General features: G+C 68.7%; 59 protein-coding genes and 3 pseudogenes (2 of these 62 cut by a window edge). 24 read left to right on the forward strand and 38 right to left on the reverse strand.

What is annotated here, in order from left to right; translation table 11 throughout:
• Positions 1 to 58 carry the 3' portion of a hypothetical protein gene (locus tag GBA65_RS20570; protein ID WP_166398132.1) on the forward strand. The gene continues 548 nt to the left of window position 1, outside the view, so only the last 58 of its 606 coding nucleotides appear in the window; its start codon lies off the left edge, out of view; its stop codon occupies positions 56 to 58.
• Here the strand turns inward: GBA65_RS20570 and GBA65_RS20575 are convergent.
• Positions 43 to 720, reverse strand: a complete 678-nt coding sequence (locus tag GBA65_RS20575; protein ID WP_266096527.1) for a response regulator transcription factor — start codon at positions 718 to 720, stop codon at positions 43 to 45. The genes GBA65_RS20570 and GBA65_RS20575 overlap by 16 nt on opposite strands.
• Positions 721 to 802: 82 nt before the next feature.
• Here GBA65_RS20575 and GBA65_RS20580 point away from each other — a divergent pair, with 82 nt between their 5' ends.
• From GBA65_RS20580 to GBA65_RS20595, 4 genes are all read left to right on the forward strand, one after another.
• Positions 803 to 2272, forward strand: a complete 1470-nt coding sequence (locus GBA65_RS20580) for a sensor histidine kinase (RefSeq protein WP_166398134.1) — start codon at positions 803 to 805, stop codon at positions 2270 to 2272.
• A 141-nt stretch (positions 2273 to 2413) separates the two neighbouring features.
• A complete protein-coding gene (locus tag GBA65_RS20585; protein ID WP_166398135.1) occupies positions 2414 to 2680 on the forward strand; it encodes a hypothetical protein in 267 nt (88 codons plus the stop codon).
• A 159-nt stretch (positions 2681 to 2839) separates the two neighbouring features.
• Positions 2840 to 3277: a MarR family winged helix-turn-helix transcriptional regulator gene (locus GBA65_RS20590; RefSeq protein ID WP_166398136.1), complete on the forward strand. Its 438-nt coding sequence runs from the start codon at positions 2840 to 2842 to the stop codon at positions 3275 to 3277.
• A 108-nt stretch (positions 3278 to 3385) separates the two neighbouring features.
• Entirely contained in the window at positions 3386 to 3757 is a 372-nt protein-coding gene (locus tag GBA65_RS20595; protein ID WP_166398137.1) for a VOC family protein, read from the forward strand.
• Between the two features lie 117 nt (positions 3758 to 3874).
• Here the strand turns inward: GBA65_RS20595 and GBA65_RS26920 are convergent, their stop codons facing one another.
• The 5 genes from GBA65_RS26920 to GBA65_RS20615 all read right to left on the reverse strand — a co-directional run bounded on the left by GBA65_RS26920 (position 3875) and on the right by GBA65_RS20615 (position 8358).
• Complete coding sequence (locus tag GBA65_RS26920) at positions 3875 to 4174, reverse strand: transposase (RefSeq protein ID WP_407691027.1); 300 nt, start codon at positions 4172 to 4174, stop codon at positions 3875 to 3877.
• Positions 4175 to 4350: 176 nt separating this feature from the next.
• On the reverse strand, positions 4351 to 5025 hold the full coding sequence (locus GBA65_RS20600; protein WP_166398138.1) for a cysteine hydrolase family protein: 675 nt from the start codon (positions 5023 to 5025) through the stop codon (positions 4351 to 4353).
• 62 nt (positions 5026 to 5087) lie between these two features.
• Positions 5088 to 5651, reverse strand: coding sequence for a carbohydrate-binding protein (locus GBA65_RS20605; RefSeq protein WP_166398139.1), 564 nt, complete (start codon positions 5649 to 5651; stop codon positions 5088 to 5090).
• Positions 5652 to 5653: 2 nt separating this feature from the next.
• A complete protein-coding gene (locus GBA65_RS20610) occupies positions 5654 to 7330 on the reverse strand; it encodes an alkaline phosphatase D family protein (RefSeq protein WP_407691123.1) in 1677 nt (558 codons plus the stop codon).
• A 161-nt stretch (positions 7331 to 7491) separates the two neighbouring features.
• Positions 7492 to 8358, reverse strand: a complete 867-nt coding sequence (locus tag GBA65_RS20615) for a DMT family transporter (RefSeq protein WP_166398141.1) — start codon at positions 8356 to 8358, stop codon at positions 7492 to 7494.
• Positions 8359 to 8452: 94 nt separating this feature from the next.
• Here GBA65_RS20615 and GBA65_RS20620 point away from each other — a divergent pair, with 94 nt between their 5' ends.
• The 4 genes from GBA65_RS20620 (at position 8453) to GBA65_RS20635 (ending at position 11103) form a co-directional block, all read left to right on the forward strand.
• Entirely contained in the window at positions 8453 to 9250 is a 798-nt protein-coding gene (locus tag GBA65_RS20620) for an alpha/beta fold hydrolase (RefSeq protein WP_207955984.1), read from the forward strand.
• A 57-nt stretch (positions 9251 to 9307) separates the two neighbouring features.
• Positions 9308 to 10174 carry a metallophosphoesterase family protein gene (locus GBA65_RS20625; protein WP_166398142.1) on the forward strand — a complete coding sequence of 289 codons (867 nt, stop codon included), beginning with the start codon at positions 9308 to 9310 and terminating at the stop codon, positions 10172 to 10174.
• 93 nt (positions 10175 to 10267) lie between these two features.
• Positions 10268 to 10480, forward strand: a complete 213-nt coding sequence (locus tag GBA65_RS20630) for a hypothetical protein (RefSeq protein ID WP_166398143.1) — start codon at positions 10268 to 10270, stop codon at positions 10478 to 10480.
• Positions 10481 to 10791: 311 nt separating this feature from the next.
• On the forward strand, positions 10792 to 11103 hold the full coding sequence (locus tag GBA65_RS20635) for a hypothetical protein (RefSeq protein ID WP_166398144.1): 312 nt from the start codon (positions 10792 to 10794) through the stop codon (positions 11101 to 11103).
• 179 nt (positions 11104 to 11282) lie between these two features.
• Here GBA65_RS20635 and GBA65_RS20640 read toward each other — a convergent pair whose 3' ends face one another.
• From GBA65_RS20640 to GBA65_RS20675, 10 genes and pseudogenes are all read right to left on the reverse strand, one after another.
• Positions 11283 to 12050, reverse strand: coding sequence for an SRPBCC family protein (locus GBA65_RS20640; protein WP_166398145.1), 768 nt, complete (start codon positions 12048 to 12050; stop codon positions 11283 to 11285).
• Entirely contained in the window at positions 12047 to 12349 is a 303-nt protein-coding gene (locus GBA65_RS25630) for a nucleotidyltransferase family protein (RefSeq protein WP_266096528.1), read from the reverse strand. Before GBA65_RS25630 ends, GBA65_RS20640 begins: the two co-directional genes overlap by 4 nt.
• A 68-nt stretch (positions 12350 to 12417) precedes the next feature.
• Positions 12418 to 12681: pseudogene (locus GBA65_RS26925) on the reverse strand (nucleotidyltransferase family protein); the annotation flags it as partial.
• On the reverse strand, positions 12678 to 13535 hold the full coding sequence (locus tag GBA65_RS20650) for an XdhC family protein (RefSeq protein ID WP_228281531.1): 858 nt from the start codon (positions 13533 to 13535) through the stop codon (positions 12678 to 12680). The pseudogene GBA65_RS26925 and the gene GBA65_RS20650, both read right to left, overlap by 4 nt.
• Positions 13532 to 13846, reverse strand: a complete 315-nt coding sequence (locus GBA65_RS23760; RefSeq protein WP_207955985.1) for an XdhC family protein — start codon at positions 13844 to 13846, stop codon at positions 13532 to 13534. The genes GBA65_RS20650 and GBA65_RS23760 overlap by 4 nt, the downstream gene beginning before the upstream one ends.
• Before the next feature lie 27 nt (positions 13847 to 13873).
• Positions 13874 to 15028, reverse strand: coding sequence for a vWA domain-containing protein (locus tag GBA65_RS20655; protein ID WP_228281534.1), 1155 nt, complete (start codon positions 15026 to 15028; stop codon positions 13874 to 13876).
• A gap of 2 nt (positions 15029 to 15030) precedes the next feature.
• Positions 15031 to 15957: an AAA family ATPase gene (locus GBA65_RS20660; RefSeq protein ID WP_207955986.1), complete on the reverse strand. Its 927-nt coding sequence runs from the start codon at positions 15955 to 15957 to the stop codon at positions 15031 to 15033.
• Entirely contained in the window at positions 15954 to 16805 is an 852-nt protein-coding gene (locus GBA65_RS20665) for an FAD binding domain-containing protein (RefSeq protein WP_166398147.1), read from the reverse strand. The genes GBA65_RS20660 and GBA65_RS20665 overlap by 4 nt, the downstream gene beginning before the upstream one ends.
• 6 nt (positions 16806 to 16811) lie before the next feature.
• Positions 16812 to 19301: a xanthine dehydrogenase family protein molybdopterin-binding subunit gene (locus tag GBA65_RS20670; protein WP_166398640.1), complete on the reverse strand. Its 2490-nt coding sequence runs from the start codon at positions 19299 to 19301 to the stop codon at positions 16812 to 16814.
• A gap of 41 nt (positions 19302 to 19342) precedes the next feature.
• Positions 19343 to 19807 (reverse strand): (2Fe-2S)-binding protein, encoded by a 465-nt coding sequence (locus GBA65_RS20675; protein WP_323127064.1) that lies wholly within the window; start codon positions 19805 to 19807, stop codon positions 19343 to 19345.
• Between the two features lie 645 nt (positions 19808 to 20452).
• Between GBA65_RS20675 and mdo the strand changes: the two genes are divergently transcribed.
• The 4 genes from mdo (at position 20453) to mftM (ending at position 25454) form a co-directional block, all read left to right on the forward strand.
• Positions 20453 to 21715: an NDMA-dependent methanol dehydrogenase gene (mdo, locus tag GBA65_RS20680; RefSeq protein WP_166398149.1), complete on the forward strand. Its 1263-nt coding sequence runs from the start codon at positions 20453 to 20455 to the stop codon at positions 21713 to 21715.
• A gap of 242 nt (positions 21716 to 21957) precedes the next feature.
• Positions 21958 to 22992: an AAA family ATPase gene (locus GBA65_RS20685; RefSeq protein ID WP_207955988.1), complete on the forward strand. Its 1035-nt coding sequence runs from the start codon at positions 21958 to 21960 to the stop codon at positions 22990 to 22992.
• On the forward strand, positions 22985 to 24505 hold the full coding sequence (locus GBA65_RS20690; protein ID WP_166398150.1) for a VWA domain-containing protein: 1521 nt from the start codon (positions 22985 to 22987) through the stop codon (positions 24503 to 24505). Before GBA65_RS20685 ends, GBA65_RS20690 begins: the two co-directional genes overlap by 8 nt.
• 94 nt (positions 24506 to 24599) lie before the next feature.
• Positions 24600 to 25454, forward strand: coding sequence for a mycofactocin oligosaccharide methyltransferase MftM (mftM, locus tag GBA65_RS20695; protein WP_166398151.1), 855 nt, complete (start codon positions 24600 to 24602; stop codon positions 25452 to 25454).
• Positions 25455 to 25625: 171 nt separating this feature from the next.
• Here the strand turns inward: mftM and GBA65_RS20700 are convergent, their stop codons facing one another.
• From GBA65_RS20700 to mftA, 11 genes are all read right to left on the reverse strand, one after another.
• Positions 25626 to 26585 carry a sulfotransferase gene (locus tag GBA65_RS20700; protein WP_166398152.1) on the reverse strand — a complete coding sequence of 320 codons (960 nt, stop codon included), beginning with the start codon at positions 26583 to 26585 and terminating at the stop codon, positions 25626 to 25628.
• A gap of 210 nt (positions 26586 to 26795) precedes the next feature.
• A complete protein-coding gene (locus GBA65_RS20705; protein ID WP_166398153.1) occupies positions 26796 to 26984 on the reverse strand; it encodes a hypothetical protein in 189 nt (62 codons plus the stop codon).
• Between the two features lie 412 nt (positions 26985 to 27396).
• Positions 27397 to 29556 carry a mycofactocin biosynthesis glycosyltransferase MftF gene (gene mftF, locus GBA65_RS20710; protein ID WP_166398154.1) on the reverse strand — a complete coding sequence of 720 codons (2160 nt, stop codon included), beginning with the start codon at positions 29554 to 29556 and terminating at the stop codon, positions 27397 to 27399.
• A gap of 43 nt (positions 29557 to 29599) precedes the next feature.
• Entirely contained in the window at positions 29600 to 30463 is an 864-nt protein-coding gene (gene mftE / locus GBA65_RS20715) for a mycofactocin biosynthesis peptidyl-dipeptidase MftE (protein ID WP_166398155.1), read from the reverse strand.
• A gap of 131 nt (positions 30464 to 30594) precedes the next feature.
• A complete protein-coding gene (mftD, locus tag GBA65_RS20720; RefSeq protein WP_166398156.1) occupies positions 30595 to 31788 on the reverse strand; it encodes a pre-mycofactocin synthase MftD in 1194 nt (397 codons plus the stop codon).
• A 154-nt stretch (positions 31789 to 31942) separates the two neighbouring features.
• Complete coding sequence (locus tag GBA65_RS23765) at positions 31943 to 32329, reverse strand: SPASM domain-containing protein (RefSeq protein WP_207955989.1); 387 nt, start codon at positions 32327 to 32329, stop codon at positions 31943 to 31945.
• The gene (locus GBA65_RS23770; protein ID WP_207955990.1) at positions 32326 to 32463 is read right to left on the reverse strand and encodes a hypothetical protein; all 138 of its coding nucleotides are present in this window, start codon (positions 32461 to 32463) and stop codon (positions 32326 to 32328) included. Before GBA65_RS23770 ends, GBA65_RS23765 begins: the two co-directional genes overlap by 4 nt.
• Positions 32460 to 33038, reverse strand: coding sequence for a mycofactocin radical SAM maturase (mftC, locus tag GBA65_RS23775; RefSeq protein WP_207955991.1), 579 nt, complete (start codon positions 33036 to 33038; stop codon positions 32460 to 32462). Before mftC ends, GBA65_RS23770 begins: the two co-directional genes overlap by 4 nt.
• Entirely contained in the window at positions 33028 to 33306 is a 279-nt protein-coding gene (gene mftB / locus GBA65_RS20730) for a mycofactocin biosynthesis chaperone MftB (protein WP_166398157.1), read from the reverse strand. Before mftB ends, mftC begins: the two co-directional genes overlap by 11 nt.
• Before the next feature lie 255 nt (positions 33307 to 33561).
• Positions 33562 to 34389, reverse strand: coding sequence for a mycofactocin-coupled SDR family oxidoreductase (locus GBA65_RS20735; protein WP_166398158.1), 828 nt, complete (start codon positions 34387 to 34389; stop codon positions 33562 to 33564).
• A gap of 192 nt (positions 34390 to 34581) precedes the next feature.
• The gene (gene mftA, locus GBA65_RS20740) at positions 34582 to 34773 is read right to left on the reverse strand and encodes a mycofactocin precursor MftA (protein WP_166398159.1); all 192 of its coding nucleotides are present in this window, start codon (positions 34771 to 34773) and stop codon (positions 34582 to 34584) included.
• A 545-nt stretch (positions 34774 to 35318) separates the two neighbouring features.
• Here mftA and GBA65_RS20745 point away from each other — a divergent pair.
• The 3 genes and pseudogenes from GBA65_RS20745 (at position 35319) to GBA65_RS20755 (ending at position 36868) form a co-directional block, all read left to right on the forward strand.
• A complete protein-coding gene (locus tag GBA65_RS20745; protein WP_166398160.1) occupies positions 35319 to 35741 on the forward strand; it encodes an NUDIX hydrolase in 423 nt (140 codons plus the stop codon).
• A 19-nt stretch (positions 35742 to 35760) separates the two neighbouring features.
• Entirely contained in the window at positions 35761 to 36459 is a 699-nt protein-coding gene (locus tag GBA65_RS20750; protein ID WP_166398161.1) for a HoxN/HupN/NixA family nickel/cobalt transporter, read from the forward strand.
• Between the two features lie 134 nt (positions 36460 to 36593).
• Positions 36594 to 36868: pseudogene (locus GBA65_RS20755) on the forward strand (DUF4242 domain-containing protein).
• A gap of 100 nt (positions 36869 to 36968) precedes the next feature.
• Here the strand turns inward: GBA65_RS20755 and GBA65_RS20760 are convergent.
• Genes GBA65_RS20760 through nadA form a run of 6 tightly spaced genes read right to left on the reverse strand, consistent with a single transcriptional unit; the run spans position 36969 to position 42148 of the window.
• The gene (locus GBA65_RS20760; RefSeq protein ID WP_166398162.1) at positions 36969 to 37145 is read right to left on the reverse strand and encodes a hypothetical protein; all 177 of its coding nucleotides are present in this window, start codon (positions 37143 to 37145) and stop codon (positions 36969 to 36971) included.
• Positions 37146 to 37154: 9 nt separating this feature from the next.
• Complete coding sequence (locus tag GBA65_RS20765; RefSeq protein WP_166398163.1) at positions 37155 to 38333, reverse strand: cysteine desulfurase family protein; 1179 nt, start codon at positions 38331 to 38333, stop codon at positions 37155 to 37157.
• Positions 38333 to 38815, reverse strand: a complete 483-nt coding sequence (locus tag GBA65_RS20770; RefSeq protein WP_166398164.1) for a hypothetical protein — start codon at positions 38813 to 38815, stop codon at positions 38333 to 38335. The genes GBA65_RS20765 and GBA65_RS20770 overlap by 1 nt, the downstream gene beginning before the upstream one ends.
• Positions 38816 to 38817: 2 nt before the next feature.
• On the reverse strand, positions 38818 to 40326 hold the full coding sequence (gene nadB / locus GBA65_RS20775) for an L-aspartate oxidase (RefSeq protein ID WP_166398165.1): 1509 nt from the start codon (positions 40324 to 40326) through the stop codon (positions 38818 to 38820).
• Positions 40320 to 41198: a carboxylating nicotinate-nucleotide diphosphorylase gene (gene nadC / locus GBA65_RS20780; RefSeq protein ID WP_207955993.1), complete on the reverse strand. Its 879-nt coding sequence runs from the start codon at positions 41196 to 41198 to the stop codon at positions 40320 to 40322. The genes nadB and nadC overlap by 7 nt, the downstream gene beginning before the upstream one ends.
• Positions 41198 to 42148: a quinolinate synthase NadA gene (gene nadA, locus GBA65_RS20785; RefSeq protein WP_228281536.1), complete on the reverse strand. Its 951-nt coding sequence runs from the start codon at positions 42146 to 42148 to the stop codon at positions 41198 to 41200. Before nadA ends, nadC begins: the two co-directional genes overlap by 1 nt.
• 215 nt (positions 42149 to 42363) lie before the next feature.
• On the opposite strand from nadA, the gene GBA65_RS20790 reads away from it, so the two are divergent.
• Positions 42364 to 43440, forward strand: coding sequence for an NAD(P)H-dependent flavin oxidoreductase (locus tag GBA65_RS20790; protein WP_207955994.1), 1077 nt, complete (start codon positions 42364 to 42366; stop codon positions 43438 to 43440).
• A complete protein-coding gene (rraA, locus tag GBA65_RS20795) occupies positions 43441 to 43941 on the forward strand; it encodes a ribonuclease E activity regulator RraA (RefSeq protein ID WP_166398167.1) in 501 nt (166 codons plus the stop codon).
• Positions 43942 to 43957: 16 nt separating this feature from the next.
• Here the strand turns inward: rraA and GBA65_RS20800 are convergent, their stop codons facing one another.
• Both GBA65_RS20800 and GBA65_RS20805 read right to left on the reverse strand, forming a co-directional pair.
• The gene (locus GBA65_RS20800) at positions 43958 to 44596 is read right to left on the reverse strand and encodes a class I SAM-dependent methyltransferase (protein WP_166398168.1); all 639 of its coding nucleotides are present in this window, start codon (positions 44594 to 44596) and stop codon (positions 43958 to 43960) included.
• Complete coding sequence (locus GBA65_RS20805; protein WP_166398169.1) at positions 44593 to 45483, reverse strand: metallophosphoesterase; 891 nt, start codon at positions 45481 to 45483, stop codon at positions 44593 to 44595. Before GBA65_RS20805 ends, GBA65_RS20800 begins: the two co-directional genes overlap by 4 nt.
• A 186-nt stretch (positions 45484 to 45669) precedes the next feature.
• Here GBA65_RS20805 and GBA65_RS20810 point away from each other — a divergent pair, with 186 nt between their 5' ends.
• From GBA65_RS20810 to darG, 3 genes are all read left to right on the forward strand, one after another.
• On the forward strand, positions 45670 to 49356 hold the full coding sequence (locus tag GBA65_RS20810) for an Eco57I restriction-modification methylase domain-containing protein (protein WP_166398170.1): 3687 nt from the start codon (positions 45670 to 45672) through the stop codon (positions 49354 to 49356).
• Positions 49320 to 50009: a type II toxin-antitoxin system toxin DNA ADP-ribosyl transferase DarT gene (gene darT, locus GBA65_RS20815; protein ID WP_166398171.1), complete on the forward strand. Its 690-nt coding sequence runs from the start codon at positions 49320 to 49322 to the stop codon at positions 50007 to 50009. Before GBA65_RS20810 ends, darT begins: the two co-directional genes overlap by 37 nt.
• Before the next feature lie 78 nt (positions 50010 to 50087).
• Positions 50088 to 51140: a type II toxin-antitoxin system antitoxin DNA ADP-ribosyl glycohydrolase DarG gene (darG, locus tag GBA65_RS20820; protein WP_166398172.1), complete on the forward strand. Its 1053-nt coding sequence runs from the start codon at positions 50088 to 50090 to the stop codon at positions 51138 to 51140.
• A 181-nt stretch (positions 51141 to 51321) separates the two neighbouring features.
• Here the strand turns inward: darG and GBA65_RS20825 are convergent, their stop codons facing one another.
• Positions 51322 to 51594 carry an HU family DNA-binding protein gene (locus tag GBA65_RS20825; protein WP_407691028.1) on the reverse strand — a complete coding sequence of 91 codons (273 nt, stop codon included), beginning with the start codon at positions 51592 to 51594 and terminating at the stop codon, positions 51322 to 51324.
• 239 nt (positions 51595 to 51833) lie between these two features.
• A complete protein-coding gene (locus GBA65_RS20830; RefSeq protein WP_166398173.1) occupies positions 51834 to 52154 on the reverse strand; it encodes a hypothetical protein in 321 nt (106 codons plus the stop codon).
• 145 nt (positions 52155 to 52299) lie between these two features.
• On the opposite strand from GBA65_RS20830, the gene GBA65_RS24780 reads away from it, so the two are divergent.
• Entirely contained in the window at positions 52300 to 53103 is an 804-nt protein-coding gene (locus GBA65_RS24780) for an LPXTG cell wall anchor domain-containing protein (RefSeq protein WP_228281537.1), read from the forward strand.
• Positions 53104 to 53180: 77 nt separating this feature from the next.
• On the opposite strand, the gene GBA65_RS20840 is transcribed toward GBA65_RS24780, so the two are convergent.
• The gene (locus GBA65_RS20840; RefSeq protein ID WP_166398174.1) at positions 53181 to 53642 is read right to left on the reverse strand and encodes a universal stress protein; all 462 of its coding nucleotides are present in this window, start codon (positions 53640 to 53642) and stop codon (positions 53181 to 53183) included.
• 390 nt (positions 53643 to 54032) lie between these two features.
• On the opposite strand from GBA65_RS20840, the gene GBA65_RS20845 reads away from it, so the two are divergent.
• Both GBA65_RS20845 and GBA65_RS26930 read left to right on the forward strand, forming a co-directional pair.
• Positions 54033 to 55436 carry a cytochrome P450 gene (locus GBA65_RS20845; RefSeq protein ID WP_166398175.1) on the forward strand — a complete coding sequence of 468 codons (1404 nt, stop codon included), beginning with the start codon at positions 54033 to 54035 and terminating at the stop codon, positions 55434 to 55436.
• Positions 55437 to 55670: 234 nt separating this feature from the next.
• Positions 55671 to 56270 (forward strand): annotated as a pseudogene (locus GBA65_RS26930) (MFS transporter); it runs 753 nt beyond the window's last position.

Genomic DNA, 56270 nt, shown 5'->3' on the forward strand with positions numbered 1-56270 from the left:
GGTCGACGATGACGGGGACGATCCGGAGGGAGCGGACGACTACTACGAGGACGACTGAGAATCGGCCGGCGGGTCGAAGCGGTAGCCGACGCCGCGCACGGTGGAGATGAGGGAGGGCTCGCCCGAGCGGTCGATCTTGCTGCGCAGGTAGCGCACGTAGACGTTGAGGACGTTCGAGCCGGGGTCGAAGGCGTAGTCCCAGACGGCCGAGAGGATCTGCTGGCGCGAGAGAACCTGGCGGGGGTTTCGCATCAGAAACTCCAGGAGGGCGAACTCCCTGCTGGAGAGCTCGATCTCCTTCCCGCCGCGCCACACGCGGTGGGAGAGGAGGTTGACCCGGAGGTCTCCCGCCTCGAGCTGCGAGCCGGTCGGCTCGGCGCGGCGGCCGAGCGCCCCCATCCTCGCCAACAGCTCCTCGAAGGCGAAGGGCTTGGTCACGTAGTCGTCGGCCCCGGCGTTGAGGGCGCTGACCTTGTTCTCCAGGTCGTCGCGGGCCGTCAGCATCAGCACCGGCACCTCGGGTCGCACGGCCCGTATGCGCGCCAGAACCTGGTGGCCGTCCCGCCCCGGCAGCGAGATGTCCAGCAGGACGAAGTCCACCGTCCGGTCCATCGCGAGCGCGATGCCGTCCTCGCCGTTGTCCGCGCTGACGACCAGATCCCCGTGCGCGGCGAAGCCGCGCTCGAGGGCGCGCACGATCGGAGCCTCGTCTTCTATCACCAGGATCTTCATAGTTTCGAACCCGGAGTATAATGCACGTTCTTTGAAAGAACGTACGGCGTAGGGACCCGGGGGGTACGGAGTGTCCTGGCTCGAGTGGCTCGGTAGGATATGGTCTCAGCCTCTGCGCGTCGTGGTCGCGGCGGTGGGCGGCCTGCTCTGCGCGGTCGCCCTCGTCGGCGTGGTGGGGCTCGCGGTCAACGGGCGGGTCGAGGAGGTCACGGACAAGGCGCTCGGGTACGACGTGGAGGTAGAAGACCACGGCGACGACCTCCGGGTCGCCGTGCTGGACGTCCGCCACTACCACCGCAACCTGGCCTTCGTCGGGGGGTCCCGCGGCGGCCTGCGGGCCTACGAGGACGCTTACGCGCGGCTGCTCCAGGAGATCGACGAGCTGGAGGAGATCGGCATCACGGAGCCCGGCGTGGCGCAGCCGGAGGAGATGCGCCGCGCCGCCGAGGAGTACTACGGAGTCTTCCGGCCGTCGCTCGACCTTCGCGACTCGGACCCCGAGGCGTTCACGGAGGCCAGCGACCGGGGTCTGGCGTTGCTCGGGGCGCTCGAGGAGCAGGCGCAAGAGATAGACCGGCTCGGCGAGGAGCTCTCGGCGGAGTCTCTGGGGGCGGTGGACCGCGCCAACGCGAACGCGCGGCTCCTCCTTATAGCGGTCATGATCGGGCTCTTCCTGATGGGGGCCGCCCTGGCCTACGCCGTGGTGCGCGTGGTCGGCGAGCTCAGGCGGTTGTACGCCGGGCAGCGGGAGGCCGCGGCGGCGCTCGCCCGGGCCTCCAAGGCCAAGACGGATTTCCTCGCCGACGCCTCGCACGAGCTCAGGACGCCCCTCACCGTGCTGCGCGTCAACGCCGAGGTGGGCAAGCAGATGGACCGCGACTGCGAGCACGGCGAGATCCTGGAGGAGATCCTGCAGGAGTCCGACCGCATGTCCCGGCTGGTCGAGGACCTCCTGTTCCTTGCCCGCTCGGACTCGGCCTCGCTGCCGATGAAGGCCGAGGTCGTGAGCGCGGAGCCCTTCCTCGCAGAGCTGGCCGGGCGGGTGCAAGTGCTCGTGCGCGAGCGGGGGGCCGAGCCCCACGTCGAGGTACTGGAAGGCCAGGAACGGCTGCGCATCGATCCGGGCCAGATCGAGCAGGCCGTCCTGATCCTCGCGGACAACGCCGCAAAGTACGGCACGCCCGGCGGGACGGTCTCGCTCTCCTCCTTCGCGGGCTACGGCGAGCTCTGCATCGAGGTCGCCGACGAGGGCCCGGGCATCCCGGAGGAGGACCTGCCCCACGTCTTCGAACGCTTCTACCGGGTGGACAAGGCCCGCAGCCGCAAACAAGGCGGCACGGGCCTCGGGCTCCCCATCGCCAAGACCATCGTCGAGGCGCACGGGGGACGCATCGAGGCCGAGAGCCGCGCCGGCGAAGGCACCACGATGAGGATCTGCCTGCCCCTGGTCGCCGACCTCCCATCCACCCCTACAGGTAGCCACCGACAAGGATTAGGGAGCGGCGTCAACGACGGGCTACGGCTCGAACCTCCGCGTTAGAAGCTTCTAACCGCTCGCAAACTCCCGTTTAACGCTCCCCGGCGAGAATGGTTTCACGTAAAAGAAACCCACCTTCGAAAGGGGCGACGGAACATGCGGATCCAAACGGGGAGCGGCCGAGCAACGAGGACGTCCATCTGGTTGGCGGCCCTGCTGGCGCTCGTCTTCATGACCGCGGCCTGCGGCGGGACGGGCACGCAGGAGAACGCGGGAGACGCCCCGCCCGCCAACGACGCCCCCGTCAACGATCAGGGCGAAGACCAGGCCGACGATCAAGCCGACGACGGGGGCGAAGACCAGGCCGAGGACGGTCAGGATGACCAGGCCGACGACCAGAGCGACGACCAGTCGGACGATCAGTCGGATGACCAGGGCGACGATCAGTCGGATGACGGGGACGACAACTGAGAGCCTGTTTTGCAGACTGGAAGGTCGGGCCAGTTGAACGAGCATCAAAACGTGTTCACGGGCTTGGCATGTTGCCCGAAAACGCAAGTTTGTCGCCTCTTTGGGAGACCGAATTCGTAGATTTGACAAACTCTTGTCAATATGACAGTATCTTGTCGTATGGATGAGCCGACCACCGCCGCTGATGCTTTTGGCGAGATAATCCTGGAGGTCTTCCGGCTCAACGGGCGCTTGATCGACGCGGGGGACAGCATAGCGGCTCCCGTGGGGCAGACCAGCGCGCGCTGGCAGGTTTTGGGGGTGGTTGCCGGAGGGCCCGCTTCGGTCGCCCAGGTCGCCCGCACGATGGGGCTCACCCGTCAGGCCGTCCAGAGGACCGCCGACCTCCTGGCCGCCGACGGGCTGGTGCGATACGCCGACAACCCCCACCATCGCCGCGCCAAGCTCATGACGATGACCCCCAAGGGCCAACAAGCACTCGACTACATAGGGAGACGGCAGGCCCGGTGGGCCAACCGGATCGGAGGGCAGCACGACCCGGAGCAGATGCGAACGGCCGCCCTGGTGCTGCGCCGGCTAAGGGAGAGCCTCGAATGAGACGAGCAAGGCAGGGACCCGTCGGCGAGTTCTGACGCTTGATCCATGACGGCTCACGATCTCCGGAGTGAAGGTCTGTAAGGATTTCAGAGGAGGCAAAAGACCAGCATGAAGCTAAACCATCTCAATCTCACGGTCACCGACGTCGGGGAGGCCCGGGAGTTCTTGGAGACGTACATCGGGCTACGGTGCGCGGCCACGCGCGGCGACTCCTTCGCCGCGCTGTCCGACGATGACGGGCTGTTCCTCACCCTGATGGAAGGCAAAAAGGTCGAGTATCCGGGTACCTTCCACGTCGGCTTCGCGCAGGAGAGCGAAGAGAAGGTCGATGAGATAAATCAGCGGCTGAAGGACGACGGGTTCGAGGTAAAGTCTCCCGGCAGATTCCACGGCGCCTGGACGTTCTACCTTGACGCCCCCGGCGGGTTCACCATCGAAGTTCTCGGCGCGGACGATCCCCAGTTTCCGGTCGGCGGATGATGTCCGGTCGGCGCGGCCGGAGGGGAGGATCCGACCGTAGCCGATCGACGGGAGCATCGTCGGACTCCTATCGCTAGCCAACCAGAGTATGCCCCGTACAGGTCACCGCCTCAGAGCTCAACCTCGATGAGCGTCTCGCCGGTCTGGACCTCGCGCTTGTAGTTCTTTGGCTAGACGGCGGCTCATGCCGAGCCGGCCGAAGGTCCGCTCGAAGATCCATCGCTTCTGTTCTACCCGAAAGCCGGAAGCTTCCCTGTCGCGTCCAACGACTTCTAGCTCCCGTCCGCCCTCGTCTCGGCACCACTCCGCGAGGGGTTCGCCGCCATAGGCTCCGTCCGCACAGATCTTCTCTAGCCGTGGTACCAGCGGCTTCAGCCCGGAAAGTAGACGACGAGCCATCTTCACGTTTCTCGACATCTCGGGTAGATGGCGACATAGCTAGACCATTCTTTGCGGGAGAGGTCGGTAGCGTAACTCTCTCTCACGCCTGAGAGCATACGCGGGCACCTCAACTCTCAAGTCCGCAAAACAGGCTCCAGGTAGGTCGTCTGCAACGACGGAAACTCCGGCGGCCGGGCTCCAAGGCCCGGCCGCTATTTCTCTGCGGCCTGAACGTCCCCCTGGGCCTCCGCGGCGGCCTCTTCGACTTTGCTCCGGTAGACGTTGCCGTCCCTGGCCCCTATCGCCTCGCTCGTCGAGATCCTGCCGTTAAACAGAAAGGCGGTCTGCCTCAGGGAGGCTTCGAGGTCGAAGGGGTCGAGGGCCGAGACGGCGTCCCTGGGGATGACGATGTCGTACCAGCGGAGGCCCGCGCTCGCGGCCGTGTAGTGGACGCAGATGTTGGCGACGGTGCCGCAGATGACGAGCGTGTCCACGCCCCAGATGCGCAGGAAGTGGTCCAGGTGGGTCCCGTAGAAGGCGTCGTAGCGCACCTTGCGGATCACGGCCTCGCCCTCGCGAGGGGCGAGCTCCTCCACTATGTTCCAGCCCCAGGTGCCCTCGCGGGCGTGCTCCGGCCAGATGCTCCACTCCGGGTCGCCGTCCGTGTGGGTGTCCTGCGAGTAGACGACCCGCATCCCGCTCCCCCGCGCGAGCTCCAGGAGGCTCTGTATGCGCGGGATCGTGGCCTCCGCGTCGGGCACAACGAGCGTGCCGCCCTCCTTCACGAAGTCGTTCTGCATGTCCACCACGATGAGGGCGGTGCGGGCGGGATCCACCCGCACCTCGTCGTGTACCTCGTACTCCGGCACCTCCACCACGCGCGGCATAGAACCTCCCGAAAAACTCCCTGACGAGCCGCCATTCTACAGCCGCTCGCGGTCCGGAAGGGCTACCCCTTCGCCGAGCGCTCGAAGACGAAGAGGTCGAGGCCGGCGTAGAAGTTGCTCGCGGCCGGGTTCTTGCCGGTGACGGTCAGCGTGATCTCGTGCCGCCCCTTCCTGAGCCCCACGCCGCCTAAAGGTACCGGCCCCGTCCGGGTCACCGTCGGGCTGTAGCCGTCGAACACCCCTCCGAGCCGTTTGCCGTCGACGGCCAGGGTGTAGGAGCCGTAGTCGCGCGCCTTCGTCAGGTAGGCGGAGACGTCGTAGGAGCCGCCCGCCGGCACGTCGAAGGCGACGGTGAACGTGTCGCCCGGCTCTGTCGCGAGGAAGAAGAGCTGGGCGTCCCCGGACCACGCGATCCCGCAGCAGTTCCCCTGCGCCCGCAGGGGCGCCGTGGCGGGCTTGTTCTCCAGGAGCGACTCCGCCTCGTAGGCCAGCGTCGCGCCGGAGGACGGAGCGGCGGCCTGCCCCGTCCGCGAGAGCCCCGCCAGGGTCGCCGCGACGACCGCGAGGGCCAGCGCGGCGAGGAGGGCCAGACTCCTTCCCCGACCGAAAATCTTCGTTGCGACCATGCCTAACGCCTCCGCCGCTTGCGCTCTTGCTTCTCGGCGGCCTCTTCCTGGGCCTCGATCCTGCTCGCCTCGACCTCGGGCGAGAAGCGCGCCGCGTTCGGGACCCGGTTGGTGTCCGCGGTCTGGAGGCGCGGGTTGCCGCTCTCGACCACGAACGAGGCTCGCGTCGTGACGGGGGCGCCGGGCTGCTTGACGTAGGGGAGCACCCGGTAGTCCGCCCGCCACTCCTCCGGGGTGAGGCTGCAGCGGACGTAGCCGCGGTAGTTGTTGAAGAACTTGATGTGCGGGTTCTCCTCCAGGGTCTGGGCGGTGTCGGCCCGCAAGTCGGAGCCGTCGCCGCCCGAGGTGATGGAGGTTCCGACGAACTCGACGCCCACCGGACGCGAGCCCGGGTCGTCGAAGTTCGTGAGGATCTCGTTCGCCCAGCTCGCGTGGACGTCGCCGGTCAGGACCACCGGGTTCTTCTGCGGATCCTGGGAGGCGAGGAAGTCGGTCACCCTGTTCTGGGAGCCGCCGTACCCGTCCCAGGAGTCCATGCTGAACCTCTTTCCGTCCCCGAAGTCGAAGTCGCGCTGGGCGAAGAAGACCTGCTGGGCGAGGATGTTCCAGCGCGCCCGGGAGGCGGAGATCCCATCGAAGAGCCACCTCTCCTGCTCGGCGCCGGTGAGCGTGCGGTTCGGGTCCTCGGACTGGGCGTTCGGCGGCTTGGTGCCGTCGTTGTTTGCCTGATCGTCTCGGTACTGGCGCGTGTCCATCACGTTGAACTCGGCGAGGTTGCCGTAGGCGATGCGCCGGTACAGGAGCATGTCCGGCCCCGTGGGGACCGAGGCGCGCCTGAGGGGCATGTGCTCGTAGTAGGCCTGGTAGGCCGCCGCGCGGCGCCGGATAAACGCGGCCACCGACTGGTTGCGCTCGGGGATCTCGTCGGCGTAGTTGTTCTCGACCTCGTGGTCGTCCCAGGTGACCACCCACGGGAACGCCGCGTGGGCGGCCTGGAGATCCTCGTCGGTCCGGTACTGGGCGTGGCGGCGCCGGTAGTCGGGGAGCGTCGTGATCTCCGGCCCCACGTGGTTCCTGACGTTCCCGCCGGGGGCGATGTACTCGTTCGGGCCGTACTCGTAGATGTAGTCCCCGAGGTGGACGACGAGGTCGAGGTCCTCCTCACTCATCCTGCGGTACGCCGTGAAGTAGCCGTGCTCGTACTGCTGGCACGAGGCGAAGGCGAAGCTCATGCCCGCAACGGTCGCCCCCGCGGCGGGCGTCGTCTTCGTCCTCCCCACGGGGCTCAGCTCGGGACCGGCCTTGAACCTGTAGTAGTACTCTCGCCCCGGGTCCAGCCCCTCGACCTCGACGTGCACGGAGTGGGCGAGCTCGGGACGGGCGAACTCGGTCCCCTCGCGCACGACGCTCCCAAAGCCCTCGTCGCTCGCTACCTGCCACTGGACCGGGACCTTCTTGTCCGGCATCCCGCCGCCGTTCAGGGGGTCGGGGGCGAGGCGCGTCCACAGGACCACGCCGTCGGGGGCCGGGTCCCCTGAGGCGACGCCGAGCTTGAACGGGTAGTCCGAGAAACGGGGCGCCGCCCATACCTGTTCCGTGAACGGTCCGAAGCCCAGGATCAGGGCCGCGGCGCTCGCCCCCGAGAGCTTCACGAAGGTCCTGCGGTCGATCTCGCCCATACGTGAGACCGACTCGACGCGCCGGTGCTCCCAGTTCCCGCTGATGCCCATCCGTCTACCCCCGTAGAACCTGGCCTTCCGCAACGGATGCAAGGGTAACAACAAGCCTACAGGGCTTTGTTTCAGGGCGGTGAACTCCCCTTGAAGAGTGGGTTAAACCCCTACTTGCCCCGGCGCAGGACCGGCAGCACCTCGCCTATCACGAGCGCCGAGAGGATCATGGAGGCCCCGAAGATCTGGACCGCGACGAGCCTGTCCCCCGCGAGCCAGTACCCGAAGAGGGCGGCGAAGAGGGGCTCCATCGTGAGGATCACGGCGGTGCGGGCCGCGGGCAGCCGCTGCTGGACGAAGGTCTGCACCCAGAACGCCCCGGCCGAGGCGAGTAGGCCCGTCACGAGCAGCGCGACCCAGACCTCCCGAGGCGGCAGGCTGAGGGGCTCGAAGAGCGGCCAGGAGAGGGAGAAGACGAGCGCCATCGCGAGAATCTGGGCGAACGCGAGCCCGCCGGCGTCGTGGGACGGGGCGTAGCGGGAGAGGAGCGCTATGTGTACCCCCAGGGCGCCCGCGCACAGGAGCGTGAGGACGTCCCCCCAGTTGGCGCCGTCGGGGCCGCCGCCCGCGAGCAGGGCCATCCCGAGGAGGCTCAGGGACACCGCGACGAGCACCCCGCGCGAGGGCCGCGCCCCGAAGAGCAGGCGGTCCGCCAGGGGGGCGAAGACGACGAAGAGCCCGGTGATGAGCCCCGCGTTCGTCGGGGTCGTGAACAGGAGGCCCGCGGTTTGGAAGAGGTAGCCCGCCGCGAGGACGAGCCCGATGGCGCCGCCCGCGGCGAGCGTCCTCGGCGGGGCCTTTCTCGCCAGCGGGGCCATCGCGGCGGCGGCGAGGGCGAAGCGGACCGCAAGAAACGGGAGCACGCCGTAGAGGGCTATGGCCTCCCCCACCACGACGAAGGTCCAGCCCCACACCGCCGTTACCCCCACCAGGAGGCCCGAGTACAGGACCCTCAGGAAGCCGCTCTCGCCCGTCACGCACGCACCATACGGGCCCCATTCTAGGTTAGATGCTAGTGTACGTGGAGCCGACGCTTCGGCAGGGTTTATCAGGATCGGGGAGGAGACGGGGATGAGACAGTACCGTACGAGCGACGGGCCCATGGCGCACGGGGAGAGCGGATCGGGGCCGAAGGACCCGCTCGTGCTGCTGCACGCCTTCCCCCTGAACCGGCGCATGTGGGCCCCGCAGGTACGCGCGCTCGAGGGCGAGCGCCGGGTCATCACCCCGGACTACCCGGGCTTCGGCCGGTCCCCGCGTCCCTGCGCGCAGCCCGACGTTCGCCACTACGCCGAAGGGGTGCGCGAGCTTCTGGACGGGCTCCACCTCGAGCGCGTAGCCCTCGGGGGCCTTTCCATGGGCGGCTACGTCGCCTTCGCGTGCCTCAGGCTCTTCCCCGAGCGCATAAGCGCGCTCGTCCTCGCCAACACCCGCCCCGACCCGGACACGGAGGAGGCTCGGGAGACCAGGCGCGAGCTCGCCCGCCGGGTCGCCGAGGAGGGCGTCGAGATCCTCCCGGACCTCCAGATGGAGCGCCTCCTCTCCCGACAGACGCTCCAGAACAAGCCCGAGGTCGTCGAAGACGTGCGGCGCATGATCCTCGAGAGCTCCCCCGACGGCGTCGTCGCGGCCCTCGGCGCGATGCGGGACCGCCCCGACTCGACGGACCTGCTCGGCGAGATAGGGGTGCCGACCCTCGTCCTCGGCGGCGAGGAGGACGCCATCTCCACCCCGGAGGTCATGGAGAGGATGGCCTCCGGCATCCCCGACAGCCGCTACGTCGCCCTCCCGAACGCCGGCCACCTCTCGAACCTCGAGGCCCCGGAGGAGTTCAACGCCGCCCTCGCGGGCTTTCTGGCGAGGGTCTAGGGGGCCCGGAGGGATGGGGGGTTCCCCAAACCGCCCGTTGGGGTACACTTCCGCCCCGTGGTGAAAATCTTGCACACCTCGGATCTGCACTTCGGCCGGCCGGCCGTAGCGGCGCAACTCGATTCCCTCAAGGGCTCCATCGCGGAGATCTCGCCGGACGCCGTCGCGGTCTCCGGCGACCTCACCCAGCGGTGCTCGACCTCGGAGTTCCTGAAGGCCAGGGCCTACCTCGACTCCATCGAGGAGATCGCGCCGGTCATCGTCATCCCCGGCAACCACGACGTCCGGTGGATCGGCGCCGTCGCCCGCCAGCTCGGGGCCGTCGGCCTCGTCGGACGGAGCGCCCACGACTTCAAGTACTCCAAGTACATCCGGTACATCTCCCCCGAGCTGAACCCCTCCCTTGAGATACCGGGGGCGGTCATCGCCAGCTGCAACACGGCGCACGGCATCGCGCGCGGCTCGCTGACGCGCCGCTTCAGGGACCTCGGCGTGATCGGGCACGTCAACAAGCGCGACCTCAAAAAGGTCGAGGAGGCCTTCTCGAAGGCCGCGCCCGACGCGGCGCGCATCGTCATGATCCACCACAACCCCATAAAGGGCGAGACCTCCGGCCGCCACGGGCTCGCCAACACCAAGCAGGCCCTTGAGGCCTTCGAGAGGCTCGGGGCCGAGCTCGTCCTCTGCGGCCACGACCATCAGGAGGCCGTCCACACCGTCCAGGAGTACGCGCCCGGGATCGTGATCTCGACCGCCGGCACGATCTCCAACCGCCTGCGCGCCGGCAGGCCGTCGAGCTTCAACCTCGTCACCATAGACGACACGGAGCTCCGCATAACCACCTACGCCTGGCAGCACCCCGAGGGCTTCGCGCCCGCCCGCGAGCACTCCTTCCCGCGCTCCGCCGCCTCCCGCTCCGCGTAGGGGCTACGCATACCCCATGCAAGCCCGCCGCACGACCGTTCCGCGGCGCGGGGTATAATCCGCCCGCAAGGCTTCCAGGAGAAGGGGTAGCGCATGTGGAGCAGGCTGACCCGCGGTGGCGACGGTCTCCCCCGCGAGAAGGTGGACGCCGTAGTACGCCTCATAGACAAGTACCTGGGCGAAGAAGCCCAGCTCCGTAACCTCCAGTCCGACAAGCAGACGATCCACCCGAGGGACCTCCCGCCCCAGAAGCGCGAGGCGCTCATAGCCGAGATCTTCGAGATCCTCAAGGACGCCCGTAAGTAGGGGGCGGGGGTACGACGGTGCCCCCGCCCCCTCACCACGAACACCGCCGCCGACGGCCACAACTCGCTGAGGCCGAGCGATCTACAACGCAGCCCTCTGGCTCTGGCGCGTCTTCTATACGTCCCCGGGCGTCGCTCTCCCTTCGATGACGGCATCGGCGGAGCGAACCAGTACCTGCCTCCCGGTAGCCGCCCACCAGGAAGCCCCTCGGGGGTGCCGAGTTCCCCGCCGCGACGGACGTCCCTGCGCCGGGCCGTGTTTAAGGGTATAAAGCGTGTTGCAGAAGCACCCACCGGGGAAGGAGGGCATTAGTGCCAGTACGAGAAAGAAGACCCGAGGACGAGAAGCCCCTATTCAGGGCGGTCAACGACCGGCGATTGATAAGACCGGTCAGCGAGGAACAGGCGGGAACCGCGCAGGCGGAGCAGGAGCAGCCCTCTGCGGCGGCAGGGCAGACGGCCCCTCAGTCGGGGGCGGGCCAGAGCGGGCAGGGCCCGATCGCAAGGGGACTGGACAGGGCCGAGGAGAACAACTGGGTGTACGGCTCGGTGGCGAACGCGCTCCGCCAGTCCGGCCTGGTGGCCAGGGCAGACGACCTTCTGAGCAGGCTGAACGGGGGCTAGCCCGGTACCGGTAGGCAGGGCCGTGGGGCGAGCCGCCCCACCCGAGCCGTGAGCAAGGACGAGGGCGCCGGGCTCATGAGCCCGGCGCCCTCGTCCTTCTAGTCCGAAGCATCTTCGGCGACGCCCGGGAGGGGCGTCGCCGTCCGTATCCTCCGGCCCTCGCCCCCTCCGAGAAGCTTCTAGAACCGCAGGCGCGCCTCGAACTCGCCGCGCGCGCCGGAGCGGGAGAAGCTCGCCGCCGACGACGACGGCGACGAAGACTTGCCGCCGCCCCTGAGCAGACGGAGCACGAAGACCAGGGCGACGGCGCCGGCCAGGAGGGGCACCAGCGGCTTGATCCGCTCCATAACCGCGTCGCGGCTCGCCTCGCCGAGGTCCAGCGCCTCGACCTCATCCTGCTGACGACCGCCGCCCTGCTGGGCAGACTGAGCCTGGCCGCCCCCGGAACCGTTCGTCGACGGCTGGGCACCCGCCAGGGAAGACCCTCTAGAAGCGCCTCCGTTCTGGATCTCCTCCTCCAGGCAGTCGGCGAACCTCTGGAGCAGCCTCTCCGACACCTGCTGCTGCACGCCCCTGCCGAACTGCGCGGCGCGGCCGGTGATCTGCATGTCGGTCTCGACCTGAACCTTCGTGCTGCCGTTCCCCTCGTCCTGCAGCGTGGAGATGATGGTCGCCGAAGCCGTCCCCTGGCCCCGGGCATCCTTGCCGTCGGCCCTCAGAACCGCCCGGTGGGCGGACTCGTCGGCCTCCTGGATCTTCACCGTGCCGCTGTACTGCTGGGTGACGGGGCCGAGCTTCACCTTCATCGCCCCGTCGTACTCGCGCTCGCCCGTCTCTTGCGTCAGGGAAGCCCCCGGCAAGCAAGGGGTAATGCGCTCGAGATCCAGCAACACGTTCCAGACCTCTTCCACGGGAACGTTGACCGTAAACTCGTTGTTCAGCTTCATCGGTTCCTCCTTTGACCGATAATCCCGCCACGCCCGGGAGCGGTCAGCTCCTCCTCGAGGCGCCGCAGGTCCTCCACAGTATCCACGTCGCCCGGATCCGCTACGTCATCGCAAGGTACCTCCGTTACCAGTTCCGGGTGGCGCGCGAGTACCGCCCTCGCCCCCCTGTCCCCCGACATCTCGCGCTCCAGGAGCGGCCAGACCTCCCTGGCGAAGAGCGCCGGGTTGCGCTGCTCCCCGCCGTAGGTCGCCACCGCCACGCGTGCCCCGCCCTCGAAGGCCTCGACGAGACGCCCCACCGCCCCGCCCCCACGAGCGGCTGATCCGCCAGGGCGACGACCGCGGCGCGGGACCCCGACGAGCACGCCCCGAGCCCCGCGCGCACCGAGGTGGACATCCCCTCCGCCCAGCCCGGGTTCTCGACCACGCGAACCCCGTATGCGTCGCTCAAGCTGCGCAACCTTTCCCCTTCGGATCCGACGACAACGATTGTCTCATCCACCGGCGCCCCGCGCAGCCCGTCGAGCGTGGTCTCGATCAGGGTTCGCCCCCCGAACGGGGCCAAAAGCTTGCCGCCCCCGAACCGGCTCCCCGCGCCGGCGGCGAGCACGATGGCCGAGACCCCGCTCACCGCGGGTCTCGGGCCGCCCCCGCCGTGTTCCGCCCGGCGTCCCGCGCGTCCGGCGACGGGGCCACGTCCGGCGCGGCCTCGTGGATCGGACCGGACCGCTCGGCGAGGCGTCCCCCCGCGTGCCCCGTCCGGAACGCGATAATCTCCGCCGCGATCGCCACCGCCGTCTCCTCCGGGGTGCGCGAGCCGATGTCCAGGCCTATGGGGCTGCTGATGCGCCCGAGCGCCTCGTCCGTGACCCCCTCCTCCTTGAGGCGGGCCGTCCGGTTGTCGTGCGTCCGGCGGCTCCCCATCGCCCCGATGTACCCGGCCTCCGTGTTCAGCGCCTCCTTGAGCACCGGCACGTCGAACTTCGGGTCGTGGGTGAGGACGCAGATTACGCTCCGGCGGTCCACCTCGGCCGTCTTCAAGAACTCGTCGGGCCAGGCGACGACCACCTCGTCGGCCGAGGGGAAGCGCTCGCGCGTTGCGAAGACCGCCCGGGCGTCGCAGACGATCACGCGATACCCCAGGAACTTCCCGACCCTGGCGACGGCGGAGGCAAAATCTATCGCCCCGAAGACGTACATCTTGGGCGGCGGCGCGAAGCTCTGCACGAAGACGGCGACGTCCTCCATGCGCCGCTGACCCCTCGGCCCGAAGTGGCGCGTCTCGGTCTTGCCGCCCTCGAGTAACCCCCGGGCCGCCTCGACGACCGCCCTGTCGAGGTCCTCGTTCCCCGCGCTCCCCTCGTGGTCGTCCGGGGTGACGAGGAGCTTGCCGCCGAAGGAAGCCTCAGGACCCTCTATTACCGTCGCCACCGCGACCGGCGACTGCTCGGCCAGCAGCTCGCGCCAGCGGCTGATTATGCTCACCAGTCCACCCGCTCCACGAAGATGTGGATGATCCCGCCGCACGTCAGCCCCACCCCGAACGCCTCATCATCCGAGATGCCGTAAGTCAAGAGCTTCGGCCTCCCCGTCTCGATGGCCGCCATCGCCTCCTCGAAGACCGCGGGCTCCACACACCCGCCGCTCACCGACCCCACGACCTGCCCGTCCTCGGAGACTGCCATCGAGGTCCCCGGCCCTAAGGGTCCGCTCCTCTCGACCTTCACCACCGTCGCCAGGGCGGCCTTCCTCTCTTCTTCGCGCCAACCTGCGATCTTCTCTATCACGGGGTTCACAGCGAAAACCTCCTTTTTGCGACCATTCTAGCGGCTCGTGGCGGAGTCCTCGGCCGAAGCGCCGGCGACGGCGTAGGCGAGCTCTTGCAGGCTCTCGAAGTTGTGGCCCGAGAGGAACACGTCCACGTAGGGAAGTGCTGCGGCCATCCCGCGCGCGAGCGGCTGGTAGCCGGGGGCGGCCTTGAGCGGGTTGACCCAGATGACCTTGTGGGCGAGGCGGTGTATGCGCCGCATCGCGTCCGCGAGAACCTCCACGTCCCCGCGGTCCCAACCGTCCGAGAGCAGGACCACGACGGCGCCACGGGCCATCCCGCGCTGGCCCCAAACGTCCACGAACTCCTTTACGGTATCGCCGAGCCGGGTCCCGCCGGACCAGTCCTCTATCGTCCTGGAGGCCTCCCGGAGCGCCCGGTCGGGGTTGCGGTTGGTCAGCTCGCGCGTCACGCGCGTGAGCCGCGTCCCCATCACGAACGCCTCCACCGGCTCCCCCGAGGCGACGCTCGCGTGCATGAACCTGAGGAGCGCCCGGCTGTAGGAGGCCATGGAGCCGGAGACGTCGCACAGGAGGACGACCCGGCGGGGCCGGTCCCTAGCCTTGCGGTAGCGGTGGCGTATGGGCTCCCCCCCGGTGCGCATGGCGGCCCTCAGGGTCCTTCTCGCGTCGGGGCGGCCCCTGTGCGAGGGCTCGAGGCGCCGCGAGCGCTTCATCGCCCCGGCGAGGTTTATGTCCGCCATGAGCCGGTACAGCTCGGCGAACTCCTCGGGCGTCACGTCCGCGAAGTTCTTTTTGCGGAGGATATCCACGGGGCTGTAGCGCAGCTTCACCGCCTCGTCGCCCTTCTCGTTCTTCTCGGCGCTCTTCTTGGGGGGCTGCACGGAGTCCGGGGAGAGCGTGACCGAGAACTTCTGCCCCGGCGGGCTCGGGACCTTGAGGCCCTCCTTCCCCTCCCAGAAGACCTTGAACGCCCGGTCGTACATCTCGAAATCCTCTGGACGGGAGCAGAGCGTCGTCCGCCCGGCCCAGTACACGTCGTCGCGGTCCCCCACGTCGATCTCCTCGAGAGCGCCCGCGAAACCTACCACCCGATCCGGCCCCGCCGCGATCCCGGCCCTCCGGAGGAGACGGCCGAAGACGACGGCTACCCGGACCATCGGAAGGACGTTCTCGACCTCGGGCTCCACCCCTAGCTCCCCGCGAGGAGGCTCAGCGACTGCAGCAGGACCCTCTGCTGGTCCTCGTGGTACTTCAGGACCGAGCCCATGGTCGCCTCGATCAGATCCTCGTTCAGCTCCTTCGCGCCGAGGGCGACGAGGGCCTCGGTCCAGTCGAGCGTCTCGGCCACGCCGGGCGGCTTGTAGAGGTCCATCGAGCGCAGGCGCTGAACGGCCTTCGCGACCTGCCGCGTGAGCCTCTCCTCGGCGTCCGGAACCCTGAGGCGTACGATCTCGACCTCCCGCTCCAGGTCAGGATGGTCGATAAAGAAGTACAGGCAGCGGCGCTTGAGGGCGTCGTGGACCTCGCGGGTCCGGTTCGAGGTCAGGATGGCGACCGGCGGGCGCTCGGCCCTGACCGTCCCTATCTCGGGGATGGTCACGGAGTAGTCCGACAGGATCTCCAGCAGAAAGGCCTCGAACTCGTCGTCTGCCCGGTCCACCTCGTCTATAAGCAGGATGGGCGGGTTCTCGCCCCGGTGCTCGATAGCCTGGAGGAGCGGCCGTTGCACGAGAAACTGGCGCGTGTACAGCTCGTCCTCGAGGCGCGAGCGGTCCCCGCCGGTCGTGCCCAGGGCCTCGGCCGTGCGGATGTGCAGAAGCTGGCGGGCGTAGTCCCACTCGTAGACGGCCTGGTTGACGTCTATGCCCTCGTAGCACTGCAGACGGATCAGGGGTGTCTCCAGCATCCGGCTCAGGACCTTCGCGACCTCGGTCTTGCCGACCCCGGCCTCGCCCTCAAGAAAGAGCGGCTTCTGGAGCTTGAGGGCCAGAAAGATCGCCGTAGCCAGTCCTTCGCCAGCGAGGTAGCTCTCCTCGCGCAGCTTCTCGCCCATCTCCCCGGAACGCGAAACGCCGGGGGGCAGGGCCCCCCGGCGTCCGTTTACGGCTTCGCTCAACGGCTCAGGGCTTCCTCAACCGCGCGCTTGGTCCAGACCCGCGCCAGGTGACGGCGGAACTCGGCCGAGGCCGCGCTGTCGGAGGCCGGGCTGGTCCCCTCGTCGGCGGACTGGGCGGCTTCGGCGACGGCGTCGCGAGGGGCCCCGGAGAGGGCCTGCTCGACGGAGGTCGCCCGGAGCGGCGTCGCGCCCATGGCGGTCAGCGCGATGCGCGCCGAGCCGATGGAGCCGTTGGAGCGCTCCACGACCGCCGCGACGCCCACCATCGCCCAGTCCTGCGAGCGACGGCTGAACTTCTTGTACGACCAGCCGGTGTTCCCATTCAGCTTCGGGACCCGGACCTCGGTCACGACCTCTTGCTCGCCGAGGTCGGTCACCAGGTAGTCCTGGAAGAAGTCCGCCGCCTTCACGACCCTCTCGCCGTTCGGGCCCTGGACAACGATCGAGCCCTCGAGCGCCGTGATGACGCTCGGCATGTCCCCGGAGGCGTCGCCGTGGGAGAGCGTGCCGCCGATGGTGCCGCGGTGCTGGACCGACGGGTCTCCGAGGAGCCCCGCGGTGTAGCCCACGATGCCGCAGTGCTGCGCGACCATCTCGTTGAAGGCCAGGTCGCGGTGGCGGGTCATGGCGCCGATCTTCAGGTGGTCGCCCCCGTCACGTACGTAGCGCAGGTTCTCCAGCTTGCCCAGGTCTATAAGGACCGCGGGCGCGGCGAGCCTGAGGCGCATGATCGGGATCAGGGAGTGCCCGCCCGCCAGGAGCTTGGACTCGTCGCCGTACTGCCCGAGCAGCTCTATGGCGTGGTCGACGGACTCCGCGACCTCGTAGTCGAAGGCTACGGGGATCATCTAGCGTTACCTCCCCTGCTTTATGTCGGCGCCGCTCGCCTCCAGCGAGGCATCGATCTGCCTGTCGCCGGATTGCTTGCCCTGCGCGTTCTGTATCGCCTTCCACACCCTCATCGGGGAGGCAGGCATGTCTATGTGCTTGATGCCCAGCGGCGAGAGCGCGTCCACGATCGAGTTGATGACCGCGGGCGGCGCGCCGATGGTGCCGGCCTCGCCGACGCCCTTCACACCGAGCGGGTTGCTCGGGGACGGGGTCACGGTCCGGTCCAGCGTGAAGTTCGGAAGCTCGGGCGCCCCGGGGATCATGTAGTCCACCATCGAGGCGGTGACGAGGTTGCCTTCCTCGTCGTAGATGACGCCCTCGTATAGCGCCTGGGCGATGCCCTGCGCCAGGCCGCCGTGAAGCTGGCCGTCCACGATGGTCGGGTTGATGACCGGGCCGCAGTCGTCCACCGCGATGTAGTCGCGCAGCTTGACCTTACCGGTCTCCGTGTCCACCTCGGAGACGCAGATGTGCGCGCCGAACGGGAACGTGAAGTTCGGCGGGTCGTAGATCATGCTCTCGTTGAGGACCGGCTCCATCCCCTCCGGCAGATCGGCCGCCAGATACGCGGCCCCCGCGACGTCCTGAATGGTGACGTTCTGGTCCGGCGAGCCGGCGACGCTGAAGCGGCCGCCCTCGAACTCGATGTCCTCCTCGGAGGCCTCCAGCATGTGCGCCGCGATCTTCTTGCCCTTCTCGACCACCTTGTTGGCGGCGTGGTACACCGCGATGCCGCCGACGGCGAGGCTCCTGGAGCCGTAGGTGTCGCGGCCGAAGGGGACCGCGTCCGTGTCGCCGTGGATCACGTCTACGTCGTCGGGGGTGACGCCCAGGACGTCGGCCGCGATCTGGGACCAGCTCGTCTCGTGGCCCTGGCCGTGGGGCGAGGTGCCGGTGGCGACCTCGACCTTGCCGGTCACGAGCATCCTGACGTTGGCGGCCTCCCAGCCACCGCCGCCAAGACCGAGGCCCGCGAGAGCCTGAGACGGCCCGAGGCCGCAGATCTCGGTGTAGGTCGAGAACCCGATCCCGAGCTGGACGGGGTCGCCCGACTCGCGCCTGCGCTGCTGCTCGGCGCGCAGGGACTCGTAGTCCGCGAGCTCTATAGCCCGATCCAGGACCGCCTGCAGGTTGAACGAGTCGTACTGCAGGCCCGCCGGGTTCGCCGTCGGCTCGTCGAACGGCTCGAAGAAGTTCCTCCGCCTGACCTCGGCCGGGTCCATGTTCAGCTCGCGGGCCAGGGAATCCATGGCCCTCTCGATGGCGAAGCAGGCCTCGGGCCGTCCCGCGCCGCGGTAGGCGTCGGTCGGCGTCAGGTTCGTGAAGACGCCCTTGATCTCGATGGCGAAGTTCTCGAAGTTGTAGACGCCGGGGAACAGCGCCGCACCGCTGACCGCGATGGCCGGGGTCAGAAGCTGCAGGTAAGCGCCCATGTCGTCGAGGAGCTTCACCCGCAGACCGAGGATCTTACCGTCGGAGTTGGCGGCGAGCTCGATGTCCTGGATCTGGCCGCGGCCGTGGATCGTCGCCTGGTAGTTCTCCGAACGGTCCTCGACGTACTTGACGGGCGTGCCCAGCTTCTTCGCCAGCACGACCGCGATGATCTCCTCGCGGTACAGGTTCAGCTTGGAGCCGAACCCGCCGCCCACGTCCGGGGCCACGACCCGTATCTCGTTCTCGGGGATGCCGGTCGAGAGCGACAGGACGATCTTGAGGAGGTGAGGGACCTGGGTCGACGAGTACATCACGATCCCCTGGTGCCCGGGCTCCGGGGAGGCGACTACCGCCCTCGGCTCGATGGCGGTCGGGAGCACGCGCTGCTGGATGTAGCGCTCCTTGATGACCACGTCGGCCCGCCTCATAGCCTCGCCGGTGTCCCCCTGGCCTCCTACGTTGGGGCCCCGAACGCCCCCGCCTTCCAGTTGCGTGTCGTCGGGAGCGTCGAAGAGGTCGTCTATGCCCTCGACGCCCGCGGTGTACTTGAAGCACTCGTTGGTGCCGAACTCCTCGTGCACCAGCGGGGCGCCCTCCGCGAGCGCCGCCTCCATGTTCACGACCGGCGGCAGGGGCTCGTAATCCACCACGATGGACTCGAGCGCGTCCTGGGCGGTGTAGCGGTCGCTCGCCACCACCACGGCCAACACGTCGCCGACGTGGCGTACCTCGTCGGTGACGATGGGCGAGAAGAAGGGGCTGTTCTGCTGGTCGGAGACCACCGCTCCGCACGGCACCCCGCCCGGCCACTGATCCGCGAGTTCCGCACCCGTAAACGCCCCGACGACGCCGGGCCGCTCCAGGGCGCCCGAGACGTCGAGCTTCGTGATCTTCGCCCGCGCGAAGGGGCTCCTAAGCATGGCCAGATGCAGCATGCCCGGCAGCTTGATGTTGTCGGTCCAGTTGGCTCTTCCGGTTACGAGGTTCGGGTCCTCCTTGCGAGGTAGCCCGCCCCCCATGTAGCGTTCCGGTGCCTGGGTCACTCCAGCGCCTCCTTGCTTCAGCTCGTCTGGCCGGCAGCTTGCTGCACGGCCTTGACGATGTTCTCGTAACCGGTGCAGCGGCAGTAATTGCCCTCCAGAGCCTCCCGGATCTCCTCCTCGTTCGGGTTCGGGTTCTCCTTGAGGTAGCTCACGGAAGCCAGGATCATGCCCGGCGTGCAGTACCCGCACTGCAGCCCGTGGTTCTCGTGGAACGCCGTCTGCATCGGGTGCCACTCGCCGTTGGACTGCAAGCCCTGCACCGTCGTGATCTCGTGCCCGTCGGCCTGCACCGCGAAGAGCGTGCAAGATTTGACCGACTGCCCGTTGAGCAATACGGTGCACGCACCACAGTTGGAGGTGTTGCACCCGACCATCGTCCCCGTCAGGTTCAAACCCTCACGCAAGTAATGCACGAGCAGCAACCGAGGCTCGACCTCGTGCTCGTAGGTGACGCCGTTGACGCTCAGCTTGATCCTTCGCACCCCTTCTCTCCTTTCCCCCGTCATTGAACGGTGCTCACCACTCAACGTCCGAAACAACAGCTTCCCCAGAAACGCTTGTGGCCACAGTCAGAAGTATCACAGGCCGTGCGGCCCGACGATCTTTCGTACTGATTTACCTATTTCAAGCCTAGCACAAGCGGCATTACGCGCGCAACGAAGGCCACCCCCCCCCGCCTCCGAAGTTAGGGGCCGGACGCGGTCCCGCCAGCACCCAGAGTACAGAGACCCCACGAGCCCGACCGGCGCAACGAAAGGAGAGGCCAAGCCGCGCCCGCTCACAGCTCCCTAACCTCCGCCGTAAAGCCACACGCCCGGCCTTCGGCTAGCTTCGGATGGACCCCCATAGCCCATCCATATTCACATTGCGCATTTAGCTGCAATACGCATACATCTGCGACCCGTATCTCGTAAGTCTCTGGTCGATCGCTGCAAAACTTTGCGCCGGGCTGCGAATGCCGTTACATTGTCTCGCGTTCGGTTGTTGTTACCGTGGCATTGCTCGAACAGTTCGGTTGGAAACGTGGAAAGGGGTGCGTTGGGGGACTAATTCGGAGGGCGTAAGCGCGCTACCGGCGCGTCAGAAGGATCGTCAGGGGAAAGTGACGTAGAAGGAGGAGGAAGAGTATGGACGTTGGGAGGCTTTCGGATTTCCCGATCAAGGAATTCCACCCGATACCGCGCGGGCTGATGGGCCCGGGCGCATACGAGTTGATCGGCGTCGAGGCCAAGAAGCTCGGCTTCAAGAAGACGCTCATCATGACGTCCGGCCTTAAGGGCACGGACATCATCGAGGACATCAAGGGCAAGGTCGAGTACCAGGGCATCGAGGTCGTGGTCTACGACAAGGTCGAGTCCAACCCCAAAGACTACAACGTCATGGACGCCTACCAGCTGTACTCGGAGAACAGCTGCGACAGCTTCATCTCCATCGGCGGCGGCAGCAGCCACGACGCGTGCAAGGCCGCCCGCATCGTGGTGGCCCACGACGGTAGGAACATCAACGAGTTCGAGGGCTTCAACAAGTCCGAGAACCCGGTCAACCCGCCCCACATCGCGGTCAGCACCACGGCGGGGACGGGCGCGGAGACGAGCTGGGCGTACGTGATCACGGACACGACCGGCGACGAGCCCCACAAGTACGTCGGCTTCGACGACGCCAGCGTGACGAGCCTGGCGCTCCTGGACCCGGTGCTCTACTACGACTGCCCGGAGAGGTTCACCGCGCAGTGCGGCTTCGACGTCCTGGCGCACGCCTCCGAGCCGTACGTCTCGCGCATCGACATGCCGCCGAGCCTCGGCACCGCTCTGAAGGTGATCGAGCTGACCAACGAGCACCTCAGGAGGGCCACGTACGAGCCCCGCAACTACGAGGCGCGCAGCGGGATGATGTACGCCCAGTACATGGCGGCGCAGGCGTTCAACTCCGGGGGCCTCGGGATCATCCACTCGATCTCGCACGCGGTGAGCGCGTTCTACGACAGCCACCACGGGCTGAACAACGCCATCGCGCTGCCGCGGGTGTGGGAGTTCAACATGCCCGTGCACTACAAGCGCTTCGCGGACATCGCTCAGGCGATGGGCGTGGAGAGGAACGGCAAGACGGACGTGCAGATGGCCGAGGCCGGGCTCGACGCCGCGATCCAGCTGCTCAGGGACGTGGGCATCCCCGAGAACTTCTCCCAGGTCAACAAGGAGACCTACCCCAAGAACATCATGGGCGAGGGCGTCTACGCGAACGCGGGGACGCAGATCAAGGGCGACGCCGCGGACATCGACCGCATCACGAACCACGTGCTGGGCGACGCCTGCACGCCGGGCAACCCGCGCGAGTGCACCTTCGAGAGCGTCAGGCCGGTGGTCGAGCACTGCATCCACGGCAACCTCTAGGCTACCCACGCGCCCGGGCCATCCCCGGCGCGTAGCGCAGAGCATCACCCGTGACAGCGAGGGGGGCCGCCCCGGGGCGGCCCTCCTCTTCTTCCGGGTCCGGGCGGTAAGCCCGCTTACCTTGCGTGGGATTCATGTAGTATAGCTTTGCAACAGCTGAGACCAGGGACGAAAGGGCATACGTGACCGCCGCCGGCGACGTGAATAAGACAGATTCGCAAAATCAGAACACTTTCGAGAGCGTGGAAGAGGTGATCGAGCGCTTCCGCGAGCAGGACGGGTACATCGTGGACAAGCGGCTCGCGACGATGGTCTTTCTGACCACGAGGCTCGAGAAGCCCGTCCTGATCGAGGGCCCCGCCGGGGTGGGCAAGACGGAGCTCGCGAAGGCGCTCGCGATTACCTCGGGGCGCAGGCTGGTCCGCCTGCAGTGCTACGAGGGGCTCGACGCGAGCCAGGCCCTCTACGAGTGGGACTACGGCAAGCAGCTGCTCTACACCCAGCTCCTCAAGGACGACTCCAAGAGCGTCCTGAGCGACGTAAAGGACCCCGGCGACGCGCTGCCGAAGCTCAAGGCCTACGAGAGCCTCTTCTTCTCCGAGCACTTCCTCGCCGAGCGCCCGGTCTTCGAGGCGATCCGCTCCGAGGAGCCGACCGTGCTGCTCATCGACGAGATCGACCGGGCCGACGAGCAGCTCGAGGCGCTGCTTCTGGAGGTCCTCGCCGAGCTGCAGGTCAGCGTGCCGGAGCTCGGCACCTTCTCGGCGGTCACGACGCCGTACGTGATCATCACCTCCAACAACACGCGGGACCTGAGCCCGGCCCTCAAGCGCCGGTGCCTGCACCTCTCGCTGACCTACCCGAGCGCCGAGCGGGAGCTCGAGATCCTGCGCCTGAAGGTGCCCGGCATCTCGGAAGAGTTGAGCCGGCAGATCGTGGACATGATCCGCTCCTTGCGGGACCTCGACCTCCGCAAGGCCCCGAGCATCAGCGAGGCCCTGGACTGGGCCAAGGCCTTGGCGGTCCTCAACGCGGAGTCGCTGGACCGCGAACTCGTCGAAGAGACCCTCATGCTGCTCCTGAAGTACGACCGCGACGTGGAGAAGGCCGTAGCGGCGTTGCCGCGCCTCATGGGCGAGGAAGGCCACGACCACGATCACGACCACGATCATTCGCACGACCACTCCCACGGGCATTCGCACGGCTACGACAAGGCGAAGGCCGCGGACCACAAGGCCAACTACTTCGGGGCTTTCCGCGGCGGGGAACGTGGATAAGGTAATCAACCGGTTCGTCTGGTTTTTGAGGCAGCGGGACGTCAGGATCTCGCCCGCCGAGACCATCGACGCGCTGCGGGCCCTGGGGGAGCTTCGCATCTCCGACCGGGAATCGGTGAAGGCGGCGCTCGCGGGGACGCTCATCAAGCACGAGCGCGACCTCGCCGCCTTCGAAGAGGTGTTCGAGACCTTTTTCCGCCTGGGGGACCTGTTCGGCCACGATCACGACCACGGCCACCACCACCATCACGGCGACGATCGTTCGGCGCAGGTCGAGAAGATCAAGATCTCCGAGGAGCCGTCGGAGACCGACGACCCCAGCCATTCCCACGACAAGCCCGCCGACATCTCGGACCTCTTCGACCCCGAGGATCTGGCGGTCTCGTACTCCATCCACAAGGAGGCCGGCAAGACCGACCTCTCGGCCCTGAGCCAGGAGCTTATCCTCAACGAGAACCAGGACGCCCTGAGCCAGGCCCTGGACAAGATGTTCACCCAGATCAACGTCCGCAGGCTCAAGAACCCGGGGATGCCGGGAGATCTAGCCAGCGGCGACCCGGCGGCCATGCTCGACGCCGACCTCTCCGTCGGGGCGATAGATCAGTTCCAGCAGGCGGTGGACGAGCTGGAGTTGGACGAAGAGCTCGTCGAGAAGCTGCGCCAGCAGGTGGACGGCATGATCGACCGCCTGCCAGAGCTTCTGCGCAAGTACCTCGAGAAGCTCATGGCCCAGAACCGCGAGATGCACGTGCACGCCGACGAGATGGTCCCCGCCTACCGCACCGTCTTCACGGAGGCCGAGCGGCAGCAGATGGAGGAGCTCCTCAGGAGGCTGGGGCGCAAGATCAACGGCGCGCTCTCCAGCCGGCGCAGCGCCACGCACAAGGGCCGCATCAACATCGGCCGCACGATGCGCTCGAACCTGAAGTACGGGGGGATGCCGTTCAAGCCGGTCTTCCACAGCAGAAAGGTAGACAAGCCGCGCCTGGTCGTCCTGGCGGACGTCTCCCTCTCCGTGCGCAACACCTCCAGGTTCGCCCTGCACCTCGTGCACAACCTCCAGAGCCTGTTCTCCAACGTGCGCACCTTCGCGTTCGTCGCGGACCTCGTCGAGGTCACCGAGTACTTCGAGCACAGCGGGCTCGAGGAGGTGCTCGGCATGATCTTTGGAGGGGAGATCCTGGACGTCGACGCCAACTCGAACTACGGCCTCGCCCTCGAGCACTTCTACGAGAACTACATGACCGCCGTCAACGGGCGCACGACCGTGCTGGTCCTCGGTGACGGCAGGGGCAACGGCAACCCGGCCAACGCCTGGGTCCTCGAAGAGGTGTCGCGGCGCGCCCAGCAGACCATCTGGTTCACCCCCGAGCAGCGCGCGTACTGGTCGATGGGCGGCGGCGACATGCCCACCTACGCGCAGGTGTGCGACCGCGTCGAGGTCGTCCGCAGCCTCGACCAGCTCGACGAGGTAGTCGACGGCATGGTCGCCGGCGCGCTGGCGACCAAGTAGTCCTCGGAGGAGGGATCTGCAAACGTCGGGCTCCCCTGACGCCGCGCGCGCCCTCCCGTCCGCCCGGTGGGCGCACGCGGACGGGGAGCTCTTCGTGCTCTCGGAGGCCGCCAACCCCGGCGCGCGAGACGTCCTCGCGAACGGGGCCGACCGCATACGCGAGACTTCCCACTTCGTCGTCTTCGCCTTCGGCGACGCCACCGTGGTGCTACACGGCCTGGAGCCCCCGGAGGTAGACAACGACCTCGCCGAGCTCGTGGCGGGCGAGCTCGTACGACCGGGGCGCGTGGCGATACCCGACGCGTTCGAGCGGTGCTTCGCGGGGGTGGTCCGATCTTCGGCGCCTGATCCGAGGGAGGCCTGGCGCGCGTTCTACGGGAACACCCTCTCGCGGCTGCGGGAGGTTGCGCCGGGGACGCTACCGGAAGATTACGGCCCCATAGCGGTGTTCGGCCGGATCTACGAGCACGCCCGACGGCTCGTGGTGGGCTCCTCCCTGCTGGACGTCGGCACCTGCTTCGGCTTCTTCCCGCTGATGTTGCAGGAGGCGAAGCCGGAGCTGGAGGTCGTAGCCCTCGACCTGTCGGCCCCGATCCTCGAGCTCGCGCGAGACGCCGCCCTCTCCCAAGAACACGCGAACCCCGCGAGGTTCGTACAGGGAGACGCCTGCGACCTGCCGTTCGCCGACGGCTCGTTCGACACGGTCGCCGCCCTGCACGTGATGGAGCACCTGAACCCTTTGGACGCGAGCCGGGCGCTCCGGGAGACGTGCCGGGTCGCCCGGCGCAGGGTGATCGTCGCGGTGCCGATGGAGGAGGAGGCCGACCTCGCCTACGACCACGCCCAGAGCTTCGACAGGGAGCGTCTGATCTCCTTTGGAAGGGAGACGGGGTGGCGCTGCCGTTTCGAGGAGTACCTCGGTGGCTGGGTGATCCTGGAGCCCTCGTGAGGCACACCCCGCCCGAGGAACCCGGGTAGCGCCGGCGTTGGTCTCGTGGCCGCTGCACGACGGTGTGCCAAACTCATCTCCAGGGCAACGAAAAGCTGGAGCACCGATGCTTCCGGCGGCTCCCGCAGGGTCGGGGGCTTCTCATCTGCGTTGCGGTACCTCGCGCGTCCGCTACGCGCCCGGGAGGTTCCAGAAAGCGGCGTATCCGTTCGAGCGCGGGAACGGTTTATCTACGGGTACCCGGACGCCCAAAAACTCGCACAGCGGGCCCCATCCCTCGCCCACCTCGTAGACCAGCAGCCGGTCGTCGGGGACGTGCACCCTGACCTCCTCGTTGTGCCGCTCGAAGATCGAGATCGCGTGCTCCCGGTCCTCGAACCACCCGGAGAACGTATCGCCCCAGATGCGGCTCTCCTTGCCCACCGGGCCGGACCTGGGGGAGGGGCCGTGCGTGAGGTAGCGGTGGATCTTGAACGTGCAATAGACCGTGGCGGCGACGCTCTCGTACCACTCCTCGGGGTCCCTGACGCTCAGCAGCACCTTGGCGTCGGGGAACGCCCGCATGAGCTCCTTGTAGTACGTGCACCAGGGCCAGTCCAGGGTAGCCCCGTAGCCCCGGAGCACCCCCTTCCAGTCGACCGGCTCCCCCCGCGACGCCGCGACCCACGCCCTCGGGTGCTCCGGGTGCCTCCTCAGCTCGCTCATGTGGTAGCAGGGGCCGACGCCCAGCTCCTCGAGCGCCGTCTTGAGCGACATCGTCCCCGTCCTCCCGAGACCCGCGCCGATGATCCTGAGGTCTACTCCCTGTCCCTCGCCCCGTCGGGTCTCGCCTTCGATGGACCACCTACCCCAGGGGCCGGGCCAACCGGCGGCCGAAGCCTCCAGCTCCTCATCGGAGAGCTCGCCTCCCCGCGCGTCCGGCGAAACATCGGGTGCGATGATCAGGGAGAAGGTCTCCTGCGTACCCTGGATCACCCTCACCTCGATCTCCGCCGGCAGCTTGACGCCCAACTCCTGCTCCACGGTCGACCTGGGATCGGCGAGCAAACCCCGACGGAACGCCTCGTCCTCCGTGCCTTTTCGGACCAGCCTCCGGCACACCTCCGCGAGTTCGTCTCCCGCCCGGGTCACGCTCCCTCACCTTCCATCGTTGCGGGGTACCGCCTCACCGCGGCGAACGAGTGCGAGGGGGCTGGGGAGATCCAGCACCCATCGACGACCACAAAGCGACGCTCCAGGGGGATGACGGCTAGCTCGAAGCCTGCGGTCCTACCCTGAAGCGCCGCTTGCTACCTCTTCGATCCGGCGACGAGGCCGTAACGCCCGTCCTCGGCTCCGTGCCTAGTAGCCGACGGCCTCCACTTTGCCCGTCCCGCCGCAGTTCGGGCAGGTCGTCTCCGGATCGACCTTCCCGCTGCCGCCGCACTCGGGGCAGACGTTCTTGTTGTCTTGGCCCGCGCTGGCAGGTGTCTCGCCGCCGGGTTCTTGCGCCTCGCGCCGCTCTTCGCCTTGCTGACGTTCCTCGCTCATCTCTCCTCCTTGCCTCTCGGTCTACTCTGATCCCTGCTGGATGGTGCAAGCGCAAAAAATCTGGTGCCCTCGGGCGGCCCGAGCTCTGCCCGAGCCGCAGGAAACCATGGTCCCCACCCCCTTCAAGTCGGGAGGAGCCCGAGCGGTTACTGTGTCGACCCCCGACGCAATCTTCTAGGGTCGTGCCCTCGGATCGTCCTCGTACCTGAACTCCTGATACTCGAGGAAGTTCCTTTCCCTCCCCGAGCTTACTGCCCGTCGAGCAGTAAAGGTAAACGAACGGTCAGCCCCCCGCTACTCCCTCCGGACCCGGCGCCGGAAGAACGCTCCGCGCGCGGCACGGACGCGCCAGTCGTCGGCACGTTCTTCCGGTAGCGCGGTCTCCGATGCTCCTCCCGAACGCGCCTTCGGCCTACCTGCCGATCCGCAGCTTCGGGACGAGCGGGCGGATCGTGCGCCGCTCCAGGCAGCCGCGCCAGACGCCGATCTGGTAGGCGGCCAGCTCCGCCCAGTACAGGCAAGCGAAGCTCGCGAGCGACATCTTCGGGCGCAGGCGCCCGTGGTCGACCACGGGCGGTATCACCATGAGCGCCAGCACCGGCGGCAGCAGCGCCGGCCAGAGCAGCGAGGCGCCGAGCAGGGGCAGGCTGTAGTAGCGGACGACGTTCGTCCCGAGGTGGTACAGCCCGGCGCCGTGCTGGCGCGCCACCGCCGCCACGATCTTCCCCGTCGGCAACCGCGCCCCCACCCGGCGCAGCCGGCGAGTCTTGAGGCCGACCTCGACGCACGCGAGGAGCGCCGCGAGCACGACTAGGGCCAGGCTCGCCGGCCACGAGAGCGGCAGCACGGGGGGCGCGGCGAGGAGCAGACCCCCCAACACGGGCACCATCATCGTGCGGCGGGCCTCGGGGTGCCTGCGCTGGAGGTCGGCCTCGGAGGAGCCGTAGTCGGCCCGGCGGCGCAGGAAAGGGAGGAGGCGCGTGCGGTGGCGGTGCACGATCTCCGCCGACGGCTCGTAGCGGATGCCGCTCCCCGCGCGCGCCGCCCTCCACACGAGGTCCGCGTCCTCCCCGAGCAGCATCTCCTTGTCGAACCCGCCCAGGCTTCGCAGCGCCTCCCGGTCCGCGGCCAGGTTGCACGAGGGGAGGTACGCCACTGGCTCTTGCGCTCCGACCTTGCCGCCGACGGGACCCATGTCGAGCGACGAACGCACCGCCTCGAAGGCGGCGATCCTACCGTCCGGAGGGGGCGAGAGGACGCGCCCGCCCGCGACGTCCACGCCCGGCTCGCAGAGGGGCGGCACGAGGGCGCGGAGCCAGCCCGCATGAGCCAGGCAATCGTTATCGATAAAAGCTACGACCTCGCCCCGCGCCGCCTCCATCGCCAGGTTGCGGGCGGCGGACTGGCCGACGTTCTCATCGAGGCGCAGGACGCGCAGCGGCAAGTCCCCCAGAGCCTCCGAGAGCGGCGGCTCCGAGGCGTCGTCCACGACGAGGACCTCTAGCCCGTCAGCCGGGTAGTCGAGGGCGAGCAGGGACTCCGCGCAGGCGCGCGTCTCCGTCGGACGGTCCCGCGAGGGGACGACGACCGTCACGGAGGGCCACCGGGCCGGCAGGGCCTGGGAGGTTCGCCTGACGAGGCGCCGATCTGCGAGGCCGTCGAGGAAGGCCGCCGCGTCCGTCAGGGGCAGGCCGGCCTCCTCGGCGAGCCCGGCGGCCGAGCGCTCCTCGTCGAGGCGCGCGAGCAGCCCGGCGGCCTGCGGGTTGAGGCGCGTGGCCATCAGGGGGCGCTCCGAGAACAGGAGCCATCCCCCCTTCGTCGGGCGCACCTCGAGGCCGCGCTCCAGCCCGTACCGCGGGGCCGGGCCGCGCCGCAGCACCAGCGACGAGCCGCTCGCTCCCTCCAGCCAGAGCCCGGCCTCGTCGAGATGGGCGAGCAGGGCGCCCGTGCCGTGCCACAGGTGCATGGGGCGCGACGCGTCCGCCTCGGGCGGCAGGTGGACGAAGAGCGTGCCGCCGGGGCGTAGCGCCGCCGCGAGCGAGCGCAGGGCGGCCCGCGGGTCCGGCAGGTGCTCGAGGACGTCGACCGCGGAGACGAAGTCAAAAGCGGCCTCCGGCAGCGCCTCAGTTCCCGCGTCGAGAAAGCGCGCCGACAGGACGCGCCGGTCGAAGCGCCAGCGGGCGTAGTCGGAGAGGGCGGGGTTGATCTCGGCGAGCGTCACGTCGAGCCCGTGGCGGGCCATGAGGAGCCCGAGCGAGCCTATGCCGCTCCCAAAGTCCAGGACCGTGCGGGCGCGATGGCCCGCCGCGGCCTCCAGCGCCTCCACCCCCGCGAGCGCGCTCTCGTCCTCGACGAGCGCATGCCACCACGTCAGGTCGTACAGGTAGGCGTCCGTCCCTCGGTAGAAGGCGGTGACCTCCTCCGTCGTGTTCGGCGCGGCGGTCCGCCAGGCCTCGGCGAGCTCTCCGGCCCCCGCACGGCACCTCTGGAGGACCTCCTCCTCGGGCCCGTCCAGGTACTCGGCCAGCTCGCCGACGAGGCTCGCCCGGAGGTCGGTCCGAGGTTCGAGCACGAGCGCCTCCGCCCAGATCCGGCGGCGATCCGCGCTCCCTCGCCTAACTTGCATCTGCATCGCGGCGTAGCGCGGCGGCGAGCTCGTCCGCGAAGGCGTCGAGGTAGCGGGCGCCTCGATCGGCCGCGGCGCGCGTGGGGTCCCCGAGGACGCCGTTGGCCGTCACGGATCTCAGCCCGCCCGCACGGAGGTCGTCGAGGATGGTCTCCATATCGCCGGTGAAGCCCAACGCGGCGCGCTGCGGGTGCGCGAGCTCCGGACGCAGGTGCAGCATCTCGGAGGTCTCGCCCTCGCCGGCGTGCAGGCCCAGATCGCTCGCGGAGATGCCCTCCCGCCGCGCCATCTCGAGCGCCGCCGGGGCGACGGACTCCAGGTTGCCGTTCGTCCGCACCTCGAGGTCGGGGAGCTCCCTCCCGAGAAGCTCCAGCGTGAGATCCAGGGCGTCCCCGTTGCCGCCGTGCGCGGAGAGGAGGACGAGCCGCTCCATGCCCCAGCCCACGACCCTGCGGGCGAGGTCGAGTATGACGCGCGCGAACGTCTCGGCGTCGAGGCCCAGCAGGCCGGGGAAGCCCCAGTGCTCATCCGAGCAGCCGAACGGCAGCGCGGGGGCGACGAGCGAGCCCGGCAGGCGCTCGGCCAGGCGGTCGGCCAGCGCAGCGGCCCGGATGGCATCCGTTCCGAGCGGCAGGTGCGGGCCGTGCTGCTCGGTCGCGCCGAGCGGCAGGATCACCGTCGTGCATCCGGCGCGTACGGCCTCGGCGACCTCGGGCCAGGTCATCTCCGAGAGCCGGTGGGCCGATCTCGTGTGGCCTCCACCGCCCCGCGTGGCTTCGTCGAGGCGGACGGCTCCCGACTCGGGCGCCGGAGGGGCAGCGCCCGAGTCGGAAGCCGCGTTCGGGGCTCTCACCGCGCGGACACGTCCAGCCCACGGCCCGGGACGCGAGGCCAGACGTTCCGTCTTCTCGACGGGCGCAGCCCGGGGTGGGGCTCGTACCGGCGGTGGGGCACGGGTCGTTCCAGCCTTCCGCTTCCCGGGGCTTACCTGATCGTCGCCGAGTCGGTGCCGAGCCTGCGCTCGAACCCGGGTTGGATCACGAGGTCGTTCGGGGTGAGGTCGTGGATCGAGGAGCGGCCCATGCCGAGCAGCGCCGAGTCGACGCCGGCGCGCAGGATGTCGAGCACGTTCTCGACGCCGGCCTGTCCGTTGGCCGCCAGGCCCCACAGGTAGGCGCGCCCGATCATCACGGCCCTCGCGCCGAGGGCTACCGCCTTCACCACGTCGCTGCCGCGGCGGATGCCGCCGTCGAAGACGACCTCGATCTGATCTCCCACCGCTTCGGCTATGGCCGGTAGGGCACGAATGGCCGCCGGCGTCCCGTCGAGGTTGTTGCCGCCGTGGTTGGAGACGGAGATCGCCGTCACCCCGGCGTCGACCGCGCGCTCGGCGTCGTCGACGCGCATCACGCCCTTGAGCATGAACGGCCCGCCCCACTGCTCCCGCATCCAGCGCACGTCGTCCCACGACGGCGACCCGGTCTGCATCCACTCCCCGTACGCCTGGAAGAACGTGGGGGCGGGCTCGCCCGCGTGGGCGGTCATGTTCGGGACGCTGAGGTCGGGCGGCTGGCCGGTCTTGGCGAACTCCAGAAGCCACTTGGGCCGCCGGAGGACCTCGGGCGCGAACTTCAGCATCGTCTTCAGGTTCATCTGGTCCGGGATGTCCGGGCTCCCCCAGTCACGCCCGTAGGCGAACGACCAGTCCGTGGTGAGGATCACGCCGGCGGCCCCGGCCTCCTTGGCCCGCTCCAGGCGCTTCTCCATCCCCGCCCTATCACCGATCCAGTAGGACTGGAAGAACGTCTGCGGGTTGGCCTGGATGACCTCCTCGACCGGCTTGCTGGCGAAGGAGCTCAGGCCCATCGCCACGCCTCGCGCCGCGGCGGCCCGTGCCACGGCCACCTCGCCGTCGGGATGGACCGCCTGCACGCCGGTCGGCGAGATCATCACCGGCATCGAGAGCGGCTGGCCCATCACCTCCGTCGCCATCTCGCGCTCTTTCGGCAACCCGGCCACGTGCGGCGCGAACCCGAGCTCGCTGAACGCCGCCATGTTGTCTTCGAGCGTGACCCCCTTCTCCGAGCCCGCGAACAACGCCATGTACACCGACTTGGGCAGCCGCTTCTTCGCCCTGCGCTGCGCCTCGGTGACGGTCTCGAACCAATCCCCTGCCATCGCGCTTCCCCTTTCAGCCCGTGCTCCCCGGGCGCTTCGCCCCTGTCCGGCCGCCCCTTCCGATACGCCGGTACGGCCGACCGCGGCTCGTCCCGGCATCATAATCGAGGTCGGGACGAGCCGCGGGGGTTTACCCTCGACTTCTCCGAGGCACCTAGCCCCGGCTGATCTGGCTGAGCTTACCCTTCCCCTTGCCCCCGAGGCTCAACGGGACGAAGGTGCCCGCCGCGGCGGCCGGACCCTCGTCGTTGCCGAAGACGCAATCCGGGTCCGGGGAGTCCACCGAGCGGCCGGTGAAGTGCTTGACGGCCATGCACCCGCCGTGGCACACGTCGTAGGCGTTGCAGGTTCCGCAGGTGCCGCCGACCTGCCACTCCCTGAGGTGCTCGAAGAGCGGGGACTCGCGCCAGACGCCGGCGAAGCCGCCCTCGTCGCGGACGTTGCCGCCGGAGAACTCGGGGGCGAGCACGAACGGGCAGGCGTAGACCTCGCCGACGGGGTCGACGCAGCACACGATCCTGCCCGCGCCGCACATGTTCATCCCTGAAGCTCCTGGCCGTAGGCGGAGAGGTGGAAGAACGAGTCGCCGGTGAGGACGTCCGGGTGGGCGTGCAGCCAGTCGTAGAGCGTGCGGTTCTGCTCGCGGGTCGGGCGCATCGCGTCCCAGACGCTCACGCCGCGCCCGAGGGCCTCAAGCGCGTCAGGCGGAGCTCGGCGCCGTAGCCGGTCGCGAGGTCGTACAGGTCGTCGAGCTGGTGGAAGTTCTGCTTTGTGAGGACGGAGTTGATCTTGAACTTGAACCCGCGCTCCGCCAGCCGCTCCATCGCCCTGCGCGCCCGCTTGTAGGAGCCGGTCCCGCGCACGGGGTCGTTCGTCTCGGCGGTCGCGCCGTCGAGCGAGATCTGCACGTCGAGGTAGTTGCGCGACGCGATCCAGTCGGCCGCCGCATCATCCACGAGCGTCCCGTTGGTGGAGAACTTGACCCCGATGCCGTTGTCGAGGCTATAGTCCATGAGCTCGAAGAAGTCCGGCCTCGTGAGGGGCTCACCGCCGCCGACGTTGATGTAGAAGACCTTCATCTCGGCCCACTGGTCGATGAGGGCCTTGGCCTCCTCGGTGGTCAGCTCTCCGGGTCGCGCGTGGTCCGAGGCGGAGAGGCAGTGAGCGCAGCGGAGGTTGCACTCGTAGGTGACCTCCCAGGTCAGGCAGATCGGGGCCTCAAGCCCCTTGCGCAGCAGATCATAGCTCACGAATTATTCCCTTCCCCTCCAGTTGGCCTAAAGCGTTCTCCATCGCCCGGCGCTGACCATCGTCCAACCCTCTCCCGGCGGCGAACTCCTCGAGCGCAGTCCCCAGAGGCTTCGACCCGTCTAACCCCTTCAAAAAGTCGACCAACGGGCGCGAGTGCAGGAAGAGGAGCGCCCGGTTGTCGTAACGATAAACGAGGCCCCCGAAGCGCTCGTTGCGCACGGATACCTTCGGCGGCACCTCGTAACTCTGCTCTATGTTTACCGGCAAACGCTCTCCCTTCCCGTTCCGCGTTACCCATCCCCGTTACGCCTGATCATGCAAAGAAATGCCCGCGACGAGGCCGAAATCCTCGAACGCACGAATAGATGCTTGAGACCCGGAGCAAGACACCCTCCGTGCAAGCTCAGAAGCACCCCTTCGATCCCTTTCCGTCCGCGCTCTGGCGAGAGAGCCACAGCCCGGCATTTCGTCGCGCCATGATAGCCAGCGCCTTGTCGACCGTCAAGACCGGAATCGCCCCGCTCACTTGGCCATCAAGCCGGCGTCGACGGTAAGGGTCGCGCCGGTGACGTACCGCGCGTCGTCGGAGGCGAGCCAGAGCACCGCGTTGGAGATGTCCTGCGGCTCCATCCACGGCGTGTCCATGAGGTTCAGGGACCTGAAAGCCGGCGTCACCTCTTCGAGCGTCGCGTCCGGCTTCCCCCCGCTGAACAGCGTGTACATCGCCTGATTCTTTATTATCGGGGTGTCCACGGAGCTCGGATGGACCGTGTTCACGCGGATACCGTGGGGCGCGAGCTCTATCGCGAGGGCGCGCATAAGGCCGACGACGCCGTGCTTGGCGGCGCAGTAGTGGGCCTGGTTCGCGAGGCCCTTCAAGCCCGCGATGGACGAGGTTATGACGATCACGCCGGCGCGGCGCTCGATCATGTGCGGTATCGCCGCTTTGCAGCTCTTCCATGCGCCGGTCAGGTTCACGGCGATCATCTCGTCCCACTGATCTTCCGTCAGCTCCCGGGCTTCTGCGAAGCTCTCGATGCCGGCGTTGGCCAGCACGATGTCGACGCTGCCGAACTCGGAGACCGCCCGATGGACGACCCCCCGCATCCCCGCGCCGTCGCGCACGTCGGCCTCGACGGTCAGGCAGGAGCCGCCGAGGTCTTCGACCATGCGGGCCGTCTCCGCGAGATCCCCGGCGTTGGCCAGCGGGTAGGGGACGGTCGGGAGGGCTTGGGGGACGTCGCACACGACGACTCGTGCGCCCTCGCGCGCGAAGGTGAGCGCGTGGGAGCGCCCCTGTCCTCGTGCCCCGCCGGTGATGAGGGCCACCTTCCCGTCCAGCTTGCCCATCGCCTTACTCCTCCCCCGAGGGCTGCGTTGGGTCCCCTGCTTCGGCCACCTCGCCGGGGGCGTATCGACGCCGGACGCGACGAGACCGGGCGCGGAGGGGAGAGCGGCACACGCTACGCACCCGGTCTCTTATCGGTGACGGTCGATCCGGCGCTTACGCCGACGAACCGGCGCAGGCCGTGCGTCCGGCGCCTAGTAGACCCCGCACATGCCGTCGATGTTGATCTCCTCGATGGCGATCTCCTCCGACAGCTTCGGCTTCTCCGCGGCCGGCTTCTCCGCGTGAGGAACCTCGGCGCGCCGCGACGGCGCCTCCGGCTCGGCGTAGGTGGTGCCGGCATCGGCGCGCGCCGCGGGGGCAACTCTTCTCTCCAGGCTCTTCATGACCACTCCTCCATTCCCGGCCATCCCGTCGTGGCTCTGTATGCAAAAGTACGGGGATAGGGCAGCATAGTACCCAGGCGCCATATGCCAGTCAACTTCGGCGAGGCCGCCCATGCGGGAGCCTTGACGCGGGTTGGCGCCGGTGGAATAGTGGCGGCTCCTCCTCGGGCGTGGCGGAAAGGCGATCGCGAAGGGGCACGGTCACAGGGGAGCAAGCTTGGCACCGTCGGCACGGTCAACGGACCGACGCACGGCGTCGCGAGGGAGAGGAGCAGGTCGGTTTATGGCCCATCGAAAGGCCCGGCGCTATCGGTCGAGGAGTACCCCGAGCGGGCGCCGCTTCCGGCGGGCGAGCCATGGTGGTCCGTCACCGCTCCCCGCGCCGCTCCGACGGACGGCCGGGCCGGCGGGCCGATTCGGGGCCGGGTTTGACGGAGGCCGCCGGGGAGGGGTGTCCTTCTCCCCCACCGAGTCCTACCGGTACTGCCCGGCGGACGGCACAAGGTTGAGCGAGCCGCGTGAGAGCGGCGGGGTGACGTGCCCCTGTGCGGCCGGTCCTGGTACCGCAGCTCGATGCCCGCGGTCGGGGCGGCGATCGTGGAGGACGGCAAGGCGCTCGTCACGATCCGGGGCGGGAGCCGGAGAAGGGGCGCCTGGACCTGCCGGGCGGGTTTCTGGAGGTCGGGGAGCACCCGGCGGACGGGCTCGTGCGCGAGATCCAGGAGGAGCTCGGGTGGAGGCCGAGGTCGTCGGCGACTCGGTGCTCCAGGCGACGCACACCTACGGGGAGGGTGGGGACTGGGTGCTCGCGATCGGCTTCCGCGTCAGGCTCTCCGGCGGGAGATCCGGCCCGCCGACGACGTGGCCGGGTGAGGTGGGTATCCCTGGAGGAGATCGACGACCTCGACTTCGCCTGGGCGCACGATCGGGAGCTCGTGCGGGCGGCGCTGGAAAGGGAGAACGGTTGAGGGCGATGAGGAGGATTCCGTGGGCGCGATAGACGGCTGGCTCGAAGGTTTGATGCACGGCTCCGTGGGCGTCGGGGTGGTGCTGACCGTCAGTTTGCTCCTGGGCTTGAGGCACGCGAGCGACCCGGACCACCTCGCGGCGGTGACGACGCTCATCGCCTCCGACAAGGACCACGACAAGATCAGGAGAGCAGGGATCATGGGCCTCCTGTGGGGCCTCGGGCACGGCACGACCCTCGTCCTGCTCGGCCTGCCCCTCGTGCTCTTCAACCGCTTCCTGCCCGAGCCGGTGCAGCAGGCCGCCGAGACTCTTATAGGCGTGATCACCGTCTTCCTGGCCGTCCGGCTCCTGATGCGGTGGCGCCGCGGCCTCTACCACGTCCACGTCCACAGGCACGACGACGGGGAGGCCCCGCACCGCCACGTCCACTCCCACAGGGAGAGCGAGGCGCACGAGCACGGCCACGCGGTCGCGCGCCGGACGCCGCTCTCGTCCTACGGCGTCGGGCTCGTGCACGGCATCGGCGGCTCGGGGGGGCTCACGCTCCTCCTGCTCTCGACCATCTCGAGCCAGGCCGAGGCGGCGGCGGCGCTCGTGGTGTTCGCCGTGGGCACCGCCGTCTCCATGGCGCTCCTCTCCACCGCGTTCGGGCTCGTCATAGCCGGGGCCCGATCGCGAGAAACTTCGAGAGGGTGGTCCCGGTCCTGGGCGTACTAGGCGTGGCCTTCGGCGCGTGGTACGCCCTCGGCGCCGTGGGGTGGTCACCTACCCGTTCTAGAGAGACCGCGGGGCGCGAGGCGGCCCCGCACGAGGTTCGTTGTCGAAACAGCGACGCAAGGAGGAGAGAGACGATGCCCAAGTACGTGATCGAGAGGGAGCTTCCGGGGCGGGGAACCTGTCCGCCGAGGAGTTGAGGGACATCTCGCAGACGTCCTGCAACGTCCTGAACGAGATGGGTCCGCAGATACAGTGGGTCCAGAGCCAGGTGACGGACGACAAGATCTACTGCACCTACATCGCCCCGAACGAGGCGCTGGTCCGCCAGCACGCCGAGCAGGGCGGCTTCCCGGCGAACAAGATCTCCGAGGTCCGCTCGGTGATCGACCCGACGACCGCAGAGGCGTAAGAGCCCTACTCAGCGCGAAGGGAGCCGCCGGCCGATGGGGCCGGCGGCTCCCTTCGCGCCCCCGTGGAGGGAGCAGGGCCGAGCCAGATCGAGGTTCGGCTTACTCGGGCTCCTGGGGGCTCAGGTACCGCGGGTCCACCCTGATCACCGTGCGCTGGCTCCTCGCCGCGTAGTACGTGAAGGCGAGGATGGTCTCCTCCTGGTCGGTTAGCTTCTCGCCGCGGGTTTGTTTGAGCAGGATCTCGTCTACTCGCTCTTCGATCTCTTTGTCGTTCATGCCGGTAGTCTACCTTGGGCCGCTGCCGCGTAACCCGGCGCCTTCGGCTCCGGACCGGAGATCCACCGCGGCCCCCACGAGCATCTCCGAGGCCCTCTCCACGTCTTCGCCGGTGGTAAAACGGCCGAGGCTGAGGCGTACGGTCCCCCAGGAACCGTCCTTCAGGCCCATCGCCTCCAGGACGTGCGAGGGACCGGCGTCGAGGGAGGCGCAGGCGGAGCCGGCGGAGGCCGCGACGTCGGGGAGGGCGCCGAGCAACTCGCCGACGTCGACGCCGGGGAAGGAGACGTTCAGGGTGCCGGGGAGCCGATGCTCGGGATGGCCGTTCAGCCGGAGGTCCGGCACGCTTTCGGCGAGCGCACCGTGGAGCCGGTCGCGCAGGGCGCGTATCCGTTCGGCCTCTTCCGGGAGCGACGCGGCGCCGACGGAGGCGGCCCTTCCGAGCCCGACGATGCCGGGGACGTTGAGGGTGCCGCTCCTCATGCCCCGCTCCTGGCCGCCACCGAAGAGGATGGGCTCGGGGCGGGCGTGGCGGACGCCGGGGCGGGGACGGCGCCGGGCGTAGAGGGCGCCCACGCCCTTCGGGCCGTAGCACTTGTGGGCGGAGATGCTCATCAGGTCGACGCCGAGCTCCTCGACGTCCACCGGAACCTTGCAGAAGGCCTGGGCCGCGTCGGTGTGGAAGGGGACGCCCCGCTCGTGAGCTACCTCGGCGAGCTCCCGTACCCCGTTCAGCGTGCCGGTCTCGTTGTTGGCGAGCATAAGGGAGACGAGCCGGGTCCCGGGCTCCAGGGCCTCGGCGAGCGCGTCGGGGTGGACCATGCCGTGTCCGTCGACCGGGAGGACCGTGACCCGTACGCCGGCGCGGACGAGGTGGTGCACCGTCTCCAGGATGGCCTCGTGCTCGGTCGCGGCGGTCACGAGGTGGTCGCCGGGTCGGAGGAGGCCGAGGAGGGCCATGTTGTCCGACTCGGTGGCGCCGGCGGTAAAGGTGATCTCCTCGGGCGATGCGCCCACCGCCCCGGCCAGCTCCTCCCGGGCGAGGTCTACCGCGGCCCCGGCGGTCCAACCGTAGGCGTGGGTCGCGGAGGAGGGGTTGCCGAACTCGCCCTTGAGGTAGGGGAGCATCGCGTCGAGGACCCGTTCGTCGAGCGGCGTGGTGGCGTTGTAGTCCAGGTAGATCGGCATCAGCGCTCCTCTCGCTTCCTCGCCAGCTCCTCCGCCCGCGCGAGGATCTCCTCGTCGTGGAACGGTCGGCGTTCGGGGTCGGCCTCGTACAGCGAGGCGAGGCCGACGAACGGGGTGAGCTCGGCCGGCCTCCCGCACCCCATCCACAACTTCGTCCATATAAGGTACGCCCCCTCGTACGGCCGCACCTCGCCGGAGACCATCTTGCGGGCGACGTTCCCCGCCACCCGCAGGCCGGCCTCCTTCGCCGGGAGGGGCGACAGCCCCACCTCCCCCAGCGCGCGCTCGAACAGCGGCCCCGCGTCCTGCATCGTGGGCTCGCTCATACGCGCGAGCCCCAGGAGGGCGGGACCATCGTACCCGGCCTCGAGGGCTCGCAGGGCGATGCCGGGCATCTCGTCGGGGGGGAGGTTACCGAGGTAGTAACGCGCCTCGATCTCCCCGAAGTCCTGGTCTCCGTCTCTTCGGCCTCGATCTTCCAACCTCAGACCCCCGATAGGCGGGCTTCTTCCGCGAGGGCGCCCTCACCACAGGGCGCGTCCGAGCGGTAGTGGCAGCCCCGGCTCTCGCGCTCGGCCAGGGCCCCTTCCAGGACCGCGCGGGCGACGGCGAGCGGCCCGGCGAGGGAGGTACCGCCGTACTCTCCCTCCAACTCCCCCACCTCCGCGAGCCCCCGGCGGAGGCCGCAGGCGTCCCGGACGAGGCCCGCGTGCTCCCACATCGTGCGCCGGAGCGCGGTCCACGCCCCTTCCGGGGCACGGGTCGGGAGGGGAAGCGGCGCGGGCTCGGCGGCGTCGGGGACGCCCGACGGTCGAGCGGCGTCCTCGCCGGCGCGCCGGCCGAAGACGAGGCCCTCCAGGAGGGAGGTGGAGGCGAGGCGGTTGGAGCCGTGGAGGCCGGTGCTCGCGACCTCACCCGCCGCCCACAGGCCCCGCAGGCTCGTGCGGCCCAGGAGATCCGTCGCCACGCCGCCGCAGGAGTAGTGGGCGGCGGGGACGACGGGGATGGGCTCGCGGGCCATGTCGATGCCGGACCGTAGGCAGCGGGCGTGGATGTCCGGGAACCTCTCCCTCACGTAGTCCCCCCGCAAGTGGGAGACGTCCAGGTAGGCGCAGGGGGATCCGGTACGGTCCATCATCGCGCGGATGGAGCGCGCCACCACGTCCCTCGGGGCGAGGGAGCCCAGGGGGTGGTCGACGAACTCCTCGCCGTCGGGGTCTCGCAGTACCCCGCCCTCGCCGCGCACGGCTTCGGAGACGAGGGAGCGGTCGCCGGCGGTGCCCGGGGCGTAGAGGGCGGTGGGGTGGAACTGGACGTAGTGGAGGTCCCGCAGCGCGGCGCCGGCCCGGAGGGCGAGAGCGTAGCCGCCGCCGGTGGCGTAGGGGGGGTTGGTGGTGTGTTCGTAGAGGGCGGCGAGGCCCCCCGTGGCCAGCACGACCCCGCGCGCGAGCAGGGTTACGGCCTCCCCGTCATGGGAGGCGTGGACCCCGACGCACCGGCCGCGCGAGACGATCAGCTCCAGGGCCACGGTCGCGGGGAGGATCTCCACGCGCTCCTCGGCGCGGAGGGCGCGGGTGAGGGCGCGCTGCACCTCCCGGCCCGTCGAATCCCGGTGGTGGACGATGCGGGGGACGGAGTGGGCGCCCTCGCGCGTGAGGTGAAGCCCCTCGAAGCCGCCGGCCTCCCGGTCGAAGGGGACTCCCAGGGCTTCGATCAGCAGCCGGCGCACGAGGGCCGGGCCCTCGGCGGCGAGGAGCCTCGCCGCGGCGGGATCGCCGCCCCCGGCGGCCAGGACGTCGCGGACGAGAAGCTCGGGCGAGTCGTCGGGGCCGGTGTGGATGATGCCGCCCTGCGCGTAGCGGGTGTTCGTCTCCTCGGGGTCCGGGGCTCCGGTGAGGAGGGTGACGCGCGCGCCCTTGCTCGCGGCGGCGAGCGCCGCGACGCCCCCGGCTATGCCTCCGCCGACGACTATTACGTCGGCCGGGCCTAGCACGGCTCCACCTCCAAAGAGACGTCGGCCGAGGAGGCGGAGTGGGTGAGGGCTCCGACGGAGATCAGATCCGGACCCGCCTCCGCGAGCGCCCGCACGGTCCCGAGGTTCACCCCGCCGGAGACCTCGACGACGGTGCCCGGGCTCTCCACGCGCACGAGCTCGACGGAGGCCCGGACCTCGTCGGGGGTCATGTTGTCGAGGAGGATAACGTCCGCCCCGGCTCGTAGCGCCTCGCGCAGCTCCTCGGAGCTCTCCACCTCCACCTCGACCTTGAGCAGATGAGGCGCCCCCTCCCTTGCCCGGCGCACGGCCTCGGCGACGCCGCCGGCGAGCGCTACGTGGTTGTCCTTGATGAGGATGCCGTCGTCGAGGCCGGAGCGGTGGTTCGTCCCGCCGCCGGCGCGCACGGCGGCCTTCTCGAGGGCTCGCAGGCCGGGGGTGGTCTTGCGGGTGTCCGTGATCCTCGCCCCCGTCCCGCGGACGGTCTCGACGTAGCGGCTCGTCAGCGTGGCGACCCCCGAGAGGCGCATGACGAGGTTGAGCGCGACCCTCTCGGCGGCAAGGATCTGCCGCGCGCCCCCTCGACGACCGCGAGGACCGCGCCGGCCTCGACGCGGTCGCCCTCCTCGACGAGCGCCGAGAACCGGGCCTCCCCCCGCTTGCCTCGTGGAAGACCGCGAGGGCCGCCCCGAGGCCGGAGACGACGAAGGGCTCCCGGGCGACGAAGCGGGCCCGCGCGCGGGCCCGGGCCCGACGGTGGCCAGGGAGGTGACGTCGCCCCGGCCCACGTCCTCGGCGAGGGCGGCTCGGGCGAGCGCGAGGAGTGCCGTGGGCGGGACGAGGGGCCCCTTCAGGAGGTCCGTGGCCTCCACTAGCGGAGCTCCAGCATCCGCTCGATGGGCAGGAGCGCCCGGACCCGCAGCCCCTCGTCGAGCGTGATCTCGGGCGAGAGGTTCTCCATGCACTCGTGGAGCTTCGCGAGGGTGTTGCGGCGCATGTGGGGGCACTCGCTGCACGCCTCGCACGCCCCCTCGGGGCCCTTGCCGGGCGCCCGCATGAACTCCTTGGTGGGGGCGGCCTTCTTCATCTGGTGGATGATCCCGGGCTCCGTCGCGACGATGAACCGCTTCGCGGGGCTCGCCACGGCCCGCTCCAGGAGCGCCGTCGTGCTCCCCACGTGGTCGGCGACGCGCAGGACCCGCTCCTCGCACTCGGGGTGGGCGAGGACCTCGGCGTCGGGGTAGCGGACCTTGAGAGCGCGGATCTTCCGCTCGCTGAACATCACGTGCACCATGCACGTCCCCGGCCACAGGACCATCTCCCGACCGGTCTTCTCGACGAGGTAGCGCCCGAGGTGCTTGTCCGGGCCGAAGATTACGGGTGTCTCCTCGGGGATGCTCGCGATGACCTTCTCGGCGTTGCTGGAGGTGCAGATGACGTCCGAGAGCGCCTTGACCTCGGCCGAGGTGTTCACGTAAGAGACCACCGCGTGACCGGGACGCTCCTCCACGAACCTCCGGAAGTCCTCCGGCGGGCAGCTGTCGGCGAGGGAGCACCCGGCGTCGAGGTCCGGGAGAACCACCGTCTTGGAAGGGTTCAGGATCTTGGCCGTCTCCGCCATAAAGTGGACGCCGCAGAAGACGATCACGTCCGCGTCCGTCCCCTGCGCCTGACGCGCCAACCCCAACGAGTCCCCGATAAAATCCGCCACGTCCTGGATCTCGGGCTCCTGGTAATAATGCGCCAAAATTGCCGCGTTTAGTTCCTCTTTCAGCCGGCTTATCTCCCCCACGTGGTCCGTCCCGACCCTCAAAAGCTCCACCACTGCCTCCTTGTAACGGCCGCCGGGGCCGGTTGCTACACGGATTTGTTGCAAGCTAGGCCGCTTGTAACAAACTACTACATTGAGTATCACACGGGTCACAATGGGCCGCAAGCGCCGGGTTCGCCGGAGGGCGTTTCGCGGGCGGGGTTCGGCCGTCGCGCGGGGCGTTGTCTAGAATGCGGGGTCGAGCGAGGTTCGGGCGGGAGGCAGGTTTGGAGACGAGGATCACGCGGTTGTTGGGGATCGAGCATCCGGTCGTACAGGCCGGGATGGCGGGCGGGCCGACGACGCCCCGGCTCGTCGCGGCCGTCTCCGAGGCCGGGGGTCTGGGGACGCTGGGTGCGGCTTACATGACGCCGGCGGCGATCCGGTCGGCGGTGGAGGGGATCCGGGCGCTCACGCGCAAACCTTTCGCGGTGAACCTGTTCGTACCGGAGCCGTTCGACCCCTCGCTGTACGACCCGCAGGAGATCGGGGCTTCGCTCGCCCGCTACCGCGAGGAGCTCGGGGTCGAGGCGCCCGGAGAGCTCTCCTACGTACAGTCCTTCGAGGACCAGCTCGCGGTCGTGCTGGAGGAGCGGGTGCCCGTCTTCAGCTTCACCTTCGGGGTGCCGGAGGGGCCGCATCTCGACGCGTTGCGAGAGGCCGGGATCGTGACGGCCGGGACGGCGACGACCGTGCGGGAGGCGCTGGCGGTTGAGGCGGCTGGAGTGGACGCGGTCACCGCGCAGGGGGCGGAGGCCGGGGGGCACAGGGGGACCTTCCTCGGCCCGTACGAGGGTGGGCTCGTCGGGACGATGGCGCTCGTGCCGCAGGTCGCGGACGCGGTGGAGATTCCGGTGCTGGCGGCCGGCGGGATCATGGACGGACGAGGCCTCGCGGCGGCGCTCGCGCTCGGGGCCGACGGGGCACAGATGGGGACGGCCTTTCTCGCCTGCCCCGAAAGCGGGGCGCAAGAAGGGTACAAGCGGGTCCTGCTCTCCGCGACCGAGGAGGAGACGACCGTCACCCGCGCCTTCTCCGGCAAGGCGGCCCGGGGCCTCAAGAACCGCTTCACCGAGGAGATGGAGGGGGCCGAAGTGGCGGCTTACCCCGTGCAGAACGCCCACACCAGGGATATAAGGGCGGCGGCGGCCAAGGCGGACCGGACGGAGTTTATGTCGCTGTGGTCCGGACAGGCCCCACGCCTCGCCCGTCCCGTGCCGGCGGCCGAGGTGGTCGAGCGGACGGTGGCCGTGGCGTCGAAGTTGGTGTCGAACCGGAATCCAGAACGAGGATCGGGGGCTTAGGTGGAGGAGACGAGGGGGTTCGCGACGACGGATCTCTGCGACGAGTTCGGCGAGGAGGCGCGGGTGGCGGAGCCGGTGTTCTGGGACTACGGCGGGGCCGCGGCGTTCTGCGGCCCCGTCTCCACCGTCCGGGTCTTCGAGGACAACGTGCTCGTGCGCGAGGCGCTCGAGGAGAACGGGCGCGGCCGGGTGCTCGTCGTGGACGGCGGCGGGTCGACGAGGTGCGCCCTGGTAGGGGGCAACCTCGCGGCGCTCGCCGGGGAGAACGGCTGGGCGGGGATCGTCGTCCACGGCTGCGTCCGCGACTCGGCGGAGATCACCTTCCTCCCCATCGGGGTGAAGGCCCTGAACACCTCGCCAAGAAAGAGCGCCAAGGAGGGGATCGGCGAGCGAGACGAGCCGGTGGCCTTCGCGGGGGTCGAGATCTCGCCCGGCGAGTACCTCTACTCCGACGAGGACGGCGTCATCATCGCGGACCGCGACCTGCTCGCCGGGGCATAGGGCCCGAAGCTAGCGTCTAGCGGGCAGGCTTCCGCAGCACGACGAGCCGGAAGAAGCCGCCGAGGGCGAGGTGCTCGTCGGAGACGACCTCGAGGTGCGGCGCGCCGGCCAGGATCTCCGAGAATCGCCGGTCGATATGAGTGGCGAGGCCCCCGAGGACCCGGCTCGCCAGGCGCACGGGGGCGGGCCTGCCCCTCCCCTCGGGCCAGAACTTGTCCACGACGACGAGCGGGGCGCCAGGCTTCGCGACGCGGGCGGCCTCGGCGAGGACGCGCGGGCCGTCGGCGGCGACGGTGACGATCAGGGGCAGGTAGACGGCGTCGAAGCTCTCGTCCGGAAGGTCCAGGGCCTGCGCGTCCATCTTGCGGAGCTCGAAGTTCGGCATCCCCAGCTCCCCTTTGCGGGCGCGGGCGCGGCGGAGCATCCCGTCGCTGAGGTCGACTCCGAGGCCGCGCGCGTCTCGCGGCAGGTGCGGCAGGTCGAGCCCGCTCCCGACGCCGGCGAGGAGCAACCGACCTTCGGGCCGGAGCCCCAGGGCGGCGACGGCCTGCTCCCGGGCGCGGCCGGAGACGGGGGCGATGACCGCGTCGTAGAGCGGCCCCACCCGATCGTAGACCCTGAGGTTGGACTGCGCCGGCGGAGGAAGCTTGCTCATCTCTGTTGGCCGCCTTTCGGGGAGCGGAGGGTGAGGACGGAGACCTCGGGCCGGCAGTTCGCGCGGAGACGGGAGAGCACCGTGCCGAGCCCCCGGCTGGTGTAGGCGTACATCCCCCTGGTCTCGTACAGGCCGTCCCCGTACGGACGAGAGTGGCGCGGGTAGATCGGGGCGCCGAGGATCGGGAACCGCACCTGCCCGCCGTGAGAGTGTCCGGAGAGCTGCAGATCGAAGCGGCCGGTGGCGGCGCTCGAGAGGGCGAAGGCGGGCTCGTGCGCGAGGAGCACGGCGGCGCCTTCCCCGGGCAGGCCATCCAGAACGGCCCCGAGCCGGTCTCGGCCCATGTACAAGCTGTCCACACCGGCGACGTGGAGCGCGGAGGGGCCGCGCCGCACCGTACGCACCTCGTTCGCAAGCTCGACGATGCCGGCTCTGCGGAGGTGGGGGCGCACCCGCCCGGCGCCGGCCCGGTGGTCGTGGTTGCCGAGGACGGCCACGACGCCGTCGGGGGCGCGGAGACCCTCGAGGGGCTCGACGAGGAGCGGCGCCAGGGGGACGGTCGAGGAGAGGGGGGAGTACGTCACGAAGTCGCCGGTCGCGGCGACGAGGTCCGGCTTCTGCTCGTTCACGAGGCCGACGATCTCCGTCAGGCGCCCCGGGGTCATCCAGCGGTCCATGTGTACGTCGCTCATGTGCACGACCCGGTACCCGTCGAACTCGGGGGCGAGGCGCGGCAGGGTGAGCTCCAGCCGGCGGACCGCGACCCACTGGGGCTCGACGTAACGCGCGTAGAGGAAGGCACCCGCGAGGAGCGCCGCGCCGGCAGTTCGCAGGGAGAGGCGTAGAGGCGTCGTGCCTCCGGTAGGTTCGTTTCTCCTGCGTCGCATCCGGCTATTCTAGACCGGCGTTCTACGCGGCGCGGCATGGATGCGTGGGCGCGTAGTATGGGACCGTACTAAACTCTGGTCATGCTTACGACCGACCCGCGAGAGGCGCGGCCGCATCGCAACCACGGGCTCTTCTCGGATCACTACCTGGATGAAGCTCTACCGGACAGCCAGGACTGGCATGCCTTGCTCGGCGAAGCCACCGCCGTCATGCAGAAGGTCCGGGGCGTCTCTGAGAGTTACGCCCCCAAGACGGGCGAGAAGGAGGCTCAGACGGAGCACGCCTGGGTGCGGCCCGTGCTGGAAGCCCTGGGGCACGACGCCTTCGAGGTGCAGCCGTCGCTCAAGGTCCCGGGGAGCACGCAGACGCCCGACTACGTGCTTTATCCGAGCGCCGCCGCTCGGGACGCGGCCGGCGGCAAGGTGCTCGACGAAGACGCGGTGCGAGCCGCCGGGGCTTACGCCGTCGGCGACGCGAAGCGCTGGGACCGTCCGCTGGACGTCGCGCTCAAGGAGGGCAAGGACCCCTTCGACAACAGGAACCCCTCGTACCAGATCTCCTTCTACATGCAACACTCGGGCGTCGAGTGGGGCATCCTGACCAACGGCAGGCTCTGGCGCCTGTACCACAGGGAGAGTGCCTACAAGCTCGACCGCTTCTACGAGGCGGACCTGCCCGCGCTCCTCGAAGGCAACGACCCGGAGGCGTTCCTGTACTTCTACGCCTTCTTCCGACGGGCGGCGTTCGACGAGGGCGCCCCGCTCTCGGCTAAAGAGGTATTGCGGGGGAGCGTCGAGTACTCGCTGGGCGTCGGCGACGCGCTGAAGGGCCAGGTCTACGAGGCCCTCAGGCATCTGGCGCAGGGCTTCCTGGATCACCCGCGCAACGGTCTCTCGACGGACGAGAAGACGCTCGCCGAGGTCCAGGACAACGCCCTGATCCTGCTGTACCGGCTGCTCTTCGTCCTCTACGCCGAGGCGCGCGACCTGTTGCCGGTGCGCGCCAACACCCAGTACCGCGAGTACTACGGCCTCTACGCGATCAAGCACGACGCAGCGAGCGGCATCGAGAGCGGGCGGCCGCTCCTGCCCGGGGGCGCGACCCTCTGGTACCGCCTCAAGGAGCTTTTCGGGATCATCGACGCGGGGAGCCCGCCGCTTGGGGTGGCGACGTTCAACGGCGGCCTCTTCGACCCCGAACGCCACCCGTTCCTGGAGTCGTGCGTCGTCGGCGACGCGCACCTCAGGGCGGCCGTGGACCGGCTCGCGCGCGTCGGGGGCAGGTTCGTGGACTACCGCGACCTCGCCGAGCGCCACCTCGGTACGATCTACGAGGGCCTGCTGGAGTACCACCTCGAAGGGATTCCGCCCGAGGACGGCTGGACGGTCGCCCTGGTGAACGAGAGCGGCGAACGCAAGGCCACCGGCAGCTACTACACCCCCGACTACGTCGTGAAGTACATCGTCGAGGCGACGGTCGGCCCGGTGCTGGAGGAGGCGGTCGCGGGCGCGAAGGGCGACCGGGAGAAGGTAGAGGCCGTCCTCGCGCTCAACGTGCTGGACCCCGCGATGGGCAGCGGCCACTTTCTCGTCGAGGTCACCGAGTACATCGCCCGCTTCCTCGTGGAGCTCGGCGTCGCGCGGGATGGGGATGCCGGGGTGGACGCGGAGACGGACGCAGAGGCGGAGCTTCAGTTCTGGAAGCGGCGGGTGGCGCAGTCCTGCGTCTACGGGGTGGACCTGAACCCGCTGGCCGTGGAGCTCGCCAAGCTCAGCCTCTGGCTCGCGACGGTGGCGAGGGATCGCCCGCTCTCGTTCCTCGACCACCACCTCCGCTGCGGGAACTCCCTGGTGGGCGCCGACGTCTCGGTGCTCGCGCCCGTCGGGGGCAAGGGAGGCAGGAAGAAGGCGAAGAAGGTGGACGACGCCCAGCTCTCGATGCTGGAGGACGACGCCTTCCGGCGCAGCGTGAGCACGGCCGTCGGGAGCATGTGGCTTATCGAGGAGAGCCCGGCGGATACCGCCGAGGAGGTCAAGGAGCAGGAGAAGCTCTACGCGCGCCTCCGCGAGAGCCTGACGCGCCGCTACGCCCGCCTCGCCGACCTCTCGACCGCGACCTCCTTCGGCGTCGAGGTGGACGGCTCGATGTGGCGCCCGCTCGCCGACTACGCCTCCGGCCGAGTCGCCTACGCCCCGCCGCGCTTCGACGAGTGGCTCGACGCGGCCGGGAGCGCGGCGCGCGAGCGGCGCTTCTTCCACTGGGAGCTGGAGTTCCCCGAGGTCTTCTTCGACCGGCAGGGACGACCCCTGGGGGAAGGCGCGGGCTTCGACGCCGTCGTCGGGAACCCGCCCTACGTGCGCCAGGAGGCGCTAGGGCCCTTCAAGCCGTACCTCGCCCGGGCCTACCCGGAGACCTACCACGGGGTCGCGGACCTGTACGTGTACTTCTACGAGCAGGGCTTGAGGCGGCTGCGCGTGGGGGGCCGGATGTCCTACATCGTCACCAACAAGTGGCTCAGGGCGGGCTACGGCGAGCCCCTGCGGGGGTTCTTCTCCCGGAGCGGCGCCCTGGAGGAGATCGTGGACTTCGGACACGCCCCGATCTTCCCGGACGCCGACGTCTTCCCGTGCATCGTCGTCCTGAAGAGGCAAGCAGCAGGGGATGGCAGCGCGGAGGAGACGGCGCGGGTGGTCGAGTTCCCCCGCGAGGCGCTGAACAAGGTAGACCTCGCCACCTACGTCGAGGAGCATGCCCACCGCGTGCCGAAGAAGCGCTTCGGCAGCTCCGCCTGGAGCCTCGAAGCCTCCGCCGTCAGCGACCTGATGGAGAAGATCCGGGAGAGGGGCATCCCCCTCGCCGAGTACGCCGGGGTGAAGCCGTATCGAGGGGTCCTAACCGGCCTCAACGAGGCGTTCCTGATCGACACGGCGACGAAGGACAGGCTCGTGCGGGAGGACCCGCGCTCGGCGGAGGTCATCAAGCCGTACCTGCGCGGCCAGGACATAAAGCGCTGGTCGCCCGAGTGGCGGGGTCTGTGGATCGTCGTCCTCAAATCGAGCGGAGACCACGCCTGGCCGTGGAGCGGTACCGATAACGCCGAAGAAGTCTTCCAGAGAACTTACCCCGCGCTCCACTCTCATATGAAGCCGTTGGAGGAGAAGCTCCGCAAGCGCAAGGACAAGGGACGCTACTGGTGGGAGCTCAGGTCCTGCGCCTACTACGACGCTTTCGAGAGGCCGAAGATTATGTACCAGGAGATCCAATTCCACTCGCAGTACGGCCTGGATACTAGCGGCTTGCTGACCAACAACAAGGGCTTCTTCCTATCCTCGAACAACCTTTGGATTCCGGCCGTGCTCAACTCGCCGCTCATGTGGTGGCATAACTGGCGACATTTGCCTCACATGAAAGACGAGGCGTTGAGCCCAGTAGGTGTGCTTATGGAAAAGCTTCCTATTGCCTCGCCCACGGATAAAACGCGGGCGGAGGCTGAGGACGCAGTGGGGCGTCTGGTCTCTATTACGCGCTCGGAGCAGGAGGCGCGGCGCGACTTGCTGGACTGGTTGCGGGTCGAGTACGGGGTGGAGAAGCCGGGCGGGAAGCTGGAGGACTACGCTCGCCTAGAACCCGACGCCTTCGTCGCGGAGGTCCGCAAGCGCCGACCGAAGAGCGAAGGTCCCCTAACCCCGGCCAGGCTGAAGGCCTTGCGCGCCGGTTACGAGGAGACCGCCGAGCCGGTGAGGGAGGGACGCACTGAGGCCGCACGGCTGGAGGCCCGCCTCTCGGAGCTCGTCAACGCCGCCTACGGCCTCACCACCGAGGAGGTGGACCTGTTGTGGTCCACGGCTCCTCCGAGGATGCCGCGCTTCTAGTGTTGGGAGGTAGATTAGACACACCCATCTACCACTTCACGCACGCGAAGAACCTCCCCGCGATTCTGCCCGCAGGCCGCCTTCGTTGCAAAGCCCGACTCCCGAACGGCGACCAGTTGGTGAACGTCTCTCACGATAACATCCAGGAGAGGCGTCGGAACAAGCAGGTCGATTGCGAGCCCGGAAGCATACTACACGACTATGTACCCTTCTACTTTGCCACCCGCTCGCCGATGATGTATGTGATCTCTAAGGGCGGAGTAGAGGGCTACGACAGCAATACCATGCCTTTGATCTACCTGGTCTCCAGCGTTCGGCGCGTTCAGGAAGAAGCCTTGAAGTTCGTATTCTCTGACGGACACCCAGTCGTCAAACTATCGCGGTTCTACAACAATCTGAATGATTTAGACAAGGTCGACTGGCAGGTAATGGGCTCAACCATGTGGACCGATACCGAGGCATACCCCGACAGGAGGCGCCGTCGGCAGGCCGAGTTCCTGGTACATGATTCCTTCCCATGGAGCGCGGTAGAGTTTCTAGCTGTCAGGCACACGGAGGTCAAGCGTAGGCTGGACGACCATCTAGCCAGGGAGTGGCCCGACCTTGCAAGGCCCGTCAGAGTGGCCCCTGGCTGGTACTACCCGTCAGGGTAGCTCTGGTGTAGCCGAGGCCCCTAGCTTCTGTATAATGACATTGTGTTGCGTAAAGAAACAATGGGTAGCGACGAGGGCATGATCGAGTATCGCCGCGACAACCTGCTGGAGGCCGACGCGGAGGCCCTGGTCAATACGGTGAACACCGTGGGGGTCATGGGCAAGGGAATAGCCTTGCAGTTCAAAAAGAAGTTTAAAGAGAACTTCAAGGCTTACGAACGAGCTTACAAGAGGGGCGAGGTCGAGATCGGCAAGATGTTCACATTTCCTATGAACAGGCTGACCAACCCGCGCTACATCATCAATTTCCCGACCAAGCAGCACTGGCGAGAGAAATCGCGCTTGGAGTACGTGCGTGAGGGGCTCGATGACCTGCTGCGCGAGATAAAGCGCTTGGACATAAGCTCTGTAGCCATTCCTCCCCTGGGTTGCGGCAACGGCGGGCTCGATTGGGAGACCGAGGTGCGCCCGCTGATCCAGGAAGCCTTCGCCCACGCGCCAGGGGTTCGCGCGTACGTATACGAGCCTTCCGTCACGTCCGGTCCCGTCGCTATCAGCACGGAAGGGCCTAAGCCAGATCTCACCCCGGCACGGGCCGTCATGTTGGATCTGATCGCGGCTTACAAGGCTTCCCACTATACGGTGGGGCGGCTCGTGGCCCAGAAGCTGGCCTACTTTGCACAGGTAGCGGGCGAAGATTCCCTGAGCCTTGAATTCAAGACGGGTAAGTTTGGTCCCTACGCAGACGAGCTCAGGTTCCTGCTTCAGACGCTGGAAGGGCATTACATAACCGGTCTCGGCGGTATGAGCGGCAGGTCCGAGATCGAGTTGCTACCCGGGGCGGAGCGGGAGGCAGAGGATTACCTGCGGGATCATCCCGATACTGAGGGTCACTTGGAGAGGGTCGCAGCGCTTATAGAGGGTTTCGAGACCCCTTACGGTATGGAGCTTCTAGCGACTGTTCATTGGGCGGTCGCACATAAAGGCGCTACGACGTTTGAGGAGGCCTTGCGAATAGTGCAAGACTGGAGCCCCCGCAAGGGCGACCTGTTTGGCGAGGAACACGTTGCTGTCGCGTGGGAGCACCTCGAAGAAGCGGGCTGGATGCCCACACGCTCGGTTGTCCGTTAGCAGAGCAAACGGCACTCTACGGGGTTTCTAAAGTCGGTTCGCCGAGCCTCAAATCTCGTTTACAGATGCAACGGAGCGACCACTTGCTCTAACGTCCTACCTGCTCTATCCAATATCAGTGGGACAACGGTCTTTAAGAGAGGCCGCGAGGAGAAGGGCCCACCCGAGCGGGCCCTTCTCCTTAGATGTAGGGGTGCCGCCTAGAGGGCCTCCTTGAAGGCGTTGCCCGCGCTGAACGCGGGGACTTGCTCGCCGGGATCTGCATCTTCTTCCCGGTCTGCGGGTTTCTCCCCTCCCGGGCCTTGCGCTCCTGCACGTAGAACTTGCCGAAGCCCGTGATCTGGACCTCTCCGCCTCCCTTGAGCGTCTCGGTGATTATCTCCTCGAACGCCTCGAAGTGCCTCTGGGCCTCGGCCTTGGGCGCATCGGTCCGCTCGGCGAGCTTCTCGATCAACTCCGTCTTGTTCACGCCTCTCCTCTCGCTCGTCGTGCCCCGCTCTCGCGGGACCCTGCTCTCACGTCCCTACACTTGTACCGGACGGAGCGGCGTCTCCAAACCCTCGATTCGGTTCGAGGCAGCATTTCGGGACGAGACCCACGCGGACGCCGGCTCGAAGCACGGGGGTCGCCGGGCGGGGAATCGAAGGGTCGGCTCCAGCGTGCGTGCCGTATCGGGCCGCGAGGCCCGTGGCCTCAGGACGTGCCCTCGGGGTTCGCCGCCAGGAGACGCACGACGAGGTGCAGCCTCTCGACCTCGCGGCGGGCGTGGCCGTGGTCCAGCTCGGCGCGGTCCCTCGCCTCCTTCAGGGCGCGGTGCTCGTCGGTGTCGAGCATCCCTTCGAGGTAGAGGTTCGCGGTGCGCTCGTTCTTCGCCTCCAGCAGGGCCTCGGCGTTGTCCACGCGCACCCTGCGTACGTACTCGGAGAGCTCGCGATCCGCCTCTGCCAGTCCTTCGGATGCGGCGGAGAGCTTCGTGTACGCCTCGTTTATCTCCCGCATCAGCCCCTCGGTCATGTCCTGTTCCTCTCCGGATTCGATGTCCTCTCCCCTGGAACCTTCTACAAAGAACGTCCTTTCTGCAACCGCGTCTCTATGCCACAATTAACTCATGGGGCGCCGAGACCGGTGCGGGCGCCCGGGGTTTGGGGAAGGGAGCGATATGTCCAACAGGTTGATGGTCCTGGCGGCGCTGCTGGGCGTGGTCCTCGTGGCCATCGGGGTCTCAGCGGCGTTCGCGCAGGAGGGGCAACAGTACCCGCGACAGTACTCCGGGGAAGAGGTCGTCGTCACGGGGGTGGTCGAGGACTTCGGTACGGCGGTGGAGGGCGCGACGCAGTACGGCCTGCGCGACGAGGCGACGAGCGGAGTGTACTACCTCGCCGGCGACTTCGATTTCGCGGCGCTGCTGGGGCAACGGGTCACCGCCTACGGCACGACGGAGGTCGTGATCAGGTCCGTCGTGCTCAACGTGAGCAAGATCGAGCCCGCGGGCGGGTGCGACGCCCCGAACGCCAGCCCCGAGTTGTGCCCGCCGAATACGGTCACGGCGACCTTCGCGCTGGCGGTCGAGTGCGAGCCCCCGGCGGAGACCGGGTTCTCCGCGAGCGTCGGCGAGGCACCGTCGGCGGTCGGGGCGCTCCTGGACGGGGACGGCGACGGGGTGTTCACCACGAGCCTGCCGGTGGAACGGGGCACGGTGCAGGGCGCCCGCATAGACCGGCTCGACCCGATAAGCGACGAGCCCCAGGCCCCGCTCGTGGCGACCACCATCGAGGACTTCGGGCCCGTCCTCTTCGACGAGGACAAGACCTTCGAGGCCAGCATCTCCTTCTGCGACGGGGACGGCGGCTCCGGCGGGGGTCCGGGGACCCTCCCGGCCACGGGCGGCGTCTCGCCGATCGCGGTCCTCGCCGGCGCGCTGCTCCTCGCCGGAGGCTTGCTGGCCCGCAGGATCTCCCGCTAGCGATATCCCACCTCGCGGCTAGGGGCCCGGGTACTCTCCCGGGCCCCTCGGCCGGCTGGATCTCCGTCGGGAGCTCCTCAGTGGCGCACCACCATGACCGGGCAGTGGGCGTGGCGGACGACGGAGTCGGAGACGCTGCCCATGAGGGCGCGCCTGAGGCCGCCGAGGCCGCGGCTGCCCATGACGATCAGGCCGGCCCCGATCTCGTCGGCCAGGTGCACGATAGCCTGGTCCCGCCGCTCGTCGGTCTTGAGGTGGGCCTCCGCCACGCGCCCCCCGGCCCTCTCTACCTTCTCGACCTGCTCGTCGAGGATGTGCTGGGCGTCCTGCCTGACCGCCCGCATCGCCTCCTCGTAGGTCTCGTAGTGGAAGCTGCCCTCGTGCGTCGCGTACACCGGGTCGGGGGCACCCGGTGCGGCGGTGATGAGGTGGAGCTCGGAGTCGGTGCTGTTGGCCAGGTCTACCGCCGTCGTGAGCGCCAGCTCCGCATCGGCGGAGCCGTCGGTTGCTAGCAGGATCTTTGCCGGAAAGATGCTCATCCCTGACCTCCCGTCTCGCCGGTTTTTGCTGTGCCTATTGTATCATTTAGCCTGCAACCGGTCGACGGACAGGGAAGCAGGATCGGCGCCTCTTCGGCTTCTTTGTGGTGAATTCGAACGGTGCCATAAGTAGGTTCTTGTTCCCTACTCAACCTACAAGCAGCTCGAAGGAGACGAAGACGTCGAGCTTCTGGGCTGGCGCTCCGCAGAGGAGGCGCAGGAGATCATCGCCCGGTGCGCGCGCTAAAGCGCCGGGCGCTCCGTTCTGGACGCCTCCACGCCTTGCGGTATGCTGGTCTCGTGCATCCTCGCGGCTTCGGCAACGCGACGTCGCCTGCGGGCTCCAGGCCGTTGCGGCGGGGGTCGTAGGGACGGTAGAAGGAGGTTTTGGTGGGCTCGGGGTACAGCGGTACGGCGACGAGGCCGGTCCCTTATCTGCGCGGGACCTTCCCGTTCGGCTGCGCAAGGGAGATGCGCGCCGACCCGCTCGGCCTGCTGCTCAGGGCGCGGGCGGACCTCGGAGACCTCGTCAAGATGCACCTCGGGCCCTACCCCATCTACATGCTCTTCCGTCCGGAGCACGTCGAGCACGTGCTCCAGAAGAACCCCGCAAACTACCTCAAGGACGGCTACGAGCACCTCGAACCGATGGTTGGGCACGGCCTCATCTCCAGCGAGGGGGAGCTGTGGCGCAGGCAGCGGCGCCTGATCCAGCCGGCCTTCCACAAGAAGCGCCTCGACGGGATGGCCCGCACCATGACGGACGCGACGGAGGCCACGCTCGACCGCTGGCGCGAACGCTTGAGGGCGGGGGACGACGTTCTGGACGCCAACGCGGAGATGTCGCGGCTGACGCTGGAGATCGTGGGCCGCGCGCTCTTCGGCTCCGCCCTCGGCGGGGAGGCGAGCAGGGGCGAGGAGGCCCTCTCGCTGGTGTTCCGCCTCGGCTTCGACAGGGCGGGCAGGTTCCTCCAGATCCCCTTCGGCGTCCCCACCCCCAAGAACCTGCGCTACCGCAGGGGCATCCGCGACATGGACGAGATCGTGCGCTCGATGCTCGAAGCCCGCCGCGACGCCGGCCCCTCGAACGGCGAAGACCCGATGGGCGGCGACCTGCTCGACATGCTCCTCGCGGCCCACGAGACGGGGAACGGAGAGGGCATCTCCGAGAAGCAGCTCAGGGACGAGGTGCTGACGATCATGGGCGCCGGCTACGAGACGACGGCCCGCACCCTCTGCTGGACGTTCTACCTCCTCGACCGCCACCCGGAGGCCGCCCGAGGGCTCCGCGACGAGCTCGGACATATCCTCGGCGGGCGCACGCCGACCGTCGAGGACCTGCCCCGACTCCCCTACACCAGGATGGTCCTCCAGGAGTCCATGCGCCTCTTCCCGCCGGTCTGGGGCCTCTCCCGACGCCTCAAGGAGACCGACCGGGTCGACGGGGCCCGCATCCCGAGGGGCAACCGCGTGATCATCAGCGCCTACGTCACCCACCGACACCCCGACCTGTGGCCCGAGCCGGAGCGGTTCGACCCGGAGCGCTTTCGCGACGCCACCCTCATGGACCGCCCGCCGCGCGACATGCCGCGCTACGCCTACTTCCCGTTCAGCGGCGGCCCCCGCGGGTGCGTGGGCGTCAACTTCGCCGCCATGGAGGCCGCGCTGGTGCTCGCCACGGTCGCCCAGTCCTTCACGCTCTCCGTGGCCCCCGGCCACCACATAAAGCCCGAACCCAGCTTCACCCTGAGGCCCAGCAACGGCCTGCCGGTGAAGCTGCACGAGATAGCGTAGGCGCCGAAAGAGCGTACGGCACCCCTTCCGCCAACGGCCCGGGCGGAGCCCCGGCACCACGCGCACCCGGTGACCACCATCACCGCCGCCTTGTCCGACCGTGATACACTATGATTATGTTTGTTACAAATAGCCTGGATTGTAACATTTTCGTGTAGCAAGCGGAGGGGCGGGAGTTGCAAGCGCTCTGCGGCGTCGAGGTTCTGGTCAGGGGGTAGGGTCTTGCGGGGTTCGTTGGGTTTGGAGGAGCGGTTGGACGCGCAGCCCGTGGGGCCGGGGCACCGGCGGGTGACGCTGCTCTCGGGGCTCGGGTGGATGTTCGACGCGATGGACATCGGGTTGCTCTCGTTCGTGCTGGTGGCGCTGGCGAGCGAGTGGGGGCTCTCGCAGGGGCAGGTGGGGGCGGCGATCAGCGTCGGGTTGTTCGGGATGTTCGTCGGGGCGGCGGCGTCCGGGGTGCTCGCCGACAGGTACGGTCGGCGGGCCGTCCTGATCTCGACGCTCCTCGTGTATTCGGTGGCGACGGGGCTCACGGCGCTCGCCTGGGGTACGGGGTGTTGCTCCTCCTGCGGTTCGTGACGGGGCTCGGGCTCGGGGGGGAGCTGCCCGTGGCGAGCACGCTCGTCGCCGAGGTGGCGCCGGCCAAGAAGAGGGGCCGGATGCTCGTGCTCCTGGAGAGTTTCTGGGCGTACGGCTGGATCCTGGCCGCCGTGATCGGCTACCTCGTGATCCCGGAGTACGGATGGCGGGTGGCCTTCCTTATCGGCGCCCTGCCCGCCCTCTACGCCCTCGTCCTCAGGCGCCGCCTCCCGGAATCTCCCCGCTATCTTCTCC

The organism is Rubrobacter marinus (genome assembly GCF_011492965.1).
GTDB lineage: Bacteria > Actinomycetota > Rubrobacteria > Rubrobacterales > Rubrobacteraceae > Rubrobacter_F > Rubrobacter_F marinus.

Bases quoted from the DNA above. Each gene is read 5' to 3' on its own strand.
- GBA65_RS20760 (WP_166398162.1), bottom strand. From the start codon at position 37,145: ATGAACGACAAAGAGATCGAAGAGCGAGTAGACGAGATCCTGCTCAAA.
- GBA65_RS20735 (WP_166398158.1), bottom strand. From the start codon at position 34,389: ATGGGCAAGCTGGACGGGAAGGTGGCCCTCATCACCGGCGGGGCACGA.
- GBA65_RS20805 (WP_166398169.1), bottom strand. From the start codon at position 45,483: ATGCGACGCAGGAGAAACGAACCTACCGGAGGCACGACGCCTCTACGC.
- GBA65_RS26920 (WP_407691027.1), bottom strand. From the start codon at position 4,174: ATGTCGAGAAACGTGAAGATGGCTCGTCGTCTACTTTCCGGGCTGAAG.
- GBA65_RS20670 (WP_166398640.1), bottom strand. From the start codon at position 19,301: ATGGGGGGCGGGCTACCTCGCAAGGAGGACCCGAACCTCGTAACCGGA.
- mftD (WP_166398156.1), bottom strand. From the start codon at position 31,788: ATGGCAGGGGATTGGTTCGAGACCGTCACCGAGGCGCAGCGCAGGGCG.
- GBA65_RS20800 (WP_166398168.1), bottom strand. From the start codon at position 44,596: ATGAGCAAGCTTCCTCCGCCGGCGCAGTCCAACCTCAGGGTCTACGAT.
- GBA65_RS20665 (WP_166398147.1), bottom strand. From the start codon at position 16,805: ATGATCCCCGTAGCCTTCGACTACGAGGTCGCGGAGTCCGTCGACCAC.
- GBA65_RS20830 (WP_166398173.1), bottom strand. From the start codon at position 52,154: ATGACCGAGGGGCTGATGCGGGAGATAAACGAGGCGTACACGAAGCTC.
- GBA65_RS20640 (WP_166398145.1), bottom strand. From the start codon at position 12,050: ATGAAGCTGAACAACGAGTTTACGGTCAACGTTCCCGTGGAAGAGGTC.
- GBA65_RS20590 (WP_166398136.1), top strand. From the start codon at position 2,840: ATGGATGAGCCGACCACCGCCGCTGATGCTTTTGGCGAGATAATCCTG.
- GBA65_RS20705 (WP_166398153.1), bottom strand. From the start codon at position 26,984: ATGAGCGAGGAACGTCAGCAAGGCGAAGAGCGGCGCGAGGCGCAAGAA.
- GBA65_RS20630 (WP_166398143.1), top strand. From the start codon at position 10,268: ATGTGGAGCAGGCTGACCCGCGGTGGCGACGGTCTCCCCCGCGAGAAG.
- mdo (WP_166398149.1), top strand. From the start codon at position 20,453: ATGGACGTTGGGAGGCTTTCGGATTTCCCGATCAAGGAATTCCACCCG.
- darG (WP_166398172.1), top strand. From the start codon at position 50,088: ATGATCGAGTATCGCCGCGACAACCTGCTGGAGGCCGACGCGGAGGCC.
- GBA65_RS20620 (WP_207955984.1), top strand. From the start codon at position 8,453: ATGAGACAGTACCGTACGAGCGACGGGCCCATGGCGCACGGGGAGAGC.
- GBA65_RS23765 (WP_207955989.1), bottom strand. From the start codon at position 32,329: ATGAACATGTGCGGCGCGGGCAGGATCGTGTGCTGCGTCGACCCCGTC.
- GBA65_RS20600 (WP_166398138.1), bottom strand. From the start codon at position 5,025: ATGCCGCGCGTGGTGGAGGTGCCGGAGTACGAGGTACACGACGAGGTG.
- mftA (WP_166398159.1), bottom strand. From the start codon at position 34,773: ATGAAGAGCCTGGAGAGAAGAGTTGCCCCCGCGGCGCGCGCCGATGCC.
- GBA65_RS20610 (WP_407691123.1), bottom strand. From the start codon at position 7,330: ATGGGCGAGATCGACCGCAGGACCTTCGTGAAGCTCTCGGGGGCGAGC.
- GBA65_RS20765 (WP_166398163.1), bottom strand. From the start codon at position 38,333: ATGCCGATCTACCTGGACTACAACGCCACCACGCCGCTCGACGAACGG.
- GBA65_RS20605 (WP_166398139.1), bottom strand. From the start codon at position 5,651: ATGGTCGCAACGAAGATTTTCGGTCGGGGAAGGAGTCTGGCCCTCCTC.
- GBA65_RS24780 (WP_228281537.1), top strand. From the start codon at position 52,300: ATGTCCAACAGGTTGATGGTCCTGGCGGCGCTGCTGGGCGTGGTCCTC.
- GBA65_RS20840 (WP_166398174.1), bottom strand. From the start codon at position 53,642: ATGAGCATCTTTCCGGCAAAGATCCTGCTAGCAACCGACGGCTCCGCC.
- GBA65_RS20595 (WP_166398137.1), top strand. From the start codon at position 3,386: ATGAAGCTAAACCATCTCAATCTCACGGTCACCGACGTCGGGGAGGCC.